This window comes from Pseudomonas sp. GM55, from assembly GCF_000282395.1.
Classification (GTDB): domain Bacteria; phylum Pseudomonadota; class Gammaproteobacteria; order Pseudomonadales; family Pseudomonadaceae; genus Aquipseudomonas; species Aquipseudomonas fluorescens_CC.
Map to the genome: position 1 here is coordinate 1 of NZ_AKJJ01000042.1, position 56,095 is coordinate 56,095.

At 60.0% G+C, this 56,095-nt stretch carries 53 protein-coding genes and 1 riboswitch; of the genes, 39 read left to right on the top strand and 14 right to left on the bottom strand.

Annotation, left to right across the window (positions count from 1 at the left end; all coding sequences use genetic code 11):
• Nucleotides 1-232: 232 nt before the first annotated feature.
• Complete coding sequence (gene gltA / locus PMI31_RS09970) at nt 233-1,522, bottom strand: citrate synthase (protein ID WP_007977501.1); 1,290 nt, start codon at nt 1,520-1,522, stop codon at nt 233-235.
• A gap of 364 nt (nt 1,523-1,886) precedes the next feature.
• Here gltA and sdhC point away from each other — a divergent pair, with 364 nt between their 5' ends.
• The 12 genes from sdhC to PMI31_RS10030 all read left to right on the top strand — a co-directional run bounded on the left by sdhC (nt 1,887) and on the right by PMI31_RS10030 (nt 16,397).
• Complete coding sequence (sdhC, locus tag PMI31_RS09975; protein WP_043302324.1) at nt 1,887-2,261, top strand: succinate dehydrogenase, cytochrome b556 subunit; 375 nt, start codon at nt 1,887-1,889, stop codon at nt 2,259-2,261.
• Nucleotides 2,255-2,623, top strand: coding sequence for a succinate dehydrogenase, hydrophobic membrane anchor protein (sdhD, locus tag PMI31_RS09980; protein ID WP_008017858.1), 369 nt, complete (start codon nt 2,255-2,257; stop codon nt 2,621-2,623). The genes sdhC and sdhD overlap by 7 nt, the downstream gene beginning before the upstream one ends.
• Before the next feature lie 3 nt (nt 2,624-2,626).
• A complete protein-coding gene (gene sdhA, locus PMI31_RS09985) occupies nt 2,627-4,399 on the top strand; it encodes a succinate dehydrogenase flavoprotein subunit (RefSeq protein WP_008017859.1) in 1,773 nt (590 codons plus the stop codon).
• A gap of 11 nt (nt 4,400-4,410) precedes the next feature.
• Entirely contained in the window at nt 4,411-5,115 is a 705-nt protein-coding gene (locus tag PMI31_RS09990; protein WP_003223007.1) for a succinate dehydrogenase iron-sulfur subunit, read from the top strand.
• 261 nt (nt 5,116-5,376) lie between these two features.
• Nucleotides 5,377-8,208 carry a 2-oxoglutarate dehydrogenase E1 component gene (locus tag PMI31_RS09995; protein WP_008017860.1) on the top strand — a complete coding sequence of 944 codons (2,832 nt, stop codon included), beginning with the start codon at nt 5,377-5,379 and terminating at the stop codon, nt 8,206-8,208.
• Nucleotides 8,209-8,250: 42 nt separating this feature from the next.
• Nucleotides 8,251-9,471, top strand: a complete 1,221-nt coding sequence (gene odhB, locus PMI31_RS10000) for a 2-oxoglutarate dehydrogenase complex dihydrolipoyllysine-residue succinyltransferase (protein ID WP_008017862.1) — start codon at nt 8,251-8,253, stop codon at nt 9,469-9,471.
• Nucleotides 9,472-9,568: 97 nt separating this feature from the next.
• Entirely contained in the window at nt 9,569-11,005 is a 1,437-nt protein-coding gene (gene lpdA, locus PMI31_RS10005; RefSeq protein WP_008017863.1) for a dihydrolipoyl dehydrogenase, read from the top strand.
• Between the two features lie 196 nt (nt 11,006-11,201).
• Entirely contained in the window at nt 11,202-12,368 is a 1,167-nt protein-coding gene (sucC, locus tag PMI31_RS10010) for an ADP-forming succinate--CoA ligase subunit beta (RefSeq protein WP_003223015.1), read from the top strand.
• Nucleotides 12,368-13,249, top strand: coding sequence for a succinate--CoA ligase subunit alpha (sucD, locus tag PMI31_RS10015; protein WP_003223019.1), 882 nt, complete (start codon nt 12,368-12,370; stop codon nt 13,247-13,249). Before sucC ends, sucD begins: the two co-directional genes overlap by 1 nt.
• A 407-nt stretch (nt 13,250-13,656) precedes the next feature.
• On the top strand, nt 13,657-14,970 hold the full coding sequence (brnQ, locus tag PMI31_RS10020; RefSeq protein WP_008017865.1) for a branched-chain amino acid transport system II carrier protein: 1,314 nt from the start codon (nt 13,657-13,659) through the stop codon (nt 14,968-14,970).
• 288 nt (nt 14,971-15,258) lie between these two features.
• Complete coding sequence (locus PMI31_RS10025; protein WP_008017866.1) at nt 15,259-15,996, top strand: DUF599 domain-containing protein; 738 nt, start codon at nt 15,259-15,261, stop codon at nt 15,994-15,996.
• A complete protein-coding gene (locus PMI31_RS10030; protein ID WP_008017867.1) occupies nt 15,996-16,397 on the top strand; it encodes an MAPEG family protein in 402 nt (133 codons plus the stop codon). The genes PMI31_RS10025 and PMI31_RS10030 overlap by 1 nt, the downstream gene beginning before the upstream one ends.
• 67 nt (nt 16,398-16,464) lie before the next feature.
• On the opposite strand, the gene PMI31_RS10035 is transcribed toward PMI31_RS10030, so the two are convergent.
• Nucleotides 16,465-16,680, bottom strand: a complete 216-nt coding sequence (locus PMI31_RS10035) for a hypothetical protein (RefSeq protein WP_008017869.1) — start codon at nt 16,678-16,680, stop codon at nt 16,465-16,467.
• Between the two features lie 158 nt (nt 16,681-16,838).
• Here PMI31_RS10035 and PMI31_RS10040 point away from each other — a divergent pair, with 158 nt between their 5' ends.
• From PMI31_RS10040 to PMI31_RS10055, 4 genes are all read left to right on the top strand, one after another.
• Nucleotides 16,839-17,315, top strand: coding sequence for a PaaI family thioesterase (locus tag PMI31_RS10040; RefSeq protein WP_008017870.1), 477 nt, complete (start codon nt 16,839-16,841; stop codon nt 17,313-17,315).
• The gene (locus PMI31_RS10045; RefSeq protein WP_008017871.1) at nt 17,312-17,764 is read left to right on the top strand and encodes a PaaI family thioesterase; all 453 of its coding nucleotides are present in this window, start codon (nt 17,312-17,314) and stop codon (nt 17,762-17,764) included. The genes PMI31_RS10040 and PMI31_RS10045 overlap by 4 nt, the downstream gene beginning before the upstream one ends.
• Nucleotides 17,765-17,845: 81 nt before the next feature.
• Nucleotides 17,846-19,750: a molecular chaperone HtpG gene (htpG, locus tag PMI31_RS10050; protein WP_008017872.1), complete on the top strand. Its 1,905-nt coding sequence runs from the start codon at nt 17,846-17,848 to the stop codon at nt 19,748-19,750.
• Nucleotides 19,751-19,817: 67 nt separating this feature from the next.
• The gene (locus tag PMI31_RS10055; RefSeq protein ID WP_008017873.1) at nt 19,818-20,546 is read left to right on the top strand and encodes a dienelactone hydrolase family protein; all 729 of its coding nucleotides are present in this window, start codon (nt 19,818-19,820) and stop codon (nt 20,544-20,546) included.
• 159 nt (nt 20,547-20,705) lie between these two features.
• Here PMI31_RS10055 and PMI31_RS10060 read toward each other — a convergent pair whose 3' ends face one another.
• Nucleotides 20,706-21,566 carry a pirin family protein gene (locus PMI31_RS10060; protein WP_008017874.1) on the bottom strand — a complete coding sequence of 287 codons (861 nt, stop codon included), beginning with the start codon at nt 21,564-21,566 and terminating at the stop codon, nt 20,706-20,708.
• Between the two features lie 62 nt (nt 21,567-21,628).
• The gene (locus PMI31_RS10065) at nt 21,629-22,045 is read right to left on the bottom strand and encodes an OsmC family protein (RefSeq protein ID WP_008017875.1); all 417 of its coding nucleotides are present in this window, start codon (nt 22,043-22,045) and stop codon (nt 21,629-21,631) included.
• A gap of 236 nt (nt 22,046-22,281) precedes the next feature.
• Here PMI31_RS10065 and PMI31_RS10070 point away from each other — a divergent pair, with 236 nt between their 5' ends.
• Nucleotides 22,282-23,907, top strand: coding sequence for a methyl-accepting chemotaxis protein (locus PMI31_RS10070; protein WP_008017876.1), 1,626 nt, complete (start codon nt 22,282-22,284; stop codon nt 23,905-23,907).
• A gap of 53 nt (nt 23,908-23,960) precedes the next feature.
• Here the strand turns inward: PMI31_RS10070 and PMI31_RS10075 are convergent, their stop codons facing one another.
• Genes PMI31_RS10075 through purM form a run of 3 tightly spaced genes read right to left on the bottom strand, consistent with a single transcriptional unit; the run spans nt 23,961 to nt 26,391 of the window.
• Complete coding sequence (locus tag PMI31_RS10075; RefSeq protein ID WP_008017878.1) at nt 23,961-24,674, bottom strand: DUF3108 domain-containing protein; 714 nt, start codon at nt 24,672-24,674, stop codon at nt 23,961-23,963.
• Between the two features lie 8 nt (nt 24,675-24,682).
• Nucleotides 24,683-25,333, bottom strand: coding sequence for a phosphoribosylglycinamide formyltransferase (gene purN, locus PMI31_RS10080; protein WP_008017879.1), 651 nt, complete (start codon nt 25,331-25,333; stop codon nt 24,683-24,685).
• The gene (gene purM, locus PMI31_RS10085; RefSeq protein ID WP_008017881.1) at nt 25,333-26,391 is read right to left on the bottom strand and encodes a phosphoribosylformylglycinamidine cyclo-ligase; all 1,059 of its coding nucleotides are present in this window, start codon (nt 26,389-26,391) and stop codon (nt 25,333-25,335) included. The genes purN and purM overlap by 1 nt, the downstream gene beginning before the upstream one ends.
• 386 nt (nt 26,392-26,777) lie before the next feature.
• Between purM and PMI31_RS10090 the strand changes: the two genes are divergently transcribed.
• The 6 genes from PMI31_RS10090 (at nt 26,778) to PMI31_RS10115 (ending at nt 32,104) form a co-directional block, all read left to right on the top strand.
• Nucleotides 26,778-27,830, top strand: coding sequence for a DUF2066 domain-containing protein (locus PMI31_RS10090; protein WP_008017882.1), 1,053 nt, complete (start codon nt 26,778-26,780; stop codon nt 27,828-27,830).
• Between the two features lie 36 nt (nt 27,831-27,866).
• Nucleotides 27,867-28,940 carry an AI-2E family transporter gene (locus PMI31_RS10095; RefSeq protein ID WP_008017883.1) on the top strand — a complete coding sequence of 358 codons (1,074 nt, stop codon included), beginning with the start codon at nt 27,867-27,869 and terminating at the stop codon, nt 28,938-28,940.
• Between the two features lie 230 nt (nt 28,941-29,170).
• Nucleotides 29,171-29,875: a DnaA regulatory inactivator Hda gene (hda, locus tag PMI31_RS10100; RefSeq protein WP_007898944.1), complete on the top strand. Its 705-nt coding sequence runs from the start codon at nt 29,171-29,173 to the stop codon at nt 29,873-29,875.
• Nucleotides 29,876-30,097: 222 nt separating this feature from the next.
• Nucleotides 30,098-30,730, top strand: a complete 633-nt coding sequence (locus tag PMI31_RS10105; protein WP_008017885.1) for a C40 family peptidase — start codon at nt 30,098-30,100, stop codon at nt 30,728-30,730.
• Between the two features lie 165 nt (nt 30,731-30,895).
• Entirely contained in the window at nt 30,896-31,432 is a 537-nt protein-coding gene (locus PMI31_RS10110) for a C40 family peptidase (protein ID WP_008017886.1), read from the top strand.
• 18 nt (nt 31,433-31,450) lie between these two features.
• On the top strand, nt 31,451-32,104 hold the full coding sequence (locus tag PMI31_RS10115) for an O-methyltransferase (RefSeq protein ID WP_008017887.1): 654 nt from the start codon (nt 31,451-31,453) through the stop codon (nt 32,102-32,104).
• 25 nt (nt 32,105-32,129) lie between these two features.
• On the opposite strand, the gene PMI31_RS10120 is transcribed toward PMI31_RS10115, so the two are convergent.
• Together PMI31_RS10120 and PMI31_RS10125 are read right to left on the bottom strand one after the other, a co-directional pair.
• Nucleotides 32,130-33,443, bottom strand: a complete 1,314-nt coding sequence (locus tag PMI31_RS10120; RefSeq protein WP_008017889.1) for a PQQ-dependent sugar dehydrogenase — start codon at nt 33,441-33,443, stop codon at nt 32,130-32,132.
• 66 nt (nt 33,444-33,509) lie between these two features.
• A complete protein-coding gene (locus tag PMI31_RS10125; RefSeq protein WP_008017890.1) occupies nt 33,510-34,094 on the bottom strand; it encodes a hypothetical protein in 585 nt (194 codons plus the stop codon).
• A gap of 153 nt (nt 34,095-34,247) precedes the next feature.
• A riboswitch (cobalamin riboswitch) is annotated at nt 34,248-34,482 on the top strand.
• An 82-nt stretch (nt 34,483-34,564) separates the two neighbouring features.
• Here PMI31_RS10125 and cobO point away from each other — a divergent pair.
• The 14 genes from cobO (at nt 34,565) to PMI31_RS10190 (ending at nt 46,099) form a co-directional block, all read left to right on the top strand.
• Nucleotides 34,565-35,176, top strand: coding sequence for a cob(I)yrinic acid a,c-diamide adenosyltransferase (cobO, locus tag PMI31_RS10130; RefSeq protein WP_008017892.1), 612 nt, complete (start codon nt 34,565-34,567; stop codon nt 35,174-35,176).
• Nucleotides 35,173-36,510 (top strand): cobyrinate a,c-diamide synthase, encoded by a 1,338-nt coding sequence (locus PMI31_RS10135; RefSeq protein ID WP_008017894.1) that lies wholly within the window; start codon nt 35,173-35,175, stop codon nt 36,508-36,510. Before cobO ends, PMI31_RS10135 begins: the two co-directional genes overlap by 4 nt.
• Complete coding sequence (gene bluB / locus PMI31_RS10140) at nt 36,507-37,157, top strand: 5,6-dimethylbenzimidazole synthase (protein ID WP_008017895.1); 651 nt, start codon at nt 36,507-36,509, stop codon at nt 37,155-37,157. The genes PMI31_RS10135 and bluB overlap by 4 nt, the downstream gene beginning before the upstream one ends.
• Nucleotides 37,154-38,062, top strand: a complete 909-nt coding sequence (gene cbiB / locus PMI31_RS10145; RefSeq protein ID WP_008017896.1) for an adenosylcobinamide-phosphate synthase CbiB — start codon at nt 37,154-37,156, stop codon at nt 38,060-38,062. The genes bluB and cbiB overlap by 4 nt, the downstream gene beginning before the upstream one ends.
• Nucleotides 38,055-39,047, top strand: a complete 993-nt coding sequence (gene cobD, locus PMI31_RS10150) for a threonine-phosphate decarboxylase CobD (RefSeq protein ID WP_008017897.1) — start codon at nt 38,055-38,057, stop codon at nt 39,045-39,047. The genes cbiB and cobD overlap by 8 nt, the downstream gene beginning before the upstream one ends.
• The gene (locus PMI31_RS10155; protein WP_008017898.1) at nt 39,044-40,495 is read left to right on the top strand and encodes a cobyric acid synthase; all 1,452 of its coding nucleotides are present in this window, start codon (nt 39,044-39,046) and stop codon (nt 40,493-40,495) included. The genes cobD and PMI31_RS10155 overlap by 4 nt, the downstream gene beginning before the upstream one ends.
• Before the next feature lie 147 nt (nt 40,496-40,642).
• Nucleotides 40,643-41,164 (top strand): bifunctional adenosylcobinamide kinase/adenosylcobinamide-phosphate guanylyltransferase, encoded by a 522-nt coding sequence (gene cobU, locus PMI31_RS10160; protein ID WP_008017899.1) that lies wholly within the window; start codon nt 40,643-40,645, stop codon nt 41,162-41,164.
• The gene (gene cobT / locus PMI31_RS10165; RefSeq protein WP_008017900.1) at nt 41,161-42,216 is read left to right on the top strand and encodes a nicotinate-nucleotide--dimethylbenzimidazole phosphoribosyltransferase; all 1,056 of its coding nucleotides are present in this window, start codon (nt 41,161-41,163) and stop codon (nt 42,214-42,216) included. Before cobU ends, cobT begins: the two co-directional genes overlap by 4 nt.
• Nucleotides 42,213-42,788 carry an alpha-ribazole phosphatase family protein gene (cobC, locus tag PMI31_RS10170; RefSeq protein ID WP_008017901.1) on the top strand — a complete coding sequence of 192 codons (576 nt, stop codon included), beginning with the start codon at nt 42,213-42,215 and terminating at the stop codon, nt 42,786-42,788. The genes cobT and cobC overlap by 4 nt, the downstream gene beginning before the upstream one ends.
• Nucleotides 42,789-42,790: 2 nt before the next feature.
• Nucleotides 42,791-43,522, top strand: coding sequence for an adenosylcobinamide-GDP ribazoletransferase (locus PMI31_RS10175; protein ID WP_008017902.1), 732 nt, complete (start codon nt 42,791-42,793; stop codon nt 43,520-43,522).
• 169 nt (nt 43,523-43,691) lie between these two features.
• Complete coding sequence (locus PMI31_RS10180) at nt 43,692-44,096, top strand: MarR family winged helix-turn-helix transcriptional regulator (protein WP_008017903.1); 405 nt, start codon at nt 43,692-43,694, stop codon at nt 44,094-44,096.
• Nucleotides 44,097-44,148: 52 nt separating this feature from the next.
• Entirely contained in the window at nt 44,149-45,357 is a 1,209-nt protein-coding gene (locus PMI31_RS10185) for an MFS transporter (protein ID WP_008017904.1), read from the top strand.
• Entirely contained in the window at nt 45,354-45,476 is a 123-nt protein-coding gene (locus PMI31_RS31625; RefSeq protein WP_008017905.1) for a hypothetical protein, read from the top strand. The genes PMI31_RS10185 and PMI31_RS31625 overlap by 4 nt, the downstream gene beginning before the upstream one ends.
• A 56-nt stretch (nt 45,477-45,532) precedes the next feature.
• Complete coding sequence (locus tag PMI31_RS10190) at nt 45,533-46,099, top strand: glutathione peroxidase (protein ID WP_008017906.1); 567 nt, start codon at nt 45,533-45,535, stop codon at nt 46,097-46,099.
• A 180-nt stretch (nt 46,100-46,279) separates the two neighbouring features.
• Here the strand turns inward: PMI31_RS10190 and PMI31_RS10195 are convergent, their stop codons facing one another.
• From PMI31_RS10195 to PMI31_RS10205, 3 genes are all read right to left on the bottom strand, one after another.
• Nucleotides 46,280-47,557, bottom strand: a complete 1,278-nt coding sequence (locus tag PMI31_RS10195; protein WP_008017908.1) for an OmpP1/FadL family transporter — start codon at nt 47,555-47,557, stop codon at nt 46,280-46,282.
• Between the two features lie 146 nt (nt 47,558-47,703).
• Nucleotides 47,704-48,186, bottom strand: coding sequence for a hypothetical protein (locus PMI31_RS10200; RefSeq protein ID WP_008017909.1), 483 nt, complete (start codon nt 48,184-48,186; stop codon nt 47,704-47,706).
• 273 nt (nt 48,187-48,459) lie between these two features.
• Nucleotides 48,460-48,684: a hypothetical protein gene (locus PMI31_RS10205; RefSeq protein ID WP_008017910.1), complete on the bottom strand. Its 225-nt coding sequence runs from the start codon at nt 48,682-48,684 to the stop codon at nt 48,460-48,462.
• A gap of 1,009 nt (nt 48,685-49,693) precedes the next feature.
• Between PMI31_RS10205 and PMI31_RS10210 the strand changes: the two genes are divergently transcribed.
• Together PMI31_RS10210 and rmuC are read left to right on the top strand one after the other, a co-directional pair.
• Entirely contained in the window at nt 49,694-50,017 is a 324-nt protein-coding gene (locus PMI31_RS10210) for a hypothetical protein (RefSeq protein WP_043302325.1), read from the top strand.
• A gap of 175 nt (nt 50,018-50,192) precedes the next feature.
• Complete coding sequence (rmuC, locus tag PMI31_RS10215) at nt 50,193-51,557, top strand: DNA recombination protein RmuC (protein WP_177323561.1); 1,365 nt, start codon at nt 50,193-50,195, stop codon at nt 51,555-51,557.
• A gap of 202 nt (nt 51,558-51,759) precedes the next feature.
• Here the strand turns inward: rmuC and PMI31_RS10220 are convergent, their stop codons facing one another.
• Both PMI31_RS10220 and PMI31_RS10225 read right to left on the bottom strand, forming a co-directional pair.
• A complete protein-coding gene (locus PMI31_RS10220) occupies nt 51,760-55,230 on the bottom strand; it encodes a hybrid sensor histidine kinase/response regulator (RefSeq protein WP_008017913.1) in 3,471 nt (1,156 codons plus the stop codon).
• Between the two features lie 181 nt (nt 55,231-55,411).
• On the bottom strand, nt 55,412-55,948 hold the full coding sequence (locus PMI31_RS10225) for a TetR/AcrR family transcriptional regulator (protein WP_008017915.1): 537 nt from the start codon (nt 55,946-55,948) through the stop codon (nt 55,412-55,414).
• Nucleotides 55,949-56,095: the final 147 nt, after the last annotated feature.

Consider the following 56,095-nt stretch of genomic DNA (forward strand, 5'->3'; position numbering starts at 1 on the left):
GAGCAGGACCGGAGCGAGGGAACCCTGAGCCTAAGCGAAGGGCCGAACGAAAGGGGCAAGAGCCCTTGGTTACTTGGGGCTTTTCCAAGTGACCCGCTGTAAGAGCGGAACCGCCAGAGGCCGTTACCTAAATAACGGATATGCGCACAATTAAAAAAGGAAAACAAAAACGGCCTCTATATAAATAGAGGCCGTTCTCGGTACAACTCAACACGCTACAGCAAGAAAACTCTTACTTGCGGTCTTCCAGCTTGGTGATGTCACGCGACTCGTAGCCGGTGTACAGCTGACGCGGACGGCCAATCTTGTACGGGCTGGAGAGCATTTCCTTCCAGTGGGAGATCCAGCCGACGGTCCGCGCCAGGGCGAAGATCACGGTGAACATGCTGGTTGGAATGCCGATCGCCTTGAGGATGATCCCCGAGTAGAAGTCGACGTTCGGGTACAGCGAGCGCTCGATGAAGTACGGGTCGGTCAGGGCGATCTCTTCCAGGCGCATGGCCAGTTCGAGTTGCGGATCGTTCTGGATGCCCAGTTCCTTCAACACTTCGTCGCAGGTCTGCTTCATCACGGTGGCGCGCGGGTCGCGGTTTTTGTAAACGCGGTGACCGAAGCCCATCAGTTTGAACGGATCGTTCTTGTCCTTGGCCTTGGCGATGAACTTGTCGATGTTCGAAACATCGCCGATTTCATCGAGCATGGTCAGTACGGCTTCGTTTGCACCGCCGTGGGCAGGGCCCCACAGTGCAGCGATACCGGCGGCGATACAGGCGAACGGGTTGGCACCCGAAGAGCCCGCCAGGCGCACGGTGGACGTCGAGGCGTTCTGCTCGTGGTCGGCATGGAGGATGAAGATCCGGTCCATGGCCTTGGCGAGCACCGGGCTGATCGGTTTGATCTCGCACGGGGTGTTGAACATCATGTGCAGGAAGTTTTCCGCGTACGACAGGTCGTTGCGCGGGTACATCATGGGTTGGCCCATGGAGTACTTGTAAACCATCGCGGCCAGGGTCGGCATCTTGGCAACCAGGCGGATCGCGGAGATTTCGCGATGCTGCGGGTTATTGATGTCCAGGGAGTCGTGGTAGAACGCCGAGAGGGCGCCGACTACACCGCACATGACGGCCATCGGGTGGGCGTCGCGACGGAAGCCGTTGAAGAAGGTCTTCAGCTGCTCGTGAACCATGGTGTGGTTCTTCACGGTGCTGACGAACTGGGCCTTCTGTTCTGCGGTCGGCAGTTCGCCATTGAGCAGCAGATAGCAGGTTTCCAGGTAGTCCGACTTTTCAGCCAGCTGTTCGATCGGGTAGCCACGGTGCAGCAGAATGCCGTTGTCGCCGTCGATATAGGTGATCTTCGACTCGCACGAGGCGGTCGACATGAAGCCTGGGTCAAAGGTGAAACGGCCCGTGGCCGTCAGGCCCCGAACATCGATAACATCGGGACCAACGGTGCCGGTTAAAATGGGCAGCTCGACGGGGGCTGCGCCCTCGATGATCAACTGCGCTTTTTTGTCAGCCATGTGGCCTCCTATTTATGCTTGAAATCATCAGACAGACCCCCCACGCAGGGCCCGCACCACTATAGTGAGATAAATTCGAATGTCAATTTGCCTAAAGTCTTGCTCCAGAAGGCTTTAACCGGACTTTTTTCTCGAAATTGGCTGCCATTTACGCCTTTTATGTCAGTTGCGCAATCCGCTGTTTGGGTTAGGTGTTTGCGTTGTCATTAGTAGCCTAACTGTCTATACTCGGCCACCGACCGCCAAGGGCTTTTGGGCTTGCTTTCATTGGGGGTCGCATCCCTGGGTGGTGGTTACCTGACCAGTGCACTCCCCAACAACTTTGCCCTGATTGTTAGGGGCTCTTCAGTGTGAAAAAAAAGCCGTGAAAAGCCAACGACCTGTAAACCTAGACCTAAGGACCATCAAACTCCCAGTCACTGCTTACACGTCCATTCTTCACCGTATTTCCGGTGTCATCCTCTTCGTGTGCCTTGCCATCATGCTTTACGCATGGGACAAGTCGCTGAGCTCCGAGGAAGGCTTCGGTCAGGTGAAAGCGTGTCTGACCAGTCCGCTAGCCAAGCTAGTGATTTGGGGCATCCTGTCCGCTCTGCTGTATCACCTGGTAGCCGGTGTGCGCCATTTGATCATGGACATGGGCATCGGTGAGACGCTGGAAGGCGGCAAGCTGGGCTCGAAAATCGTTATCGCCGTTTCCGTGGTGGTAATCGTTCTGGCAGGAGTTTGGATATGGTAACTAACGTCACGAACCTGTCGCGTTCGGGCCTCTATGACTGGATGGCGCAGCGCGTTTCTGCGGTCGTTCTCGCGGCTTACTTCATTTTCCTGATCGGATACATCGTGGCCCATCCTGGCCTCGAGTACGCCCAGTGGCATGAACTGTTCGCCCATAACGGGATGCGTATCTTCAGCCTCCTGGCCCTTGTTGCCCTCGGCGCTCACGCCTGGGTCGGCATGTGGACCATCGCGACCGACTACCTGACGCCAATGGCGCTGGGCAAGTCCGCGACGGCTGTGCGTTTCCTTTTCCAGGCAGTATGCGGCGTTGCGATGTTCGCTTACTTCGTCTGGGGTGTGCAGATTCTCTGGGGTATCTGAGTCATGGCTAACATTCCAACGATTTCTTTCGACGCCATCATTATTGGTGGTGGCGGTGCCGGCATGCGCGCAGCGCTGCAGCTGGCACAGGGCGGTCACAAGACGGCCGTGATCACCAAGGTTTTCCCGACCCGCTCGCACACTGTATCCGCCCAGGGCGGCATCACCTGCGCAATCGCGTCCGCCGACCCGAACGATGACTGGCGCTGGCACATGTACGATACCGTCAAGGGTTCCGACTATATCGGTGACCAGGACGCTATCGAATACATGTGTCAGGAAGGCCCGGCCGCCGTTTTCGAGCTGGACCACATGGGTCTGCCGTTCTCGCGTACCGAAACCGGCCGTATCTACCAGCGTCCATTCGGCGGTCAGTCGAAGGATTACGGTAAAGGCGGGCAGGCTGCCCGTACTTGCGCCGCTTCCGACCGTACCGGTCACGCGCTGCTGCACACCCTTTATCAGGGCAACCTGAAAGCCGGTACCACGTTCCTGAACGAGTACTACGCTGTCGACCTGGTGAAGAACCAGGAAGGCGAGTTCGTCGGTGTGATCGCGATCTGCATCGAAACCGGCGAAACCACCTATATCCGCGCCAAGGCTACCGTGCTGGCGACTGGCGGTGCTGGCCGTATCTACGCTTCGACCACCAACGCCCTGATCAACACCGGTGACGGCGTTGGCATGGCGCTGCGTGCTGGCGTGCCGGTACAAGACATCGAAATGTGGCAGTTCCACCCGACCGGTATCGCCGGCGCCGGTGTACTGGTTACAGAAGGTTGCCGTGGTGAAGGTGGATACCTGATCAACAAGCACGGCGAGCGTTTCATGGAGCGTTATGCTCCGAACGCGAAAGACCTGGCTGGTCGTGACGTTGTTGCCCGTTCGATGGTTAAAGAAATCATCGCCGGCAACGGTTGCGGTCCGAATGGCGACCACGTAATGCTCAAACTCGACCACCTGGGCGAGGAAGTGCTGCACAGCCGTCTGCCAGGCATCTGCGAACTGTCGAAGACGTTCGCGCACGTTGACCCGGTTGTCGCCCCGGTTCCGGTTGTTCCGACTTGCCACTATATGATGGGCGGCGTTGCCACCAACATTCATGGCCAGGCGATCACCCAGGACGCCGAAGGCGTGGACAAGATCATTCCTGGTCTGTTCGCGGTAGGTGAAGTGGCTTGCGTATCGGTACACGGCGCCAACCGTCTGGGCGGCAACTCGCTGCTCGACCTGGTGGTCTTCGGTCGCGCTGCCGGCCTGCACCTCGAGAAGGCTCTGACCGACGGCATCGAATACGATGACGCCACCGAAGCCGATATCGAAGCTGCCCTGTCGCGCCTGAACGCACTGAACAACCGTACCGACGGCGAAGACGTCGCTACCCTGCGTCGCGAGCTGCAAAGCTGCATGCAGAACTACTTCGGTGTATTCCGTACCGGCGAATACATGCAGAAGGGTATTGCCCAGCTGGCTGACCTGCGCAAGCGTATCGCCAACGTGAAGATCAACGATAAGTCGCAGGCGTTCAACACTGCCCGTATCGAAGCGCTGGAACTGCAAAACCTGCTGGAAGTGGCCGAAGCTACCGCTATCGCCGCTGAAGTTCGCAAGGAGTCCCGTGGTGCTCACGCCCGTGAAGACTTCGAAGACCGTGACGACGAAAACTGGCTGTGCCACACCCTGTACTTCCCGGGTGACAAGCGCGTCACCAAGCGTGCCGTGAACTTCTCGCCGAAGACTGTTCCGACTTTCGAACCTAAAGTCCGGACTTATTAAGGGTGACCGCCATGTTGCAAGTCAGTGTTTATCGCTACAACCCTGATCAGGACGCTGCGCCGTTCATGCAGGAATTCCAGGTCGATACCGGTGGTAAAGACCTGATGGTGCTGGATGTACTGGCCCTGATCAAAGAGCAGGACGAAGGTTTCTCCTATCGTCGCTCTTGCCGTGAAGGTGTTTGCGGTTCCGACGGCATGAACATCAACGGCAAAAACGGCCTGGCGTGCATCACGCCGCTGTCCGCTGTCGTAAAAGGTAACAAGTTGATCGTTCGTCCTCTGCCAGGTTTGCCGGTTATCCGTGACCTGGTCGTCGATATGAGCATCTTCTACAAGCAATACGAGAAGGTTAAGCCATACCTGCAGAACGACACGCCGGCTCCGGCCATCGAGCGTCTGCAGTCCCCTGAAGAGCGTGAAAAGCTGGACGGTCTGTACGAGTGCATCCTGTGCGCTTGCTGCTCGACTTCCTGCCCGTCCTTCTGGTGGAACCCGGACAAGTTCCTGGGTCCAGCTGCCCTGCTGCAAGCGTACCGCTTCCTGGCAGACAGCCGTGATACCAAGACGTCCGAGCGTCTGGCTTCGCTGGATGACCCGTTCAGCGTATTCCGCTGCCGCGGGATCATGAACTGCGTCAACGTATGTCCGAAAGGCCTGAACCCGACTAAGGCCATCGGTCACATCCGTAACATGTTGCTCTCGAGCGGCGTGTGATTCAGCTGCTGTACCCGTAGAACCGCTGTACCCGTAGATGCTGCGGCGCAGGCTTCAACCGGCGCCGTAGTTTTAACCTGAGCAGCAGCTTAAAAGGCTGCGGCTCTTATTTTGAAGAAATGAGACAAGCAGGGGCATCCGGGCTGGTACCCGGACTATCAGTGTGATCCTAGTGGCTTGTTTTGGTCGCTGCATTCGGACTTCTGCAAGTTTGCTCGGTGTCGACACCGATGGTGTTCCCCTAACCGAGGGTGACCAAGCATGCAAGAAAGCGTGATGCAGCGCATGTGGAACAGTGCCTACCTATCCGGTAGTAACGCTGCCTATGTGGAAGAGCTTTACGAGCTCTACCTGCACGACCCTAACGCTGTGCCAGAAGAGTGGCGCACCTACTTCCAGAAGTTGCCTGCCGACGGCAACTCTGCCACCGATGTTTCGCACTCCACAATTCGCGATCATTTCGTCTTGCTGGCAAAGAACCAGCGCCGCGCCCAACCGGTTTCCGCCGGCAGCGTGAGCAGTGAGCACGAGAAGAAGCAAGTTGAAGTGCTGCGATTGATCCAGGCCTACCGTATGCGTGGCCACCAGGCAGCCCAGCTTGACCCGCTGGGACTGTGGCAGCGTCCTGCACCTGCAGACCTGTCGATCAATCATTACGGCTTGACCAATGCCGATCTTGATACGACCTTCCGTGCCGGCGACCTGTTCATCGGCAAAGAGGAAGCGAGCCTACGCGAAATTCACGAAGCGTTGCAGCAGACATATTGCCGCACCATCGGCGCTGAATTCACGCATATCACCGATTCCGAGCAGCGCCAGTGGTTCCAGCAGCGTCTGGAAAGCGTGCGCGGTCGTCCGACGTACTCCGCCGACATCAAGAGCCACCTGCTCGAGCGCGTGACCGCCGGCGAAGGCCTGGAAAAATACCTGGGCACCAAATACCCGGGCACCAAGCGTTTCGGTCTGGAAGGCGGCGAGAGCCTGATTCCGATGCTCGACGAGCTGATCCAGCGTTCCGGTTCCTACGGCACCAAGGAAATCGTCATCGGCATGGCCCACCGTGGCCGTCTGAACGTGCTGGTCAACACCTTCGGCAAGAACCCGCGCGAGCTGTTCGACGAGTTCGAAGGCAAGAAGAAGGTCGAGCTGGGTTCCGGTGACGTGAAATACCACCAGGGCTTCTCGTCCAACGTGATGACCACCGGCGGTGAAGTTCACCTGGCCATGGCGTTCAACCCGTCCCACCTGGAAATCGTATCCCCAGTGGTCGAGGGTTCGGTTCGCGCCCGTCAGGATCGTCGTAACGATCCGACCGGCGAGAAGGTTCTGCCGATCTCCATCCACGGTGACGCTGCATTCGCAGGTCAGGGCGTGGTCATGGAAACCTTCCAGATGTCGCAGACCCGCGGTTTCAAGACCGGCGGTACCGTGCACATCGTGATCAACAACCAGGTCGGTTTCACCATCAGCAACCCGCTGGACTCGCGTTCCACCGAGTACGCGACCGACGTTGCGAAAATGATCCAGGCGCCGATCCTCCATGTGAATGGTGATGATCCGGAAGCCGTATTGTTCGTGACCCAGCTGGCCATCGACTACCGCATGCAATTCAAGCGTGACGTGGTGATCGACCTGGTCTGCTACCGTCGTCGCGGCCACAACGAGGCCGACGAGCCAAGCGGCACCCAACCTCTGATGTATCAGCAGATCACCAAGCAGCGCACCACCCGTGAGCTGTATGCCGATCGTCTGACTCAGGCCGGCGTGCTGGATGCAGAGCGTGTTCAGGCGAAAGTCGACGAATACCGCAACGCGCTGGACAACGGTCTGCACGTGGTGAAAAGCCTGGTCAAGGAACCGAACAAAGAGTTGTTCGTGGACTGGCGTCCATATCTGGGCCATGCCTGGACTGCGCGTCACGACACTCGCTTCGACCTCAAGACCCTGCAGGAACTGTCCGCCAAGCTGCTGGAAATCCCGGAAGGCTTCGTGGTTCAGCGCCAGGTTGCGAAGATCTACGAAGACCGCCAGAAGATGCAAGCCGGCGGCCTGCCGATCAACTGGGGTTACGCCGAAACCATGGCGTACGCGACCCTGGCGTTCGAAGGTCACCCGATTCGCATGACTGGCCAGGACATCGGCCGCGGTACGTTCTCGCACCGCCATGCGGTCCTGCACAACCAGAAAGACGCGGGCACCTACATTCCGCTGCAGAACCTGTACGACGGTCAGCCGCGTTTTGACCTGTACGACTCGTTCCTGTCCGAAGAAGCGGTATTGGCGTTCGAGTACGGTTACTCGACCACCACGCCGAATGCCCTGGTTATCTGGGAAGCCCAGTTCGGCGACTTCGCCAACGGCGCCCAGGTGGTTATCGACCAGTTCATCACCAGTGGCGAGCACAAGTGGGGCCGTCTGTGCGGTCTGACCATGCTGCTGCCGCACGGTTATGAAGGTCAGGGTCCGGAGCACTCCTCGGCTCGTCTGGAGCGTTACCTGCAGCTGTGCGCCGAGCACAACATTCAGGTGTGCATGCCGACGACGCCGGCTCAGATCTACCACTTGCTGCGCCGTCAGGTGATTCGCCCGCTGCGCAAGCCATTGGTAGTCCTGACTCCGAAGTCGCTGCTGCGCCACAAGCTGGCCATCTCGACGCTGGAAGATCTGGCCGAAGGTTCGTTCCAGACCGTTATCCCGGAAATCGATGCCCTGGACCCGAAAAAGGTCGAGCGCGTTGTTCTGTGTAGCGGCAAGGTCTACTACGACCTGCTGGAAAAACGCCGTGCCGAAGGCCGTGACGACATCGCCATCGTGCGTATCGAGCAGCTGTACCCATTCCCTGAGGACGACTTGAAAGAAGTCCTGGCGCCTTACACCAACGCCAAGCATGCCGTCTGGTGCCAGGAAGAGCCGATGAACCAGGGTGCCTGGTACTGCAGCCAACACCACTTGCGTCGCAGCGTCGCCAACCTCAACAAGTCTCTCGTACTCGAGTACGCGGGCCGTGAGGCTTCTGCTGCACCTGCATGCGGTTACGCATCGATGCACGCCGAGCAGCAGGAACAACTGCTGCAAGACGCCTTTACTGTTTAACGCCTTCGCGCACCTGAAACCGAATTTAAGGAACTACAGACAATGGCTATCGAGATCAAAGCCCCCACTTTCCCGGAATCGGTTGCCGATGGCACCGTTGCCACCTGGCACAAACAACCGGGCGACGCGGTCAAGCGCGACGAACTGATCGTCGACATCGAAACCGACAAAGTCGTGCTGGAAGTGCTGGCTACCGCTGACGGCGTGCTGGGCGCTATCGTCAAGAACGAAGGCGACACCGTTCTGTCCGACGAAGTCCTCGGCTCCATCGTTGAAGGCGGCGCTGCTGCCGCCGCTCCGGCTGCCGCTGCTGCTCCGGCCGCTGCTGCCGCAGCTCCAGCTGCCGGCGCTGACGAAGACGCTATCGCAGCTCCAGCCGCTCGCAAGCTGGCCGAAGAAAACGGCATCAACCTGGCGTCCGTCAAAGGCACCGGCAAAGACGGTCGTGTCACCAAGGAAGACGTGGTTGCCGCTGTCGAAGCCAAGAAAGCCGCTCCTGCTGCCGCGCCTGCCAAGGCTGCTGCTCCGGCTGCCGCTGCTCCTGTGTTCGCCGCTGGCGACCGCATCGAGAAGCGTGTACCAATGACCCGCGTTCGCGCCACCGTGGCCAAGCGTCTGGTTGAAGCTCAGTCGAACATGGCGATGCTGACCACTTTCAACGAAGTCGACATGACCGAAGTCATGGCGCTGCGTTCGAAGTACAAGGACCTGTTCGAGAAGTCCCACAACGGCGTACGCCTGGGCTTCATGTCGTTCTTCGTGAAAGCAGCCACCGAAGCGCTGAAACGCTTCCCGGCTGTCAACGCCTCGATCGACGGCGGCGACATCGTTTACCACGGCTACGCTGACATCGGCGTTGCAGTTTCCAGCGATCGCGGCCTGGTTGTACCGGTCCTGCGTAACGCCGAACTGATGAGCCTGGCTGAAATCGAAGGCGGCATCGCCACCTTCGGCAAGAAAGCCCGCGACGGCAAACTGTCGATGGACGAAATGACCGGTGGTACTTTCACCATCACCAACGGCGGTACCTTCGGTTCGATGATGTCGACCCCGATCGTCAACCCGCCACAAGCAGCCATCCTGGGCATGCACAACATCATCCAGCGTCCTATGGCCATCAACGGTCAGGTCGTTATCCGTCCGATGATGTACCTGGCACTGTCCTACGATCACCGTCTGATCGATGGCAAAGAAGCTGTGACCTTCCTGGTGACCATCAAGAACCTGCTGGAAGATCCGGCTCGTCTGTTGCTGGATATCTGATAGAAGCAGCCATGAGCTGCAAGCCAGGCTGTCGGAAAACCCGCAGCCGGGCTTGCCGCTCGCGGCTTGAAGCTTTTCGCTAAAGAGGATTTTTTGAATGTCGCAGAAATTTGACGTAGTAGTGATCGGTGCGGGCCCTGGCGGTTACGTTGCTGCCATCAAGGCCGCGCAGCTGGGTCTCTCCACTGCCTGCATCGAGAAGTACACCGACAAGGAAGGCAAACTGGCTCTGGGCGGTACTTGCCTGAACGTCGGCTGCATTCCATCCAAGGCCCTGCTGGACAGCTCGTGGAAATTCCACGAAGCCCAGGACGGTTTCGCGATCCACGGTATCAATCACGCTGGCGTGACCATGGACGTGCCAGCGATGGTCGGCCGTAAAGCCAACATCGTCAAAGGCCTGACCTCCGGCGTTGCGACCCTGTTCAAAGCCAACGGTGTGACCTCGATCCAGGGTCACGGCAAGCTGCTGGCCGGCAAGAAAGTCGAAGTCACCAAGCCAGACGGTTCGGTTGAAATCATCGAAGCCGAAAACGTCATCCTGGCTCCAGGTTCGCGTCCGATCGACATTCCGCCAGCTCCGGTTGACCAGAATGTGATCGTCGACTCCACCGGCGCCCTGGAATTCCAATCCGTACCCAAGCGTCTGGGCGTGATCGGCGCTGGCGTGATCGGTCTGGAACTGGGTTCGGTCTGGTCGCGTCTGGGTGCGCAAGTGACTGTCCTGGAAGCCCTGGACACCTTCCTGATGGCAGCGGACACCGCTGTTTCCAAGGAAGCGCTGAAAACCCTGACCAAGCAAGGTCTGGACATCAAGCTGGGCGCTCGCGTAACCGGTTCCAAAGTGAACGGCGACGAAGTCGTTGTGAACTACACCGATGCCAACGGCGAACAGAACATCACTTTCGACAAGCTGATCGTAGCCGTTGGTCGCCGTCCGGTGACCACTGATCTGCTGGCTGCCGACTGCGGCGTGACCCTGGACGAGCGCGGTTTCGTGCACGTTGACGATCACTGCGCCACCACCGTACCGGGCGTCTACGCCATCGGCGACGTGGTTCGCGGCATGATGCTGGCGCACAAGGCCTCGGAAGAGGGCATCATGGTTGTCGAGCGCATCAAGGGCCACAAGGCCCAGATGAACTATGACCTGATCCCTTCGGTTATTTATACTCACCCGGAAATCGCATGGGTCGGTAAAACCGAGCAGGCCTTGAAAGCTGAAGGCGTTGAAGTTAACGTCGGCACCTTCCCGTTCGCAGCCTCTGGCCGTGCCATGGCTGCCAACGACACCGGTGGTTTCGTCAAGGTCATCGCAGATGCCAAGACAGACCGCGTTCTGGGCGTCCACGTGATTGGCCCAAGCGCTGCAGAACTGGTTCAGCAGGGCGCGATCGGTATGGAATTCGGCACCAGCGCTGAAGACCTGGGCATGATGGTTTTCTCCCATCCGACCCTGTCTGAAGCCTTGCACGAAGCTGCTTTGGCAGTGAATGGCGGCGCCATCCACATCGCCAACCGCAAGAAGCGTTAAGACAATAAGAAACCACGGCGGAATGGCCCGTCGTGAGCCTTGCATGCAAGACTCACCGCGGAATATCCGCTGGACGCAGTCTTGCATGGCTGCACCGGGTATCCGGAAAGGCCATGCAAGCAGCAGTCACAGGTGGTGCGGCACTTGAATGAGTGCAGCACCGAATGCGCAGTACCTAACGAAGACGGTAATAAGCATGAATCTTCACGAGTATCAGGGTAAGCAGCTGTTCGCTGAGTACGGCCTGCCAGTTTCCACCGGTTACGCGGTAGACACCCCGGAAGCAGCAGCAGAAGCTTGCGACAAAATCGGCGGCAGCGAGTGGGTTGTCAAAGCCCAGGTCCACGCCGGTGGTCGCGGTAAAGCGGGCGGCGTCAAGCTGGTTCGCAACAAAGAAGACGCCAAAGCCTTCGCACAGCAGTGGCTGGGCAAGCGTCTGGTGACTTACCAGACTGACGCCAACGGTCAGCCAGTCACCAAGATCCTGGTTGAATCGTGCACTGATATCGCTAAAGAGCTGTACCTGGGCGCTGTCGTTGACCGTTCGAGCCGTCGCATCGTGTTCATGGCTTCCACCGAAGGTGGCGTGGACATCGAGAAAATCGCTCACGACACTCCAGAAAAAATTCTGAAAGCCACTATCGACCCACTGGTTGGCGCTCAGCCATTCCAGGGTCGCGAGCTGGCATTCCAGCTGGGTCTGGAAGGCAAGCAAGTTGCCCAGTTCGCCAAGATCTTCGTAGGTCTGGCCAAACTGTTCCAGGATCACGATCTGGCCCTGCTGGAAGTGAACCCGCTGGTGATCAAGGCTGACGGCGATCTGCACTGCCTGGACGCCAAGATCAACATCGACGCCAACGCCATGTACCGTCAGCCTAAGCTGAAGACTTTCCACGATCCGTCGCAAGACGATCCGCGCGAAGCGCACGCTGCCAAGTTCGAACTGAACTACGTAGCGCTGGAAGGCAACATCGGTTGCATGGTCAACGGTGCTGGCCTGGCCATGGGTACCATGGACATCGTCAACCTGCATGGCGGCAAGCCAGCCAACTTCCTCGACGTGGGCGGCGGCGCTACCAAAGAACGCGTTACCGAAGCGTTCAAGATCATCCTGTCCGACACCAACGTCGCTGCAGTACTGGTCAACATCTTCGGCGGCATCGTTCGTTGCGACATGATTGCCGAAGGCATCATCGGCGCCGTGAAAGAAGTCGGCGTGAAAATCCCGGTTGTTGTTCGCCTTGAAGGCAACAACGCTGAGCTGGGCGCTAAAGTACTGGCAGAAAGCGGTTTGAACATCATCGCTGCTACCAGCCTGACCGACGCTGCTCAACAAGTTGTCAAAGCTGCGGAGGGCAAATAATGAGCGTCCTGATCAATAAAGACACCAAAGTTATCTGCCAGGGTATTACCGGTTCGCAAGGTAGTTTCCACACCCAGCAAGCCATCGAGTACGGCACCAAGATGGTTGGTGGTGTAACTCCTGGTAAAGGTGGCACCGAGCACCTGGGCCTGCCAGTGTTCAACACCGTGAAAGACGCCGTAGCAGCCACTGGCGCCACCGCCAGCGTGATCTACGTTCCGGCTCCTTTCTGCAAGGACTCGATCCTGGAAGCTGCTTTCGGCGGCATCAAGCTGATCGTGTGCATCACCGAAGGCATTCCTACCCTGGACATGCTGGACGCTAAAGTTAAGTGCGACGAGCTGGGTGTTACCCTGATCGGCCCTAACTGCCCAGGCGTGATCACTCCAGGCGAATGCAAGATCGGCATCATGCCAGGTCACATTCACTTGCCAGGCAAGGTCGGTATCGTTTCCCGTTCCGGCACCCTGACCTACGAAGCTGTGAAGCAGACTACTGACGCCGGTTTCGGTCAGTCGACTTGCGTCGGCATCGGTGGTGACCCGATCCCGGGTTCGAACTTCATCGACATCCTGAAGCTGTTCCAGGAAGACCCGAAGACCGAAGCGATCGTGATGATCGGTGAGATCGGCGGTTCGGCTGAAGAAGAAGCGGCTGCCTACATCAAGGCACACGTGACCAAGCCGGTTGTTTCCTACATCGCTGGTGTGACTGCTCCTCCGGGCAAGCGCATGGGCCATGCTGGCGCAATCATCTCTGGCGGCAAAGGCACTGCAGACGAGAAATTCGCTGCTCTGCAAGACGCAGGCGTGAAAACCGTGCGTTCGCTGGCAGACATCGGCAAGGCCCTGGCCGAGCTGACTGGTTGGGCCGTCAAGTAAGCCTCGCGCTTAGCTGACGCTTCACCAAACAAAGGCCACCTTCGGGTGGCCTTTGTCGTTTCTGATCGAATCGTATGGTGGTCCTCGTAGGAACCGGCTTGCTGGCGATTCAGGCCGCGCGGTGTGTCAGACATTCCGCCATCGCTGGCAAGCCAGCTCCTACAGGTATCGTCGGACATGAACATTCAGTATGTAAACGCGACACAAAGATGTCGTGTATCGGATAGTTTGCCCTGCAATAGTGCGTTTATCGGTCAAATTCGTTAGGCTACGCGCCATTTTTGCGTCCGCGGCCCACAAGGCGGCAACGCGCTAAAAGGGTTGGTCTTATACGGACTGACAGCATTTCCCTCACCCATAGGGAAATCCCTCTCTAAATTCCGATTCAGTAGTGTGGTATTTCCTTAATGAAAGTGTTGAAAGGCCAGGACATCCTGGCACTTGGTTTTATGACGTTTGCCCTGTTCGTCGGGGCTGGCAACATCATCTTCCCGCCTATCGTCGGTTTGCAGTCCGGGCCTAATGTCTGGATGGCGGCGCTGGGTTTCCTGGTCACCGCGGTCGGTCTTCCGGTGATCACCGTTGTGGCCCTGGCCAAGGTCGGTGGTGCAATGGATGCGTTGAGCAGCCCGATCGGTAAAATCGCCGGCGGCCTGTTGGCGGCGGCGTGCTACCTGGCCGTAGGCCCGCTGTTCGCCACGCCACGTACCGCGACGGTATCGTTCGAAGTGGGCCTGGCGCCGCTGACCGGCGAGAGCCCGCTGGCGTTGTTCCTGTACAGCTCAGTCTACTTCCTGCTGGTGTTCTTTATCTCGCTGTATCCGGGCCGTTTGCTGGATACCGTAGGGCGCTTCCTCGCGCCGCTGAAGATCATCGCCCTGGCGGTGCTGGGCATTGCCGCATTCGCCCTGCCGGCCGGTGACATTGGCCAGGCTACGCCGGAATACGTGGCGGCGCCGTTTTCCCAGGGCTTCATCAATGGTTACCTGACCATGGATACCCTGGGCGCCCTGGTGTTCGGCATCGTCATCGTCAACGCCATTCGTTCCCGCGGCGTCGAGTCGCCAGCACTGATCACCCGCTACGCGATTATTGCCGGTCTGATTGCCGGTGTGGGCCTGGCGCTGGTGTATGTCAGCCTGTTCCGTCTCGGTTCGGGCAGCCATGAAGTGGCCGCAGGCGCTACCAATGGCGCGGCGGTGTTGCACGCTTACGTGCAGCACACCTTCGGTTCGCTGGGCAGTGGTTTCCTCGCGGTGCTGATCTCGTTGGCATGCCTGGTGACCGCGGTCGGCCTGACCTGTGCCTGCGCCGAGTACTTCAGCCGAGTGCTGCCACTGTCCTACAAGACGCTGGTCATCATCCTTGCTGCATTCTCCCTGCTGGTGTCCAACCTGGGCCTGACCAAGCTGATTGCGTTCTCGATCCCGGTACTGACCGCGATCTACCCACCGTGCATCGTTCTGGTGGCGTTGAGCTTCTGTAAGGACTTCTGGCATGAGCAGGGGCGTATCCTCGGCCCGGTCATGCTGGTGTCGTTCATCTTCGGCCTGATCGACGCCCTGAAGGGTGCCGGTCTGGCGGACTGGATGCCGACTCAGATGTCCCACTTGCCACTGAGTGAGCAAGGTCTGGCGTGGTTGGTGCCGTCGGTAATGACGCTGGTGGTCGCCGTGGTTTGCGATCGCCTGCTGGGCAAGCGGGCCGAAGCCCTGGCTTAAGTCGTTTCACGGCCCGCCACAAGCGGGTCTTGAGCCGAATCAGAAATGCCCCGTATCAATCGATACGGGGCATTTTTTTGTCGGAGAGTGCGGTGTCTTTTACGTTGCGTTAACGTCGAAGCATTGCCGAATCGATTGTAGGAGCGAGCTCGCTCCGGGCGGCGTTCCGACGAAGAACCCGAGAGCAACACGCTTATCCAGAAATCACGCGCCATGGTTCACGACCTTCGCGAGCAAGCTCGCTCCTACAGGGTTTATGTACATCGCAAATACATCACAAGGACCTGCATGTCGTTCATCCAAGCCAACCTGATCCACATTCTTGCCGCCGTCTGGTTCGTTACCTGTTGGGGCGGATACACCCGTTATGCCACCTGGAAAGGCCGAGACACCGCGTGCCTGGCCAGTGTGCTGCACCTGTACCGCGAAGACTGGATGCGCCGCATGCTGCTGCGTGACAACCGCATCGCCGATGCCAGTGTGATCGGCAATCTGGAGCGCAATGCGTCGTTCTTCGCCTCCAGTACGTTGATTATCCTGGCCGGTATTCTCACCGTGTTGGGCGCTTCGGAGCGGGCGGTATCGTTGCTGGCGGATATCCCGATGGTGCAACAGGCGTCCCAGGGCATGTCGGAAATCAAATTGCTGTGCCTGGCGCTGGTGTTTGTCTATGCATTCTTCACGTTCAGCTGGTGCATGCGCCAATACAACTTTGCGGCGGTACTGGTGGGTTCGGCACCGATGGTCGGCGAGCGTCATGTGTCGGAGCAAGAGCGCAAGGCGTTTGCTTCCCGCGCGGCCCGCGTCATCTCCATGGCTGCCAACCAGTTCAACTTCGGGCTGCGTTCCTACTACTTCGGCATGACCATGCTGGCCTGGTTTGTCAGCCCATGGTTATTCATGTTGATGAGTGCCGGCGTCGTGTTTGTGTTGTACCGCCGCGAGTTTCATTCCGACGTTCTCGACGTGATGGTCTATACCCCTACAGAGGCGCCGTTGCCGGAGGTGATCAAAGAGGCTGCTTGATGAATATTCCATTCTGGTGCGTGTTTATCAGTGCAGTGTTGATCTACCTGGCGCGAATCCCCGTTACCAGCGCCATGAAAGAGCAGGGCGGCTACAATAACCACTTGCCGCGCCAACAACAGATGCAACTCACAGGCCTGGGCGCCCGCGCAGTGGCCGCACATCAGAATAGTTTCGAAGCGTTCATTTTGTTCGCGGTGGGTGTGTTGATGGCGCATACCACGCAGACGGCGGGATGGCTGATCGACTGTCTGGCGATCATCTTTGTGGTCTCGCGGGTTATTTACCTGGTGTGTTACTGGAAGGACCTGGCCTGGCAACGCAGTATGGTTTGGCTGGTCGGATTAATCTGTTCGCTGTTGCTGATGATCAGTCCGACTTTTCGAACGATTTTGCTCTAACCGCTTTTTTCAAGACAAAAGAAAACCCGCACTTGGCGGGTTTTCTTTTATCACGCTAAAAACCGGATTAGTTCTTAGGCGCTTCCGGAGCGGCCGGAGCGGCTGGAGCAGCCGGAGCGACCGGAGCAGCCGGAGCAGCCTCTTTCGCCGCGTCGTTCATTTTTTGCTGGGCTTGCTCAGCATTTTGGTTAGCATCTTGAGCTTTGTCCTCGGATTTTTTGCCGCAGGCAGCGAGACCGAGGGAAGCGGTCAACATCAAGGCAATAGCTAAAGTCTTACGCATGGGGTGTTTCTCCTGATGAAAAGCATCTACTGGCCTTAAGAGCCCACGCATCAGGGTTAAGTTCCTTAATTCTTTCAGATATATAAGTTTGCTCTAGTGCGGAACTTTTACCCGAACCTCCACCGCACTGTACGAACATCAACAAGAGTTTTTATAAAATGGCTGAAAACCCCGTTTTTGAGCGTGCGATGCGCTTTCTGTCGGCGCTGCGGCATTGTCAGGTACTTGGACTAAGCGTCCACAGCGCCAGCAGCGAAGGGCTGACGATTGTGTTGCCGTACAGCCCGCAGATCGTCGGCAATCCCGAAACTGGCGTGATTCATGGCGGGGCGCTGACCTCGCTGATGGACACGGCCTGTGGCATGGCGACACTCTGCGTGCTCCCGGAATTCGAAGTCTGCCCGACCCTCGACTTGCGCATCGACTATATGCACGCCGCCGAGCCGCATAAGAATGTCTACGGCTTTGCCCAGTGCTATCGAGTTACCACCGACGTGATTTTTGCCCGTGGCTTCGCCTATCAGGATGACCCCGGGCAACCCATTGCCCATGTGGTAGGCACTTTCATGCGCATGGGCAAGGGCATCAAGGGTACCAAGGGCTTTGGTGGCGCAATTGCCGGGGGGGCGCAATGAGCGAGTCCCTGAAGGACCAATTGCAAAAGGCCCACGAGCAGGGCGATTACGCCTCGCTGCTGGATCTGATTCCTTATGCCCGGCTGATCGGCGTCGAATGCTCAAGGGTGGGAGATGAGTTGCTGTTCAAGCTGCCCGCGAACAAGGACAACATTGGTAACCCGTTGTTGCCGGCGATTCATGGCGGTGTGATCGCCGGTTTCATGGAATTGGCTGCAGCGCTGCACCTGTTGGTGTTTACCGGAACGCCCGGGGTGCCGAAGATCATCGACTTCTCCCTGGATTACCTGCGTGCCGGGCAGTTTCGCGACACCTGGGCCCGCTGCCAGGTTTGCCGCCAGGGTCGCCGGGTCGCCAACGTGGCGATTACCGCCTGGCAAAGCACCGAGGCCGAACCCATTGCCACGGCCCGCGCACATTTCAAACTCGAAGAGCCCTTGAAATCCTGAACTCAGCCCCCAACTCTGAGGACAACCCGCCGCCGACCCTCAAGGTCGCGGCTTATGCCATCTGATTGGAGTTTGATGACCATGAGTGTGGAAACTCAAAAGGAAACCCTGGGCTTCCAGACCGAGGTGAAGCAACTGCTGCATCTCATGATCCATTCGCTGTATTCCAACAAGGAAATTTTCCTTCGCGAATTGATCTCGAACGCCTCTGACGCTGTCGACAAATTACGTTTTGAAGCCCTGGCCAAGCCAGAGCTGCTGGAAGGTGGCGCCGAACTGAAAATCCGCGTGAGCTTCGACAAGGACGCTAAAACCGTCACCCTCGAAGACAACGGTATCGGCATGAGCCGCGAAGATGCGATCACCCACCTGGGCACCATCGCCAAGTCCGGCACCGCCGATTTCATGAAGCACCTGACCGGCGACCAGAAGAAAGATTCGCACCTGATCGGCCAGTTCGGTGTCGGTTTCTACTCCGCATTCATCGTCGCCGACAAAGTCGACGTGTTCAGCCGTCGTGCCGGCAGCGCCGCCAGCGAAGGCGTGCACTGGTCGTCCAAGGGCGAAGGCAACTTCGAAGTCGCGACCATCGACAAGGCCGAGCGCGGTACCCGCATCGTCCTGCACCTGAAATCCGGTGAAGACGAGTTCGCCGATGGCTGGCGTCTGCGCAATATCATCAAGAAGTACTCCGACCATATCGCCTTGCCGATCGAGCTGCCGAAAGAAGTGGCAGCCGCTGAAGGCGAAGAGAAGCCTGCAGTTGAGTGGGAAACCGTCAACCGCGCCAGCGCCCTGTGGACCCGTCCGCGTACCGAGATCAAGGACGAGGAGTACCAGGAGTTCTACAAGCACATCGCCCACGATTTCGAAAACCCGCTGAGCTGGAGCCACAACAAGGTCGAAGGCAAGCTGGAGTACAGCTCGTTGCTGTACGTGCCGAGCCGTGCGCCGTTTGACCTGTACCAGCGTGAAGCGCCGAAAGGCCTGAAGCTATACGTGCAGCGCGTGTTCGTCATGGATCAGGCCGAGTCCTTCCTGCCGCTGTACCTGCGCTTCATCAAAGGCGTGGTCGACTCCAACGACCTGTCGCTGAACGTGTCGCGGGAAATCCTGCAAAAAGACCCGATCATCGATTCCATGAAGTCGGCGCTGACCAAGCGCGTTCTGGACATGCTGGAAAAACTGGCGAAGAACGAGCCTGAGCAATACAAGGGCTTCTGGAAAAACTTCGGTCAGGTCATGAAAGAAGGCCCGGCAGAAGATTTCGCCAACAAAGAAAAAATCGCCGGTCTGCTGCGTTTCGCATCGACCAGTGGCGACGATGGCGAACAGGTTGTTGGCCTGACCGAGTACCTGGCGCGCGCCAAGGAAGGTCAGGACAAGATCTACTACCTGACCGGCGAAACCTACGCGCAGGTCAAAAACAGCCCGCACCTGGAAGTCTTCCGCAAGAAAGGCATCGAAGTGCTGCTGTTGACCGACCGCATCGACGAGTGGCTGATGAGCTACCTCAACGACTTCGACGGCAAGAGCTTCGTCGACGTGGCGCGCGGTGACCTGGACCTGGGCAACCTGGACTCGGAAGAGGACAAGAAGGCCGCGGAAGAGGTCGCCAAGTCCAAAGAAGGTCTGGTTGAGCGTCTGAAGACTGCACTGGGCGAATCCGTAGCCGAAGTTCGGGTTTCCCATCGCCTGACCGACTCCCCGGCGATCCTCGCCATCGGTGAGCAGGACCTGGGCCTGCAGATGCGTCAGATCCTCGAAGCCAGCGGCCAGAAGGTACCGGATTCGAAGCCGATCTTCGAATTCAACCCGGCTCACCCGCTGATCGAGAAGCTCGACAACGAGCAGAGCGACGAGCGCTTCGGCGACCTGTCGCACATCCTCTTCGATCAGGCGGCCCTGGCGGCCGGTGACAGCTTGAAAGATCCGGCGGCTTATGTGCGTCGCCTGAACAAGCTGTTGGTCGAGCTATCGGCTTAACTGTGTTCTATAAAAACCCGCTTCGGCGGGTTTTTTCATTCCGGTGTTTAAACATTAGGAGTCAGAAATGAGCCAAATCACAGTACGTTCCGTTGCTTATCAGATTGACGGCCAGGCTTACGAAAGCCGCCTGGCCTTCGATGCCGATCATAAAGGTCCGCGCCCGGGTTTGTTGATGGCGCCGAACTGGATGGGCGTCGGCGCCGGTGCCGAGGACATCGCCAAATCGGTGGCGGCCAAGGGCTACGTGGTGCTGGTTGCGGACCTCTACGGCCAGGCGGTTCGTCCAACCAACAACGATGAGGCGGGCGCGGCGATGATGCCGCTGAAGAACGACCGGGCATTGCTGCGCAAGCGTATGCAGGCAGCGTTCGAACAATTGCAAAAGCAGGGCGAAGCGGCGGTCGATACATCGAAACTGGCGACTTACGGTTTCTGCTTCGGCGGTTGCTGCGCCCTGGAATTTGCCCGTACCGGCGCGCCGGTGAAGGCCGCAGTATCGTTCCACGGCACGCTGGACACACCGAATCCGGCCGATGCGAAAAACATCAAGGGCAAGGTGCTGGTGCTGCACGGTGCCTCCGATCCACTGGTGCCGAAGGAGCAGTTGCCAGCGTTCGAAGATGAAATGAACGCGGCCGGCGTGGACTGGCAATTGCTGAGCTACGGCGGTGCGTTTCACTCGTTCACCGACCCGCACGCCAAGGTGCCGGGCATGATGATGTATGACGCGAAGATTGCCGCACGGGCGTTCACGTCGATGCATAACCTGCTGGATGAAGTGTTCAAGGGCTGATCTGTTTCCTGACACCGGCTAATTCGGTGCCCTGGCTGGCCTCTTCGCGGGCAAGCCCGCTCCCACAGGATTATCCAGCGAACACAGAGTTTGTGTACGACAAAGATCCTTGTGGGAGCGGGCTTGCCCGCGATGTCGGTATAGCTGGCGCCGAAAATTTTAAGGCAATTCGATCCGCTCAACTTCCCCCGGCACCGTCGGCCAATCCCCGGCCGCCCAGCGCCGGCGCGCTTCATCGATAGCCGCCGGATCGCTCGCGACAAAATTCCAGTTGATCCGCCGTGGCCCGTCCAGTGGCGCTCCGCCAAACAGCACGGCATGACAGTCGCTCTCGGTGAACAGCGTCATCTCTTCCCCGACCGGCAGCACCACTAGCGTGTAGGGCTCCAGCAGTTCGCCCTCCAGTTGTACCTCTCCACTCAACACATACAGCGCACGTTCTTCATGCTCGGTGGGGATCAGCAGCGTTGTCGCCGTTTGCAGGTGCAATTCCGCGTACAGCGTAGGAGAAAGCACCGGTACCGGTGATTCCAGGCAAAAGCCTGAGCCGGCAATCATGCGAATCTTCACCCCCAGGTTTTCGCTGACCGGCAATGTGGACGCCGGATGGTGGCTGTAATGCCCTGGGCCCTGTTCTTTGTCCTTGGGCGAAGCCAGCCAGATCTGCAGGCCGTGCATCGTGAAGCCGCTTTCTTTCAGGGCCTCGGGCGTGCGTTCCACGTGGGCAATGGCGCTGCCGGCCGTCATCCAGCTGACATCGCCGGTATCGACAATCTGATCGGAACCGAGGCTGTCCTTGTGCTGGATTTGCCCCTGGAACAGGTAGGTGAGGGTGGACAGGCCGATGTGCGGATGCTGGCGGATGTTCATGCCTTTGCCCGGCGGATAACGGGTTTCCAGCATGTGATCAAAAAACACGAATGGCCCGACGCTGCGGCACTTGGCGGATGGCAACGGGCGGAGAATCGGCTGGCCTTCGACATCTTCGGTGCGGGGGCGAATCACGAGCGGAGTGTTCATGGTGCGTTCCAGGCTGAGCGGGTGATGCGGTCGAGCATAACCCGCTTGCGCTGCCCTTGCCGCTATTGGCTGAACGCGCCTTCGGACAAATGCGTTTCGATGCTGACTTCGGACGTGGTCATCAGCTTGTGGACCGGGCAGCGATCGGCCACGCGGTGCAGTTCTTCGCGCTGGGCGTCGGTGAGCACGCCCTTGAGGGTCAGTTTGACGTGCAGTGCATATTGGCCTTTCTGTTCCAGGCTGTTGTCGCGCTTGACCTCGACGCCGACACCGGTCAACGGGATGTCCTTCTTCCTGGCATACAGCTTCAGGGTCAGGGCTTTGCAGGCACCCAGTGCGGCATCGAAATAATCGTGCGGCTCCGGCGCCGAACCTTCTCCGCCAGCCGTGACGGGCACGTCGGCGAAAAGTTCATGGTCATCGATTTGTATGCTGTGACGGAAACCTTCGGTGGAGACAGTGTTGACAGTAACGGTCATGGGAAACCTCGCAAGTAACAGGACATTTATTCGATCAAAAAGACCTTGAAGGTATAGAGCATGGTGCCGGATGTGCGTTCCGGTTTTCTTGTACCGGTGGACCTTTTCGCTGAATCGTTACCGTAATAGTAATGGTGTTTTGATATCACTTTTTCGTCTTACGCAAATTTTCTACAGTCCGATACCGTCTAAAGAACCAGCTGCCTGATGCAGCGCTTTTGGAAGGAACCTGGGGAATGAGTATCAGAAGTCTCAATATTGCGCCACGCGCGAGTCTCGGTTTTGGCCTGTTGGCGTTGATGGTTTTTGGCTTGGGGGCGTTTGCCCTGCTGCAAATGTCGAATATGCGGGCGCAGTCCGATCAGGTCGATGACAACTGGCTGCCCAGTGTGATGGCGGTCGGTGATATGAGTCAGGACATGTTGCGGCTGCGGGCGCTGACCATGCGTTTGCTGATCAATCGCGATCCACAGGCACAGGCGCAGAACGTCAATAAAATCAACGAACTCAAAAGTGTTCTCGACGAGGCACAGCAACGCTATGACAAGTTGATCGTGCTGCCTGAAGACCGTGTGTTGTTCGATCGCTTCAAGGCTGCCGAGAGCAAATATCTGCAGTTCCAGAGTCAGGTGATGGCCGAAGCTACCCAGGGACGGGTGGAAGAGGCAGCGGCCATTCTCAATGGCGAGATGAACCCGCTGGCCGATGAGATCACGCTCACACTCAGGCAACTGGTCGAACGCAACAAGCACAACGCCAATCTGGCGACTGAAGCGGGACGCCTTGTGTTCAACCAGTCGCGGATCTGGGTGGGGGTGATGATCGGTGTGACTGCGTTGATCACCATTGGCCTGGCACTGCTGTTGACGCGCAGTATCGTGTTGCCACTGTCACAGTCGTTGAAAGTGGCCGAGGTGGTCGCCGGCGGCGACCTCACCGCAGCAATCAGCATTACCGGCAAGGATGAACCTGCGCGGCTGCTGCACGCGCTCAAGAGCATGCAACAGAGTTTGCGTGAAACCATCCAGCGTATATCCGATTCATCCAGCCAATTGGCCTCGGCTTCGGAGGAGCTCAGCAGCGTTACGGAAGACGCCACCCGTGGCTTGCATCAGCAGAGCCTGGAGATCGAGCAGGCGGCCACGGCGGTCAACCAGATGACCGCCGCCGTGGAAGAAGTGGCGAGCAATGCCGCCGCAACCTCGCAAGCTTCGCGCGAGTCCGACCGCATTGCTCAGCATGGTCGCGAACAAGTGCACCAGACGGTGCTGTCGATCGAGTCGCTGGCTGAAGATGTCACCACCAACGTCACTCAGGTCGAAGACCTGGCGCAGAAGGTGTATGGCATCACTACAGTGCTGGACGTGATTCGCGCGATTGCCGAGCAGACCAACCTGCTGGCCCTGAACGCGGCAATCGAAGCCGCGCGAGCCGGAGAGGCCGGGCGCGGGTTTGCGGTAGTGGCCGATGAGGTGCGGGCCCTGGCGCATCGCACCCAGCAATCGACCCGGGAAATCGAACAGATGATTAGCGGTATCCAGCAGGGCACCGATCTGGCTGTCAGCTCCATGCAGCAGAGCAACACCCGGGCGCGTTCGACGCTGGAGGCAGCGAAAGCGGCCGGCGTTGCCCTGGAGGATATCGCTTCGGCATTCACCGTGATCAACGAGCGCAATATCGTGATTGCCAGTGCCTCGGAGGAGCAGGCGGCGGTAGCGCGGGAAGTGGATCGCAACTTGATGAATATCCGTGACCTGGCGCAACAGAGCTCGGCTGGAGCGAACCAGACCAGCGCGGCGAGTCAGGAGTTGTCGCGGTTGGCGGTAGACCTGAATACGCTGGTGGCGCGGTTTTCGGTCTGAATGACAGGCAAAAAAAAGCCCCGCGTTTGCGGGGCTTTTCGTCACGATCCGGATCAGCTGCCTTTGACAGCCTTGCCGTTGACCGTGCCGTCCAGGAGCATGATGTTGTACTCCTTGCCGTCGGTTTCGACCTGTTGCAGGCGCACCAGCAGGTAATCCCAGTCCTTGGCGAACCACATCACGGTGATGCGTTTGTTTTGTGTCGGGTCGCGTACACGTTCAACCTTGATCGCATCGATCTTGCCGGCCTTGGTGTCGACCTTTTCAGCGCCCAGCACGCGGAAGTCATAGGTATCGACTTCATTGCCGTCGACCACCTGATAGCTCATGCTTTTCTTGCCCGCGGCAACGTCTTGCTGCAAGGCCAACTGGTAGGTGGATTTGTCGAGCATGCCGCGGTTCAGCGCAACCTTGACCGCGTCGCCGCGATCGGTGCCGGTGATCACTTTGGTGTTCCAGTCGAAATCCAGATCCGATTTCTTGGCTTTGCCCAAACCGCCACGTTCAAAGTGGTACGACACTGGAAGAAGCGTGTCCTTGTCCGGGGTCAGGGTGCTTTCTTCAGTCAGGCTGGCGATCATCATCGATGCCTTGAAACTCAGTTTCCATTTGCCGTCGCTGGTTTTTTCCAGGCTGCGCTCGGCAGTGCCGCTCATGGGCAGCTGTTTCCAGTCGGCGGTGTAGCTGGCGGAGAAGGGTTGAAGGTCTGCCGCCTGGGCGAAGGGCAAGGCGAGCAGAGCGCAAGCGAAGAGCAGGGCGCGACGCATAAAATCTCCTAGTTTCGAATCAAGTGGCCGCTGGCCGCGAGTAACTGTCCATCCAGTAAAGCACCTTGCTCGCCGAGGGCCAGACGGCCTTCGGCAAACCAGCGTACGGCCATCGGGTAGATCAGGTGTTCCTGAACATGGACCCGCTGCGCCAGACTCTGCGGCGAATCCTGTAACTCTACCGGTATTACAGCTTGTACGACCAGTGGTCCGCCATCGAGTTCCTCGGTGACGAAGTGCACGGAGCAGCCATGCTCGGCGTCGCCAGCCTCCAGCGCACGCTGGTGAGTGTGTAACCCTTTGTATTTGGGTAGCAGCGAGGGATGGATATTGAGCAGGCGACCCTGATAGTGGCGTACGAAACCCGCGCTGAGAATGCGCATGAAGCCGGCCAATACCACGAGTTTTGGGTTGAAGGCGTCGATCAATTCGATCAGTGCGGCGTCGAAGGCCTCGCGACCTTCGAAAGCCTTGTGATCCAGGGTGCGGGTGTCGATACCCGCGTCCCTGGCGCGTTGCAGGCCGTAGGCGTCGGCGCGGTTGGAAATCACCGCAGCGATGCGGGCCGGGCTGTCGCCGATCCGCGTGCTGTCGATCAAGGCCTGCAAGTTACTGCCGCTGCCGGACAGCAGCACCACTACATCACAGGTTTTAGGCATCAGTGAGCCTTGAGGTTCTTCAGTTCGACCTGGGCCGCGCCTTCGGCAGCGGTGGCGATCTGACCGATGACCCAAGGCTGCTCGCCGGCTTCACGCAGGACGTTCAGGGCGGTTTCAACGTGCTCTTGAGCCACGCAGATGACCATGCCCACGCCGCAGTTCAGCACGCGGTGCATTTCGTTCTCGTCAACGTTGCCTTTCTCTTGCAGCCAGTCGAACACGGCCGGGCGGTTCCAGCTTGCTACGTCAACCACGGCCTGTGCGCCTTTTGGCAGCACGCGCGGGATGTTGTCCAGCAGGCCACCACCGGTGATGTGGGCCATGGCTTTGACGGCGCCGGTGTCCTTGATCAGCTTGAGCAGCGGCTTCACGTAGATACGGGTCGGGGCCATCAGCAGGTCGGTCAGCGGCTTGCCGTCGAGCTGGGTGTTTTCGATGTCGGCGCCGGACACTTCGATGATCTTGCGGATCAGCGAGTAGCCGTTGGAGTGCGGGCCGGAAGACGGCAGGGCGAGCAGGGCATCGCCGGCGGCAACCTTGGAGCCGTCGATGATTTCGGATTTTTCCACGACGCCGACGCAGAAACCGGCCAGGTCGTAGTCTTCGCCTTCGTACATGCCCGGCATTTCAGCGGTTTCGCCACCAACCAGCGAGCAACCCGACAGTTCGCAGCCAGCGCCGATGCCGGTCACAACCTGGGCAGCGGTGTCGACGTTCAGTTTGCCGGTAGCGTAGTAGTCGAGGAAGAACAGCGGCTCGGCGCCACACACCACCAGGTCGTTGACGCACATGGCGACCAGGTCGATGCCGATGCTGTCGTGTTTGTTCAGGTTCAGTGCCAGGCGCAGCTTGGTGCCGACGCCGTCAGTACCGGAAACCAGCACAGGCTGCTTGTAGCCGGCCGGGATTTCGCAGAGGGCGCCGAAACCGCCCAGGCCGCCCATGACTTCCGGGCGCGCAGTGCGCTTGGCGACGCTCTTGATGCGTTCGACCAATGCTTCACCGGCGTCGATGTCTACACCGGCGTCCTTGTAGCTCAGGGAGGGTTGCTTGCTCATGATCCAGGCCTTTAGGGGGGGGATTTCTGGGTAACGACCGAGTCCATCGGGACCGCCGAAACAGGCGAAGGCGAGGGCCAAACGCGAATTTCAGGGTACCCGGCTGTTGCCGGTCTGCGAAGGCGCGCGATTTTATCAGGCTTGAGCCGCAGCGGCCATCCTCAGGCCGACAGCAGGGCCATATCCGTTCAAAAAAAACCGTTGATGCTCGCTGTCGATGGCATCCTGCATGGCTGTATAAGGTATCGAGATTAACCGTCTATCGTTATGACAGTGCGAAAACATACCCCGGACGTGTGAATGTTTTGCATCGGGCGATGGTCACAGCCTTGCTCGATCGTCTTCATGCGGTCTGTTCCAGCCGCTCTTGTCGTCAGGAATCTCCCATGCGTTTTTGTAATTTCTTGTTTGCAGGTTGTTTGTCATTGGTCAGCCTGGTCGGTCATGCCGAAACCGTCAAAGGCCTTTACCAGGTGCGCGAGCCGGTGAATGGCCAGTCGCCCGAGGAGCGCGACCAGGCGACTCAACGAGCGTTGGACACCTTGGTGTTGCGTCTGACCGGCGACCCTAAGGCCGCTCAGAGTCCGGGGCTGGCGGCGATTCGCAAGGACCCGCAACAGATCATCAGCCAATACGGCTTTGATGCCGGGCCGCCGGAAGTCCTGAAAGTCGATTTCGATCCGGGCACCACCGAGCAGGCCTTGCGCCGCGCCGGACTGGGCGTGTGGGGGGCCAGTCGGCCGTCGATCCTTGGCTGGTGGCTGAATGATTCCGCCGAGGGTTCAAGTCTGGTCGGCGACGGTCAGGCCAGCGCGGCACCGCTGCGTCGGGCTGCACAGCACCGAGGCTTGCCATTGCGCCTGCCATTGGCGGATTTGAATGAGCAGATCGTCGCGACCGCGCCGAATCTGGAAGGTGCAGATCCCGCGCCTTTGCATGCGGCCTCGGAACGCTACAGCGCCGATGCCTTGCTCGCGGTACACGCCCAGGAAGAGGGTGGGCAGTGGCAAGCCAAGTGGCGTCTGTGGCTGGGCGATCAGAAAGAGGCCGGCACCGTGCAGGGCGCCGATCAGGCTGCCGTGGCCGATGCGGTGATGCTGGCGGTCAACGAGCGCCTGGCGCCGCGGTTTGTCGCCAGGCCCGGCGCTTCGAGCGCGCAATTGCTGGAAGTGCAAGGCATGAATCTTGAGCACTACGCGTCCCTTGGGCGCTTGCTGGAGCCATTTGGCGGGCGCGTACAAAGTGTCGAGGGCGACCGGATTGTGTACCGGGTCAATGGCAGTGCCGATCAGTTGCGTGCACAACTGTCGCTGGCGAGGCTGCAGGAAGCGCCGGCAAGTCAGGCCCCGACCCCGGCAGTGCCGGTTCAGCCTGCCGTCGGTGGTGCGGTGCCTGCCCCTGCACCCGCCCCGACACCGCAACTGCGTTTTCGCTGGTAGTTTTTCTTTCTTTATATAGAAGCAATGGAGTGGTTCATGGCCGATACGCGGCGTTGGTTCTGGCTCGGTGGGGTGGTCCTGCTTTGCGCGTTTGTCTGGTTGTTGCACCCGATCCTGACGCCGTTCCTGGTGGCGCTGTTGTTGGCCTACCTGTTCGATCCGCTGGTGGATCGACTGGAGAGGGCGGGCCTGTCCCGGACCTGGGGTGTAGTAGCGGTGTTTACCCTGTTTACATTGATCTTCACCGCGTTGCTGTTGGTGTTGGTACCGCTGCTCGCCAGGCAGCTGTTTCGCTTGTATGAGCTGGCCCCGCAGATGCTCGACTGGATACAGCACACCGCGTTGCCTTGGGCGCAATCGAAGTTCGGCCTGTCGGACGGTTTCTGGAAGTTCGACAAGCTGAAGGCCGCCATCAGCGAGCATATGAGCCAGACCACCGATGTTGTCGGCGTGGTGCTGAGTCATGCGACTGCCTCGGGGCTGGCGTTGATTGGCTGGCTGGCGAATCTGGTGCTGATTCCGGTGGTGAGCTTCTACCTGTTGCGCGATTGGGACCTGATGATGGCCAGGATCCGCAGCCTGCTGCCCCGTGAGCGTGAAGAGCGTGCGGTGTCGCTGGCGGGTGAATGCCATGAAGTGCTCGGAGCGTTCGTTCGCGGACAGTTGCTGGTGATGGTGGCCTTGGGTGTGATCTACGCAGCGGGCCTGATGCTGGTCGGGTTGGAGCTGGGCCTGCTGATTGGCCTGATTGCCGGTCTGGCGGCGATCGTGCCGTACATGGGGTTTATCATCGGCATTGGCGCGGCGCTGATTGCGGGGCTGTTCCAGTTCGGTGGTGATCTATACCCGATGCTTGGCATCGTCGCGGTGTTCATGGTCGGCCAGGCACTGGAGGGCATGGTGCTGACGCCGTTGCTGGTCGGTGACCGGATCGGTCTGCACCCGGTGGCAGTGATTTTCTCGATCCTGGCCGGTGGTGAGTTGTTTGGTTTTACCGGTGTGCTACTGGCATTGCCGGTTGCTGCGGTGATCATGGTGCTGCTGCGTCATGTGCATGATTTGTATAAGGATTCTGAAATCTACGGCGGTGTCGACGAGCCGGAGCTGTAAGGGGTGTCGATGGACGATGGCGGGCTGCCCGGGTTGGTGCCGGGTCGGCCTGCTTGCATCGTGCGACTGGCGCATGCAGCGCCAAAGAATCTGTCACAAAACCGGTGCGTTAACGCAAACCTTTGATTTTGCTTGTGGTCTGTCGCATTGTGCGGTCCGCTTCACGGGTATAAACTTCGCAAACTTTACACAGAGGCCACTAACGGTTCCTTTGGAACTGTTCAGTCAGCATGAAACCGATTCAGCTGCCCCTAGGTGTGCGTCTGCGTGACGACGCCACCTTTATCAACTACTACCCAGGCGCCAATGCCGCTGCACTCGGCTATGTCGAGCGGCTATGCGAAGCCGACGCCGGCTGGACCGAAAGCCTGATCTACCTTTGGGGCAAGGATGGGGTAGGGCGTACGCACCTGTTGCAGGCCGCCTGCCTGCGCTTCGAGCAATTGGGGGAACCTGCGGTGTATCTGCCGCTGGCCGAACTGCTCGATCGCGGCATTGAAATTCTCGACAACCTTGAACAGTACGAACTGGTCTGTCTCGATGACCTGCAGGCGGTAGCCGGCAAGGCGGACTGGGAAGAGGCGCTGTTCCATCTGTTCAATCGCTTGCGCGACAGCGGCCGACGCTTGCTGATTGCTGCGTCGACGTCCCCGCGCGAGTTGCCGGTGAAGTTGGCGGATCTAAAATCCCGCCTGACCCTGGCCTTGATCTTCCAGATGCGCCCGCTGTCCGATGAGGACAAATTGCGTGCCCTGCAATTGCGCGCCTCCCGTCGCGGGTTGCATCTGACCGATGAAGTCGGGCATTTCATCCTGACTCGCGGTACCCGCAGCATGAGTGCGCTTTTCGAGCTGCTGGAGCGTCTCGATCAGGCCTCCCTCCAGGCTCAGCGCAAGCTGACCATCCCGTTTTTGAAAGAAACCCTCGGCTGGTAAACCCGCGGAAACCGTGGCTTTGGCGGGGTTTGGCATATTTCAGGCGCCAGAAAGCCCGCTTTCCTGCACGGTGGCAGGCTGCGCGTATGTTTAAAGTGGGCTTAAGCGCTTAGATGTAAACGAGAAACGGATAAGTCACAAAAAGATCGATTGAATTTGCAAATGAGGTTGATAGAGGGCATAGTCTCGACTTCTTTACAACTTTCAGCCACGGTCGTGCCCATGCTCAATCGCTTCGCACCCCTCGTGCCTCTCGCACTCGTCACCCTGCTGTTCGGTTGCGCTGCCCACACTCCGGTGGCCCAGCAAGCGCCGCAACAACAGGTTCAAAACTCCGTTACTGCCCAATCTTCCGCTCTTTTCCAGGAAGAACTGGCCACCGAAAAAGAGCTCGCAGACTTCGCCGGTGGCAAGTCCTACCAGCTTCCGGTACTGGCCGACAGCATCCTCGAGCGTGGCATGTCCCTGATCGGTACCCGTTACCGTTTCGGCGGTACCTCTGAAGCCGGCTTCGATTGCAGTGGTTTCATCGGTTACCTGTTCCGCGAAGAAGCGGGCATGAACCTGCCGCGCTCCACCCGCGAAATGATCAACGTGGACGCTCCACTGGTCTCGCGCAGCAAGCTCGAGCCGGGCGACCTGCTGTTCTTCGCAACCAACGGCCGTCGCGGTCGCGTCAGTCACGCCGGGATCTACCTGGGTGACAACCAGTTCATCCATTCCAGCAGCCGTCGCAGCGGTGGCGTGCGGATCGATAGCCTGGGTGACAGCTACTGGAGCAAGACCTTCATCGAAGCCAAGCGTGCCCTGGCGATGGCACCTAACGCGTCGCCAATCGTCACTGCACGTAAATAAGCGGACATTTTGTAAGGCGAACTTAAAGTCTTACTTGAAGTTTGTCGTGTAGCCGCTAGAATCTTGATCTACAAATGATGGCAAACCGCCTGCGTCCCACGCAGGCGGTTTTCTTTTCTGCGCTCCCCGCAGAAAAAGCCGCAGCCAGATCAGGATGCTCTGCTTATGACGACGTCGGCCCGCCTCGCAATCATGTTCTTCGCAGCGCTGCTCAGTGCCTGCGCCAGCCGTACACCGCCACCAGCGCCGGTGGTTCGCGCCCCCATCGTATTTGGCTCCTCACAAGCTTTTTCGCCCGAGGCGGAAGACGTGCTGTTTCGCGCGCTCGGTCTGGTGGGCACGCCTTATCGCTGGGGTGGCAATACGCCGGATTCCGGATTTGATTGCAGCGGCCTGATCGCTTACGTGTACCGCGATGTCGCCGGCATTTCCTTGCCGCGCACCACTCGCGAGATGATCTCCATGCAAGCGGCGAATGTGGGCAAGGAAGGCCTGCAAACCGGTGACCTGATTTTCTTTGCCACCAATGGCGGTTCCCAGGTCAGTCATGCCGGTATCTACGTGGGAGAAGGGCGCTTTGTCCACGCGCCGGCCACCGGTGGCACTGTTAAGCTCGACAGCTTGTCCAAGACGTATTGGCAAAAGGCTTATCTGAGCGCCAAGCGTGTTCTGCAGCCTGAACATCTGGCGCGCAATCCGTAACTTCCGGAGCTGGTTGTCATGACTGCTCGCACCCTCAATCTCGACGATTCGCTGTATCAATACCTGCTCGACGTCTCCCTGCGGGAAACCCCGCTGCTCAAGCGCTTGCGCGATGAAACCCAGGCGCTGCCCATGGCTCGCTGGCAGGTGGCGCCGGAGCAAGGGCAGTTTCTCGCTTTGCTGGTGAAACTGACGGGGGCCAGGCGCTTGCTCGAAGTCGGCACCTTTACCGGTTACAGCGCCCTGTGCATGGCGGCGGCATTGCCCGCAGACGGCTCGCTGATTTGCTGTGATATCCCCGGTGACTACAACGCCACAGCCCTGCGCTACTGGCAGGAAGCCGGGCTGGCCGGACGCATCGATCTGCGTCTGGCACCTGCGCTGGAAACCCTCGGGAAGCTGGACCTGCCAGGCCAGTTCGATCTGATTTTCATCGATGCCGACAAGGCCAACTACCCGAGTTATCTGGAACACGCCCTGCGATTGCTGCGGGTCGGTGGGCTGGCGGTGTTCGATAACACCCTGTGGAGCGGGCGCGTGCTTGAGACCAGTCCAGAGAGCGCGGATACACGAGCGATCCAGGCGCTGAACCGGGCCTTGAAGGATGATGCGCGGGTGGATCTGTCGTTGTTGCCGATTGGCGATGGGTTGACCCTTTGCCGCAAACGCTGAACCCCGCTCCCGCAGGTTAAGTGACTTACTTTACTGCCGACACCCGCCACACCTTGTTCCCCACATCATCGGCCACCAACAGATCACCCTGCCGGTCAATCACCACGCCCACCGGGCGGCCCATGGCCTCTTCCTTGTCGTTGAGAAACCCGCTGAGCACATCAACCGGGTTCCCGGCCGGCTTGCCGGCGCTGAAGGGCACGAAAATCACTTTGTAGCCGCTGTGCGGCTTGCGGTTCCAGGAGCCGTGCTGGCCGATGAAGACGCCTTCCCTGAATTGCGCCGGCAACTTGTTGCCTTCGGCAAACGTCAGGCCCAGTGACGCCGTGTGCGGGCCGACCGCATAGTCCGGGGCGATAGCCTTGGCCACCAGGTCCGGGTTTTGCGGTTCGACGCGAATATCGACATGCTGGCCGTAGTAACTGAGCGGCCAACCATAGAACGCACCGTCTTTCACCGAAGTGATGTAGTCCGGTACCAGATCGCTGCCGATTTCATCCCGTTCATTGACTGCTGTCCACAGCGCGCCACTGTGTGGTTCCCAGGCCATGCCGTTGGGGTTGCGCAGACCGGAGGCGAAGATCCGGTGCTGGCCGGTGGCACGATCCACTTCCCAGATCGCTGCACGACCTTGTTCCTTGTCCATGCCGTTTTCCGCAACGTTGCTGTTGGAGCCCACGGTGACGTAGAGCTTGCTGCCGTCCTTGCTGGCGATGACGTTTTTGGTCCAGTGGTGGTTCAGCGGGCCGCCTGGCAGGTCAATCACCTTGATCGGCGGTGACTGGATCTGCGTATCGCCACTTTCATAATGAAAGCGCAGCAGGCGATCGGTATCGGCCACGTACAGGTCATTGCCGACCAGCGTCATGCCGAAGGGTGAGTTGAGGTTTTGCAGAAACACCGTGCGGGTTTCTGCAACGCCATCGTGATCCTTGTCGCGCAGCAAAGTGATGCGGTTCGCGCTGGGCACGCGAGCCCCGGCACGTCCCATGACTTTCTTCATCACCCAGCCGCGAACGCCTTTGCCGTCTTCGGGTTTGGGTGGTGCGTTGGTTTCCGCCACCAGCACGTCGCCATTGGGCAGCACATAAAGCCAGCGGGGGTGATCCAGGTCTTCGGCAAAGGCGGCCACTTGAGTGCCCGTGGCGGCGACGGGTTTTGCACCCTGTGGCCAGCCGATGGCCGGGGCGATGTTCACGGTCGGGATCAGGGTTTTGTTCGGTTCCGGCAGTCGGGGCGAAGGACCGGTGCCGTCGGAGACTTGCAGGCGGGAGGTCTCGCTACAAGCGGCGAGCCCTCCGCAGAGCGCGATAACGAGAACGAGCGGGGGCTTGCGCATGCTGTTCTTCCCTATGAATGCCTTGTTCTAATCATAGAGATGCGCTGTAGTCCGATGGTTCAACCCTTAGCCGCGTGCTTCCTTGAACAGCACCGCAATGCCGGGGTGATAGTTGCCGGCTTCGTTGCGCAATTTGCGGTAGGCATAAGGGAAATACCAAGCGACGGCGCAGGTGTGTTCCTTTTGCAGGTCGTCGACCATGTCCTGGAGTTCTTCCGGCGTTGCACCTTGCTGGGCTTTTTGCGGGGCGACGAACAGGCAGCCGAGTTTCAGGTCGCTGGCGTGGCTCACTCGCTTCGCATCGCTGGCGATGTCGAGCAGGGCCTGGGTCAGGTTGAGGCTGTTGACCCGTGGCCAGCGCTGGCTGGTCTGGATGTAGGCACGGGTTTCGGGCGAGGCGAGGAGCAGGTCGGCACGGCCGTTGCGGTCGCCTTCTTCGGTCTGTTTGCGGGTGGGGGTCTGTTGCAGCGTGACCATCTCGGCCATCCAGGCTGCGGCAGAGAGCAGTCCGAGATTGGCTTTTTCGTCGTGCCAGTACGGTGTGTCGCCATCGCCGCGGATGGCGTTATAACGGTCGATGCATTCGAACCAGCGCTCGAGCACCGGGCGCAGGAATTCCAGCTTTGGATTGCTGATGATCATGCCTTGCATGGGCTCACCCTTGTTGTTGTGTTGTGGGGTTGTGGCTCTTTGATATCACTGCTGCGAGTGTGGCACAAGATTGACGTCAGTTTATTGATTGACGACAGTTATTCGGCAGGTGGCCGCCCGGCTTTAATTGACGCTCCACCCCCAACCCTCTAACCTTCGCGGCTTGTTTCAGGTGCTCTGTGACTTGGGTCGACAGAGTGAAACAGGGAAGCCGGTGAGTGAGTCCTTCCGTTCCTCGAAGGCCTGCAATTCCGGCGCTGCCCCCGCAACGGTAAATGAGTGAAAACTGTGTGTGATGCCACTGTGTCGAATCGATGCGGGAAGGCGCACGGTCTGGCCCCCGCGGCCACTCATGAGCCCGGAGACCGGCCTGATTCATCCAGCGGCATCACGGTGGGCGATGCCAGGCTTGTTGCCGTCTATTGCTGTGCCTGCCCGCCGTTATTCCTGCCTCAACGGAGAGCTCCCCCATGACTGATACCCCCGATCGTGACGAACGCCACCTGGCGCGCATGCAGCGCAAAAAAGCCGTGATCGACGAACGCATCGCCAATTCCCCGAACGAGTGTGGCCTGTTGCTGGTGCTGACCGGTAACGGCAAAGGCAAGAGCAGTTCGGCCTTTGGCATGCTCGCCCGTGCCATGGGGCATGGCATGCAATGCGGCGTGGTGCAGTTCATCAAGGGCCGCAACAGCACGGGCGAAGAGTTGTTTTTCCGGCGCTTTCCCGAGCAGGTGCGTTTTCATGTGATGGGCGAAGGTTTTACCTGGGAAACCCAGGACCGTCAGCGCGACATCGCTGCCGCCGAAGCTGCCTGGGCGGTGTCGCAGCAACTGCTGCGCGATCCGTCTATCGGTCTGGTGGTGCTGGATGAGCTGAACATCGCTCTCAAGCATGGCTACCTCGACCTCGATCAGGTGCTCAGCGACTTGCAGTCCCGGCCACCGATGCAGCACGTGGTGGTCACCGGTCGTGCCGCCAAGCCGGAAATGATCGAGATGGCTGACACCGTCACCGAAATGGGCGTGATCAAACATGCCTTCCAGGCCGGAATCAAAGCGCAGAAAGGCGTTGAGCTGTGAACCAGCCTCGTCATTGTCCTGCGGTACTGATTGCCGCGCCGGCTTCCGGCCAGGGCAAGACCACCGTCACCGCGGCGCTGGCCCGATTGCATCGCAATCAGGGGCGCAAGGTCCGCGTGTTCAAGTGCGGCCCCGACTTTCTCGATCCGATGATCCTCGAGCGCGCCAGCGGTGCGCCGGTGTATCAACTGGACATGTGGATGGTCGGGGAGCAGGAGAGTCGCCGGTTGCTGTGGGAAGCCGCGGCCGAAGCCGACCTGATCCTGATCGAAGGCGTCATGGGGCTGTTCGACGGTACGCCGTCGAGCGCCGATCTGGCGCGGCATTTTGGTGTGCCGGTGCTGGCTGTGATCGATGGTACTGCCATGGCCCAGACCTTCGGCGCATTGGCCCTGGGGCTGGCGCGCTATCAGCCGGACTTGCCGTTCGCCGGGGTGCTGGCCAACCGCGTCGGCACGCTGCGTCACGCGCAATTGCTCGAAGGCAGCCTGACGGAAGGTTTGCGCTGGTACGGCGCGCTGTCTCGGGAAACCGGGATCGAATTGCCGAGTCGGCACCTTGGCCTGGTGCAGGCCAGCGAGTTGAACGACCTCGATGTGCGCCTCGATGCAGCGGCCGATGCCCTGGCCAGCAGTTGTGAGGTCGCGCTGCCGCCGGCAGTCGAGTTCGCCGCCCCTGATGTCATCGTTGCCGAGCCGCTGCTGGCCGGTGTGCGCATTGCTGTCGCCCGGGATGAAGCCTTTGCATTCACCTACGGTGCGAGCCTGGACTTGCTGCGGGCGATGGGCGCCGAGTTGTTGTTCTTCTCGCCGATCCGCGACCGTGCGTTACCACAGGCCGACAGCCTGTATCTGCCGGGTGGATACCCGGAGCTGCACCATGTTGCGCTGGCGCAAAACACCGCGATGCTCGAGGCGATCCGCGCCCACCACCAGGCTGGCAAACCGTTGCTCGCCGAGTGTGGCGGCATGCTGTATCTGCTCGATTCGCTGACCGATGTCGAGGGCACGCGCGCCGAACTGGTTGGCTTGCTGGCCGGTGATGCGGTCATGCAAAAGCGTCTGGCGGCGCTGGCGTTGCAGGCAGTGGAACTGCCGGAAGGTTCGCTGCGCGGGCACACTTACCACCATTCGTTGACCACTACTGAATTGACACCGATTGCCCGTGGCTTGAGTCCTAACGGCGGGCGAGGGGCGGAAGCGGTTTATCGTGAGGGGCGGATGACAGCCTCTTATGTGCATTTCTATTTTCCGTCCAATCCATCGGCGATTGCCGCGCTGTTTGCGCCTGACCACAACCCTGTGGGAGCGAGCCTGCTCGCGAAGCGGCCATGACGAACAACGCATTTTCCGAAGCCGAACGCGCAGCGGTCTATCGCGCCATCGCCGAACGCCGCGACATGCGCCACTTCAGCGGCGGCACTGTCGAGCCTGAATTGCTCCGGCGCCTGCTCGAGGCCGCACACCAGGCACCCAGTGTCGGCCTCATGCAGCCCTGGCGCTTCATCCGCATCAGTGATCGCACCTTGCGCGGGAAAATCCAGACCCTGGTGGAAGAAGAGCGCGTCCGCACCGCCGAAGCCCTCGGCGAGCGCAGCGACGAGTTCATGAAGCTCAAGGTGGAAGGCATCCACGATTGCGCCGAGGTACTGGTCGCTGCACTGATGGACGACCGCGAGCAGCATATTTTCGGCCGCCGTACCTTGCCGGAAATGGACATGGCCTCACTGTCCTGTGCCATCCAGAACCTGTGGCTGGCGTCCCGTGCAGAAGGGCTGGGCATGGGCTGGGTGTCGCTGTTCGAACCCCTGGCACTGGCGGACCTGTTGCGACTGCCAGCGGGCGCCAAACCGCTGGGCGTGCTGTGCCTGGGACCGGTCAAGGAGTTTTACCCGGCACCGATGCTGGTGCTCGAAGGCTGGGCGCAGGCGCGTCCGCTACATGAATTGCTGTACGAAAATTATTGGGGAGTGAGTCAATGAGTGTGGCGTTGTTGAGTGTCGCCGCGGTTGCGCTGGATGCGCTGCTGGGTGAACCCAAACGCTGGCATCCGCTGGTGGCGTTCGGCCGATTTGCCGAGCGCATCGAGCAACGTTTCAATGGCGGTGGTCGTGGTTGGCGCAGCCATGGCGTCACTGCGTGGGTGATCGCCGTGTTGCCGCTGACGCTGCTGGCCACGGCATTTTCCTGGGCGCCTTATGTCGGCTGGATCGTCGATATTCTCGCGCTCTATTGCGCCCTCGGCATGCGCAGCCTTGGCGAGCACGTCGAGCCTGTGGCCAAGGCCCTGCGCAGTCATGATCTGGAAGCGGCGCGCACGCGGGTGAGCTATCTGGTCAGCCGCCAGACCAGCGACCTGGATGAAACTGAAGTTGCCCGTGCCGCTACCGAATCGGTATTGGAAAACGGCAGCGATGCGGTGTTCGCGGCGTTGTTCTGGTTTGCCGTGGCGGGTGTGCCGGGTGTGGTGCTCTACCGCCTGAGCAATACGCTGGATGCGATGTGGGGCTATCGCAATGAGCGCTTCGAACGGTTCGGCTGGGCAGCGGCGAAGATCGACGACGTGCTCAATTACATTCCTGCGCGTTTGGTGGCACTGACTTACGCGCTGCTGGGCAAAACCCGGCTGGCGTTGAAATGCTGGCGCACCCAGGGCCCGACCTGGGACAGCCCGAACGCCGGCCCGGTGATGGCGGCAGGGGCGGGTGCCCTGGGTGTCGAATTGGGCGGGGCGGCGATTTATCACGGCGAACTGCATCAGCGTCCTCGGTTGGGCGAAGGCGTGCCGGCCGATGCCGACTCCATTGACCGGGGCTGGCAATTGGTCCAGCGCGGGGTATGGTTGTGGCTGCTGATTCTCTGCATGGGGGCTGAGTTTTATGCTTGAGCACGGTGGGCGATTGCGCAAGGCAGCGCTCGAGTACGGCATCGATGAAGCCAACTGGCTGGACCTGTCCACGGGGCTTGCACCCTGGTCGTTCCCGGTGCCGGATATTCCGCTGCGGGCCTGGGCCCGTTTGCCGGAGACGGACGATGGCCTGGAACAAGCCGCCTGTGATTACTACGGTACCTTGCAGGCGCTGCCGGTGGCCGGCTCGCAAATGGCGATTCAACTGCTGCCGCGATTGCGTCGGGCGGGCAAGGTCGGCGTGCTGTCGCCGTGTTATGCCGAGCACGCCGAAGCGTGGCGTCGCAACGGTTACATCGTGCGGGAAGTGCTGGAGCAGGAAGTCGACTTCTTTATCGACAGTTTCGACGTGCTGGTGGTGGTCAATCCGAACAACCCCACAGGCCTTAGCCTTACGCCCAGTCGCTTGCTCGACTGGCACGCGCGCCTGGCCCAGCGCGGTGGCTGGCTGGTCGTGGACGAAGCGTTCATGGATAACACGCCGCAATTGAGCCTGGCGCCGTTTGCCCATCAAGTCGGGTTGATCGTCTTGCGCTCCTTCGGCAAGTTTTTCGGCCTGGCCGGTGTGCGCCTGGGGTTTGTGCTGGCCGAGCGCAAGTTGCTCAGGTTGCTGGCTGAACAAGTGGGGCCGTGGGCCGTGAGCGGGCCGACCCGGGTAGTGGGCCAGGCCTGCCTGCGCAATACCGAAGAGCAGACCCGGCAACGGGTGCGCGCGGATGACGCCAGCGAGCGCCTTGCGTCGTTGCTGGAGCAACACGGGTTCCAGCCGCAGGGCGGTTGCGCGCTGTTCCAGTGGCTGATCACCGAACGCGCCGAAGAGCTGCATGAGTTCATGGCCCGGCGCGGCATTCTCCTGCGGTTGTTCACGCACAACAGCAGCCTGCGATTCGGCTTGCCCGGTGACGAAGCCGCCTGGGTGCGACTGGCGCAGGCATTCGAAGATTTCGCCAAGGAAAACCAATGACCACGCTGATGGTGCAGGGCACCACGTCGGATGCCGGTAAAAGCACGCTGGTGACCGCGCTGTGCCGTTGGGCTACGCGCCAAGGCACGAGGGTGGTGCCGTTCAAGCCGCAGAACATGGCACTCAATAGCGCGGTGACCGCCGACGGTGGCGAGATCGGCCGCGCCCAGGCAGTGCAGGCCCAGGCCGCAAACCTTGAACCACACACCGACATGAACCCGGTGCTGCTCAAGCCCAACAGTGACACCGGTGCCCAGGTGATCATCCATGGCCGCGCCGTGACGACCATGAACGCCGTTGCCTATCACGACTACAAAACCATCGCGATGCAAGCGGTACTGGCTTCCCACGAGCGTTTGAGCGCGGCGTACCCACTGGTGATGGTCGAGGGTGCGGGCTCGCCGGCGGAAATCAATCTGCGGGCCGGCGACATCGCCAACATGGGCTTTGCCGAGGCGGTGGACTGCCCGGTGGTGCTGATCGCCGATATCAATCGCGGCGGGGTTTTCGCCCACCTGGTGGGCACCCTTGAACTGCTGTCGCCGAGCGAACAGGCGCGGGTCAAAGGGTTCGTCATCAATCGTTTTCGGGGTGATATCGCGTTGCTGCAACCCGGTCTCGACTGGCTCGAAGAACGCACCGGCAAGCCGGTGATCGGCGTGCTGCCGTACGCGATGGACCTGCACCTGGAGGCCGAGGACGGCATCGATCAACGCCAGACCGATAAAGCTGACCAGGTACTGAAAGTGATAGTGCCGGTGCTGCCGCGCATCAGCAATCACACTGATTTCGATCCGCTGCGCCTGCATCCGCAAGTGGACCTGCAATTCATTGGTCCCGGGCAGGCGATTCCGCCCGCCGACCTGATCATTCTTCCAGGCTCGAAAAGCGTGCGCAGCGACCTCGCGTACCTGCGGGCCAATGGTTGGGAAACCGCCATCGCCCGGCACCTGCGTTACGGCGGAAAACTGCTGGGGATTTGTGGTGGCCTGCAAATGCTCGGTGAGCAAGTGCATGACCCGTTGGGTCTCGAAGGTGCGCCGGGTTCCAGTGCCGGTTTGGGGCTGCTGGCGTTCCAGACTCTGCTCGAGCAAGAGAAGCAGTTGCGCAATGTGCGCGGGCGCCTGGCGCTGGAAGATGCGCCCGTTGCGGGTTATGAAATTCATGCCGGCGTGACCACCGGGCCGGCGCTGGAAAATGCCGCCGTGCAACTGGATGACGGCCGCTGTGACGGCGCGCAAAGTGCGGACGGGCAGATTTTCGGCACCTATCTGCACGGGTTGTTCGAATCGCCGGCGGCGTGTAGCGCGCTGTTGCGTTGGGCCGGTTTGCGGGATGTGCAGGCCGTGGATTACCACGCCTTGCGCGAGCGCGATATCGAGCGGCTGGCGGATCTGGTGGAGAAGCATCTGGATACCGGGCTGTTGCGTCAGCTCTGCGGGATTTGAAGCGTCTGCCATGGCCTCATCGCGGGCAAGCCCGCTCCCACAGGGTACGAGGTGTACTCAAATTTCATGATCAACCCGAATCTCTGTGGGAGCGGGCTTGCCCGCGATGAGGCCAGCCGCTTCACTGAAGACTTCAAGGAAACAACCATGCTGCAACTGATCCTCGGCGGCGCCCGCTCCGGCAAGAGTCGTCTGGCTGAAAAACTCGCCATCGACAGCGCTCTGACCGTGACCTACATCGCCACCAGCCAGCCACTGGATGGAGAAATGAACGAGCGGGTGGCCCATCACCGCGCCCGTCGTCCGGCCGAATGGGCATTGATCGAAGAGCCTGTGGAACTGGCCCGGGTGCTGCGCGAATCCGCCCGTCCCGACAGTTGTCTGCTGGTGGATTGCCTGACCCTGTGGCTGACCAACCTGCTGATGCTCGACGATGCCAAGCGCCTGGCTGCCGAGCGTGATGCCTTGCTGGACTGCCTGGCGTCGCTGCCGGGTGAAATCATTTTTGTCAGCAACGAGACCGGAATGGGTGTCGTGCCGCTGGGCGAATTGACTCGCCGCTATGTCGATGAAGCCGGTTGGCTGCATCAAGCTCTGGCTGAACGCTGTCAGCGTGTCATCCTGACCGTCGCCGGCCTGCCCCTGACTCTGAAAGGAACTGCGTTATGACTCAATCCTGGTGGCTGAACCCAAGCAAGCCGGTCGATACCCACGTGGTCGAACAGGCACAGGCGCGGCAACAGCAACTGACCAAACCGGCCGGCTCCCTCGGCCAGCTGGAATCGGTGGCGGTGCAACTGGCGGGTTTGCAGGGGCGGGTCAAGCCGAGTCTGGAGCAGGTGTGGATCGCGATTTTTGCCGGTGACCACGGCATCGTCGCCGAGGGCGTGTCGGCGTTTCCCCAGGAAGTCACCGGGCAGATGCTGCACAACTTCGTCAACGGCGGTGCAGCGATCAGCGTACTGGCACGGCAACTGGGCGCTTCCCTTGAGGTGGTGGACCTGGGCACGGTAACGCCGTCGCTGAAGCTGCCGGGTGTGCGCCACTTGAACGTCGGCCCGGGCACGGCGAATTTTGCACAGGGGCCGGCCATGACCGAGACCCAGGGGCAACTGGCCTTGCAGGCCGGCCGTGACAGCGTGCAGCGGGCAATGGCCAGCGGTGCGCAGTTGTTTATCGGTGGCGAAATGGGCATTGGTAACACCACTGCCGCCAGCGCCCTGGCGTGTGCCTTGCTCGATTGCCCGGTGGGGCATTTGACCGGGCCTGGTACCGGGCTCAACGCCGAAGGCGTCAGCCACAAGACCCAAGTGATCGAGCGCGCCTTGGCACTGCATGGCGCGCAGCGTGACGATGCCTTGCAGACCCTGTTCAACCTCGGCGGTTTCGAGATCGCCGCGCTGGTCGGTGCCTATCTCGCCTGTGCCCAGGAGGGTGTCGCGGCGCTGGTGGACGGTTTCATCTGCAGTGTCGCGGCCCTGGTTGCGGTGCGCTTGAATCCTGAATGCCGTCAGTGGCTGTTGTTCGGTCATCGCGGCGCCGAGCCAGGCCATCGTCATGTGCTGGAAACCTTGAATGCGCAACCGTTGCTCGATCTCGGCCTGCGGCTTGGCGAAGGCAGTGGCGCGGCATTGGCCGTGCCGCTGCTGCGTCTGGCTTGCGACCTGCATGGGCAAATGGCGACCTTCGCCGAAGCCGCCGTAGCAGATCGTCCGGCATGACCTTGCGCCTGGATCTGTTGCGTCACGGTGAAACCGAACTCGGCGGCGGGCTGCGCGGCAGTATCGATGATGCGTTGACCGACACGGGCTGGGCGCAGATGCGCGCCGCCGTGGTCGGCCGAGCGCCGTGGGATCGACTGGTCAGTTCGCCGTTGCAGCGTTGTGCGCGGTTTGCCGAGGAACTCGGTGCGCAATTGGCTGTGCCGGTGCAACTGGACAGCGACCTGCAAGAGTTGCATTTCGGCGCCTGGGAAGGGCAGAGCGCGGCGGCGTTGATGGAAACCGACGCACAGGCGCTGGGCTTGTTTTGGGCCGACCCCTATTCGTTCACGCCGCCTCAGGGTGAGCCGGTTGCAGACTTTTCGGCACGGGTGCTGGCAGCGCTGGAGCGTTTGTATGCGAGCTTTCCCGGTGAGCGCATTTTGCTGATCAGCCACGGCGGTGTGATGCGACTGTTGCTGGCACAGGCTCGCGGGTTGCCGCGAGAACAACTGCTCAACGTTGAGGTCGGGCATGGCGCGGTGTTTTCGCTGACGCTGGATTCCACAGGTTCGTTGAAGGAAGTGCTCTGACCATGCTGCCGTTCTGGATCGCCCTGCAATTTCTCAGCAGCCTGCCGATTCGCCTTCCCGGCATGCCCGAGCCCCGGGAACTGGGGCGGTCGCTGCTGTTTTATCCGCTGGTGGGATTGCTCTTTGGCGCGATTCTGTGGGCCGTGAACTGGCTGTTGCTCGGCACGCCGACGATGCTGCACGCGGCGTTGCTGCTGAGCGTTTGGGTGTTGCTCAGTGGTGGGTTGCATCTGGATGGCCTGGCGGACAGCGCCGATGCCTGGCTTGGTGGTTTTGGCGACCGTGAGCGTACGCTGACCATCATGAAAGACCCGCGCAGCGGGCCGATCGCGGTGGTGACGCTGGTGCTGGTGTTGTTGCTCAAATTCAGCGCGCTGCTGGCGTTGATCGAGCACCCGCATTCGCTCGCCTTGATCATCGTGCCGTTGATAGGGCGCAGCGCATTGCTCGGCTTGTTCCTGACCACCCCGTACGTGCGTGCAGGCGGCCTGGGGCAGGCGCTGGCCGATCATCTTCCGCGTTCGGCGGGCAGGCAGGTGTTGGCAGTCAGCGCACTGGCCTGTGTGTTGATCGCCGGCCTCAGTGGTGTGCTGGCGCTGGTGTTGGCTGTGCTGGGGTTTATCTGGTTGCGGCAGGTGATGCTGCGGCGGCTGGGCGGTACAACGGGTGACACGGCAGGTGCAATGCTGGAGTTGCTGGAGGTTGCAGTGCTGGTAGGTTTGGCGCTGGTCTGATTGGGTTGTATTGAATGTTCTGGCCTCTTCGTCGGAACGCCGCCCGGGGCAAGCCCGCTCCCACAGGGTTTCAGTTTCGTTGATAAAATAGTGTGCACAACGAAAATCTCTGTGGGCGCGAGCTCTCATGTAACTTGATTTAACCGACTCGCGGGTATATACACGCACCATGCTCGATTCCCAATGTTTATGCATCAACCTGCGTCGCGCCGCCCGTGGCGTCAGCAGGCATTATGACGGCGCTCTCGACGGCTTCGGGATCAACGTTGCGCAGTATTCTTTGCTGTGCAATCTGCAGCGACTGGATCAGCCGAGCATCTCGGTCCTGGCCGAAGCCATGGGCCTGGATCGCAGCACCTTGGGGCGTAATTTGCGGGTGCTGGAGGGTGACGGCCTGGTGACGCTGGTCGAGGGTGAGGACATGCGCAATCGCATCGTCCTGCTGACCGAGGCCGGGGCAGAGCGTCTCAAGGCTGCCTTGCCGGCCTGGGAAGCCGCACAGCAGCGTTTGATCGATCGCCTGGGTGCCGAGAAGCGCGAAACCTTATTGAAGCTGCTGGACGAACTGGCATGATGCCGGTTTTTCCGATCTTAAGCGGGTATATACCCGCTATTGGAGAATAACAATGACATCGATGTGGCGTACTTGCGGCTGGGTTCTGTTGGGGAGTGCGCTGATCCTTGCGTTGTCTCTGGGGGTTCGACATGGCTTCGGGCTGTTTCTGGCGCCGATGAGCGCCGAGTTCGGCTGGGGCCGTGAAGTCTTTGCCTTCGCCATCGCCTTGCAGAACCTGATCTGGGGCCTCGCTCAGCCATTCACCGGTGCATTGGCCGACCGCTTCGGTGCGGCGAAAGTGGTGCTGATCGGTGGCGTCCTGTACGCGGCCGGGCTGATTTGCATGGGGCTCTCCGATTCCGCGGTAACCTTGTCGCTGAGCGCCGGTCTGCTGATCGGCATCGGGCTGTCCGGTACGTCGTTCTCGGTGATTCTGGGTGTGGTCGGTCGCGCAGTGCCGCCGGAAAAACGCAGCATGGGCATGGGGATTGCCAGTGCTGCCGGATCGTTCGGCCAGTTCGCGATGTTGCCCGGCACACTCGGTTTGATCGGCTGGCTCGGCTGGTCCGCGGCGCTGCTGGCGCTGGGCTTGCTGGTGGCGCTGATCGTGCCGTTGGTGAGCATGCTCAAGGACAAGCCGCTGCCCGTCCTGGGGCACGAACAAACCCTTGGCGAAGCACTGCGCGAAGCCTGCTCTCACTCCGGATTCTGGCTGCTGGCGTTCGGTTTTTTCGTGTGCGGATTCCAGGTGGTGTTCATCGGTGTGCACTTGCCGGCCTATCTGGTGGATCAGCACCTTCCAGCGACGGTCGGTACCACGGTGCTGGCGCTGATCGGTCTGTTCAACATTTTCGGCACCTACACCGCAGGATGGCTCGGCGGGCGGATGTCCAAGCCGCGTTTGCTCACCGGTTTGTACTTGCTGCGGGCAGTAGTGATTGCGCTGTTTCTGTGGTTGCCGGTGACCACCACCTCGGCCTATCTGTTCGGCATGGCCATGGGCTTCCTGTGGCTGTCGACGGTGCCTTTGACCAACGGTACGGTGGCGACCTTGTTTGGTGTACGAAACCTGTCCATGCTCGGTGGGATTGTTTTCCTGTTTCACCAGCTTGGTTCGTTCCTGGGCGGCTGGTTGGGCGGGGTGGTGTACGACCGTACCGGGAGTTATGACTTGATCTGGCAAGTGGCAATTCTCTTGAGCCTGTTGGCCGCTGCCCTGAACTGGCCGGTGCGTGAGCGGCCGGTAGAGCGTCTGCAATCACAAATGAGTGCGATATGAACAGTCTTTGGCCGCGGATCGCTGTAGCCGCCGTCTGCGCCTTGTTGCTGGCGTTGTCGTGGTGGGGCTGGCATCAGGGCGGGCTGGCAATGATGCAGTTGGGCATGGGGACTTGCTAGCGGGATGGCGGGGCTAGTAACGTCGAATCCTGACGAATTCCCAAGGATGTCCCGAGATGCTGATGCGCTGGCTGGCAGTTCCCGCGTTACTGGTCGTGTTTTCCGGGTTGGTTCACGCGGCGGATTGCCCGGACCTGTTGCAAGGCTCGTTGCCCAAGCTGCGTGCCAAGGAATCCATCGATTTGTGCCAGCGCTTCGCCGGTAAACCGTTGGTGGTGGTCAATACCGCAAGCTTCTGTGGCTTTGCTCCGCAGTTCAAAGGTCTTGAGGCGTTGAACCAGCGCTTCAAGGGGCAAGGGCTGGAGGTCATTGGCGTGCCGTCCAATGACTTCAAGCAGGAGTCGAAGGATGGCGCCGAGACTGCCAAGGTCTGCTACGTCAACTATGGCGTGACCTTCACCATGACTGAACCGCAAAAGGTTCGTGGCGACGATGCCACGCACTTGTTCAAAGTCCTCGCCAGTCAAGCCAGCGCGCCGAAGTGGAATTTCTACAAGTATGTGGTGGATCGCCAAGGCAAGGTGATCGCCAGCTTCTCCAGCCTGACCAAGCCGGATGATCCCGAGTTCATTGCGGCAGTGGAAAAAGCCCTGGCTTCGCCGCCGCTGGTTTCGACTCCCTGACCGGTAGGAGCGAGCTGGCTCGCGAAAATATCAAGGCGCCTGGTTCATCCAGTCAGCACGCGTCATCGTTCGCGTCCATCGCGAGCGGGCTCGCTCCTACAAATGAAAAGCCCCGCCTCTGTGAAGAGCGCGGGGCTTTTTTGATTCGGATGGCGAGCGGTTCAGGCTCGCCGGGAATCATCAGAAGCGGTAGGTTGCGCCGAGGCCGAAACCGTTCGCGTAGTTTTCATACTTGGCGTTGTAGCGTTGGTTACGGATGTCGTCGTTTTTGTTGTCGACCTTGACCGACTCTTCGCGCAGGTACGAATACGCCACGTCGATGGTCAGGTCGTCGGTCGGGCTCCAGCCGGCGCCCACGCTGAAAGCCTTGCGATCGCCCGTCGGGATGCGTGGGGAACGGTTAACGTTGTTGGTCGGTGCCTGATCAACGGACAGGCCGCCACGCAGTACCCATTGCTTGTTCAACTGGTAGGACGCACCGATGGCGTGAGCCCAGGTGTCGTGCCAGTTCTGTTCTTCGGTGATGGTGCCGAACTGGCTGTTCAGAGCAGCTGGAACACCTGTGTTTTCAACGGTGATGTCTTTCAGGCGGCTCCAGCGGGTCCAGGTGCTGCCTGCGTACAGAGTCCACTTGTCGTCGAGCTGGTGAGTGACCGAGAAGTCCACCGATTCAGGGGTGGTCAGGTCCAGCGAGGCATCGTACTTCTGGTTCGGGTTCTGGCCGATCAGGCCCAGCACGCCGTAGTTGACCTTGGTGTTGCCCTCGAGCTTGTACTTCACTTTCGAGTGGTAGGTCAGGCCGACACGAGTGCTGTCGGTGGCTTGAACCAGCACGCCGATGTTGTAGCCCAGCGCGGTGTCGTCACCTGTGATCTTGACATTGCCATCTGGCGCGGCCTGGGTGATCGAAAGGTTCGATTCCAGGGTGCCGTCAATGCGGTTGATGGTCGGGCCAAAACCGATGGAAACCTTGTCGTTGAAGGCGTAGCTGACAGTCGGTTGCAGGGTGACGATTTTGACTTCGCTCTTGCTGCCGAAGTAACGACCGGCAAAGCCGCTCTCGTAGTCGGTTACCAGACCGAATGGTGCGTACACGCCCACACCGACGGCCCACTTGTCGTCGATTGGCTTGACGTAGTAACCCATCGGTACGGCGATGAGCGGAACCATGTCGCCGTCGTTGCTGCCGCCGTTCGGGCTGGAGCTGGCGTGGCTGATGTCAGTGTGTGCGTCGATCATCGCAACACCGCCGGTGACTTGTTCGCGCTTGAGGCGCGACATGCCGGCAGGGTTGCCAAAAAGGGTGCTTGCGTCATCGGCAGCGGAAGATCGCCCGGCAAAACCTGTACCCATCCCGCTGATGCTTTGTTCGTTGACGGCAAAGCCACTTGCGAAAATCTGGGTGGATGCCATGGCAACGGCGAGGCTAAGGGTGGTTTTGAGCATTACTTTTTTCATTATTAGAACTCCTGGTGATCACCGGGGCGAAAATTACCAACATTTTCGTCCCGGCGCCATAGGCTGTATGCCTTGATTTAGAGCGGTTTTGTAGGACAATCCGACCAGAATCGCGGCGTGTTGCGCGATCTTTGGATTAAGAGGGGTCAGCAGGCCAGCTGATTCAGGGGTGAAACACAGGTTTGCCAGGCGCAGGTGAAATCACGCAGACGCCCTTGGGGATGAAATGTCTGGCGCCAGATTCTGGCCATACCCAGCAAGTCATCCGGGGCGGGGAGGGGGGTATTCTGTTCTTCCACCAGCAGCCAGGCGATGGCTGTGGCGTAACGCAGGTTGACGGTCAACTCGAGGTGCGGGCCACTCAGAAACGCATGCTGGCTGGCCAGGCCGCGGACCAGGCTTGCACGCTCCGGATCAAGGGCCAGGTAATGGTCCCAAAGGGCTTGGTGGCGGGGCTCGGCGATGCGGTACAGGCCGTGCCCACGGCGGTCATGCAGGGCGGAACCAAGGGCGGACTGGCTGGCGGCAATGCCCAGCAGCAGGGATTCGGCAGTAACGCTATGTTGTCCGAGATAGATCAATGTCGGACGAATCACGTAACGGCACAGTTCGCTGGCAGCGATACCCATAAAACCCTCGAAACCTGAATTGGACGGCGATACCTGAAGGGGCTTGGCAGCTGTGAATCGGTTCAGGCTCGCCGCAAGCGGGTCAAGCCGCTTGAGTTGAAGTGTAGTGTCATATTCGCGCTGTAAAGGCCTGTTTTTAAAATATTTCCAGCGGCCAGTTATAACCCTTATATCGGATCGTGCTTAGTCGTGGTTCGAGGAAAGAGAAACATCGGGCAATAAAAAGCCCTGCTTTTCGGGCAGGGCTTTCGGGTTTTCAGCCTTTCCGGCGTTTCAGGCAACCAGTGCCTGACGGGTACGCGCGATCACTGCCTGCAGCGGCTCGGCGCTGGAGTATTGGTCGGGGTACAGGCGTTCGCTGTGACGAGCGATGCCGTGTTCGTTGACCAGGGTGAAGCTGAAGCAGCCTTTGCGAGCAGCCATGATCAGGCAGTTCATTGGTGCAAAAGCGTTGGTTAGGGTGCGGATGGCATCCTGAGTCTGGATTTGAGTAGACATTATTGGGTGTTCCTACAAATGACACGGATAAGAACCGTGCAACGTTAAAACGTTCCAGTAACGTCGATCACCATTGACCGAACGAAGAACCCGACTGGAACAAGGCAGCCAGTTTGAAGCGCTGATAAGTTGGCGCGCTTGGGCTGGCAGGTAGGTACTTAGGAGGGCAGGCAACACATCAGGGGCAAAGGTTCTGGGCCCGGGGTGAAGATCCTGATCAATTTGCAGGTTGGTTCGAGCAGAGTAAGCAGGCGGAACGACACCCTTTGCTTTCGATTCAAAGGTTGTGCTGGCGCAAGATTTACCTGGAAACCATCGAGGTGGTCGATCCCGCTTGTTCGGTGGAGGCTTCCGTCGGGAAGGCTGACCGGGGGGATTTGTTCGACCAGAATTGACTTTCAGCTTGGTACTAACGCCGCGGATACTAACGGATTGAACTGGTTAAGGGAAGTGTGTTAGCGAAAAGAATTCCCCGGCAGGTGCCTGATCGGGCTACTTTGCCCGGTGGGGGTGTGCATGAAGCTGTGCTGCCTTCGATTGATACGCACTGTATCCGGACAATAATCCGACCACCGGTCATCGACGTTTGTAGCAGCGTAGCCGTCTAAATACCGGGTTTGCCAGGGTTTATCCCCAGGCTTGACAAAAAAAACGCGCCGAAAAAGTGCATCGATATAACCGTCACAAAGGCACTTGTGCACATTAGTTGCGCAGCCTGTCACCCCGCTGTCATCTCATGTTCAAGCGCAGTGGCTGCCTGTAACCAAAATTTAAGTCAATGAAAAACATCGCTTTTTTTTACTGGTGAAAAAATCGTCAGTTTGACTGCGAGCCCCATTCCACAGGGCTTTGAGCAGGTTCAAGCGAGGTTGTCCACTGAGTTATCCACAGCTTCTGTGGATTGTCCCGAGCGCTTGCTCTAGGACGGGCGTGCCGGGATATTTTCGGCTTTACCTGTAAGAAAAAGAGAGTAAAGTTGCGCGCCTTCTGATCTGCCCCACAGTGCTTTATGAAGTTTCGCTCAGCCTCCGTTTCCTCTTCCTCCACACCACCCTCTGTTACCCCTACCAAGCGCTTTTCCATGCGCGTGGCAGAGTGGCTGTTGGACAGTCCGCATTTGGGCGAAAACCGTAACGTCAAACACATCGCCGGACGTCTGCTCAAGCAGCCGGCCCGTGAAGGCGTGGTGGCTGCGCAAAGTCGCCTGGGCCAGTTGATGTGCCGGGAATGCGGGAATGCCCGGGACCGGCGGATCGGTCAGGACCTGCTGCGTCAGGCCGCTCGGGCAGGCGATCGCCGCGCTCAACAGGAACTGGGGTTGATCGAAGACTGAGCTGTCCAAGATCAGGCGCCTTGGTTAACCTTCAGGCTTTATCCGAATGGCAGGAGTGGCTATGGCAATGGACTTGACCAGCGTATTGCTGGGTCTGGCAGCGGCTGGGTTGCCGTTGCTGGTATTGGCCTGGCAACTTCAGCGTCGGGCCAGCACCACGCTGGCTGACGTTGCACTGCTGCAAGAGCGCCTGGCCATGGCGCAACTGGCGCAGGACGGATTGACTGCACAACTCGAATCCAGCCGCGATGAAATCGGCGATCTGACCCAGGCCAACGCCGCCAAACAGGCGGATCTGGCTGCGCTGCGTCGTGAAGTCGAACTGCTGCAGATCGAGCGCGACGACGCCCGGGACGCCGCCCATGCGTGGAATATCGAACGCGCCGGCAAGGAAGCCGAGTTGCGCCGTCTGGATGCCCATGCTGCATCACTCAATGCCGAATTGCGCGAGCAACAGGACAGTCATCAGCAACGCCTCAATGACCTGCAAGGTTCGCGGGACGAGTTGCGCGCGCAGTTTGCCGAGCTGGCGGGGAAAATTTTCGATGAGCGCGAGCAGCGTTTTGCCGAAACCAGTCAGCAGCGCCTGGGGCAGTTGCTCGATCCACTCAAGGAACGCATCCAGTCCTTCGAGAAACGTGTCGAGGAAAGCTATCAAAACGAGGCTCGTGAGCGTTTCTCCCTGGCGAAGGAGCTGGAGCGTCTGCAGCAGTTGAATTTGCGCTTGAGCGATGAAGCCACCAACCTGACCCGCGCCCTGAAAGGGCAGAAGACCCAGGGCAATTGGGGTGAACTGATTCTTGAGCGCGTGCTCGAGCATGCGGGGCTGGAGAAGGGCCGCGAGTACCAGACCCAGGTCAACCTCAAGGGGCCGGACGGCGAGCGTTTCCAGCCGGACGTGATCATTTATCTGCCGGGCGACAAGCAGGTGGTGGTCGACTCCAAGGTCAGCCTGACGGCCTACCAGCAATACGTGGCGGCTGAGGACGAGGCCATCGGCCAGATCGCCATCAAGCAGCACGTGCTGTCGTTGCGAAATCACGTCAAAGGCCTGGCCGGCAAGGATTACAAGCGCCTCGATGGCTTGCACAGCCTGGATTTCGTGTTGCTCTTCGTGCCGATCGAGGCGGCGTTTTCTGCCGCGTTGCAGGCCGAGCCGACGCTGTTTCAGGAAGCATTCGACCGCAACATCGTGATCGTCAGCCCCACCACGTTGCTGGCGACCCTGCGCGTCATCGACAGCCTGTGGAAACAGGAGCGCCAGAGCCAGAATGCCCGGGAAATCGCCGAGCGTGCCGGGTGGCTGTACGACAAGTTCGTGCTGTTCATCCAGGATCTGGACGAGGTCGGCAATCGCTTGCAGCAACTCGACAAGGCCTACAGTTCGGCACGCAACAAGCTGACAGAGGGGCGAGGCAACCTGGTCAGCCGCAGTGAACAGCTCAAGCTGCTGGGCGCACGGGCGAGCAAGAGCCTGCCGGCGGACTTGCTGGAGCGGGCGATGACGGATGTGGACGGGTTGGTCGAGCTGCCTGAGTAGTTTCCAGTCAAAGGCTTCGTCGGAAGGCCGCTCGCGAAGAGGCTGGCACCTTGATATCTCTGTCGCCTGACACTCCGCCATCGCGGGCAAGCCCGCTCCCACAGGGAATCACCGCCAGACACAGATGCCGGGAGCGCCGAACAACCTTGTGGGAGCGGGCTTGCCCGCGATGGCGTCAGATCCATCACCGCGTCACTCAAACCTACAACGGTATGTACCGGCTCAACAACGCGCGCAACGCCGCTGGTTTCACCGGTTTGGCCAGATAGTCCAGCCCCGCGGCATGCACCTGGTCAACCGTCTCCGGCCGGCCATCGGCGCTGATCACCACCCCGGGAACCGGTTCGCCCATCTGGGTGCGCAACCAGGCCATCAAGTCGGTTCCGGTCTCGCCATGATCGAGGTGGTAATCCACCAGCGCCAATTGCGGGCGCACGCCTTCGGCCAGCAGCGATGCGCACTCTTCGCGATTGCGCGCGGTCCAGACCTGGCAACCCCAGCGGCTGAGCAGGCTGTTCATGCCGATCAGGATGCTGTCCTCGTTGTCGATACACAGCACCTGCGCGCCATTGAGCAATTTGCCATTGAGCTCGGCGACTTTGACCGGCGCTGCGGTTTGCGTCCGGGCCAGCGGCACGCTGACGCTGAACACGCTGCCGCGTCCCGGCCAGGAGCGAACGCGCAAGGTATGACCGAGCACCCGACAGAGCCCGTCGGCAATTGCCAGCCCCAGGCCGAGGCCTTTTTCGGCCCGTGTCTGGTGGCTATCGAGGCGCTTGAACTCTTCGAAAATCACCTGCTGTTTATCTTCCGGAATACCTGGCCCACGGTCCCAGACTTCCAGGCACAGTTGTTCTTTGCGCCGACGAACCCCCAGCAGTACTGGCCCTTTGCCGTAGCGGAAAGCGTTGGTCAGGAAGTTCTGCAAGATCCGCCGCAGCAGTTTGATGTCGCTGTCGACCCGCAGCGCGCTGCCGCGAACGCGGAATTCCAGTTTTTGTTCTCGCGCCAGTGCCTTGAATTCGGTACCAAGGGTGTCGAACAGTTCATTGAGTGCGAATGGCTGGCGATTCGGGTTGACCTTGCCGTTCTCCAGGCGGGAAATGTCCAGCAGGTCGCTGATCAAGTCCTCGGCCGAGCGCAGCGAGCTGTCCAGGTGTTCGACCAGTTTCTGCGCTTCGCCGGACAAACCATCGTCCTGATGGGAGAGGGCGGCGGAGAACAGCCGCGCCGCGTTCAGCGGTTGCATCAAGTCATGGCTGACGGCCGCGAGGAAACGGGTCTTCGACTGGTTGGCCGCCTCGGCGTTGCCCTTGGCTTCGGTCAGGGCAACGTTGAGCTGCGACAATTCGTGGGTCCGTTCGGTCACCCGTTGCTCCAGGCCTTCGTTGGCCTCGGTCAGCGCCTGCTCGGCTTCGCGGAACGCGGTGATGTCGGTGAAACTCATGACGAAGCCACCGCCCGGCATGGGGTTGCCGATCAGCTCGATCACCCGGCCATTGGGGAACAAGCGTTCGGAAGTGTGCGCGCGGCCCTGACGCATCCAGTGCAGGCGACGCGCGACGTGAACTTCGGCTTCGCCGGGGCCGCACAGACCGCGCTCGGCATTGTGGCGAATGATGTCGGCGATCGGCCGGCCGACACTGATCAAGCCGTCCGGGTAGTTGAACAGCTCCAGGTATCGACGGTTCCAGGCCACCAGTTTCAGTGACTGGTCGACCACGCTGATGCCCTGGGTGATGTTCTCGATGGCGCCTTGCAGCAAGGCGCGGTTGAATTGCAGCACTTCCGAGGCTTCGTCGGCGATGCGCACGACGTCCTCCAGTTGCATCTCCCGGCCTTCGATGGCGGCTTTTACCACCGCGCGGGTCGAAGAGGCACCGAGTACACCGGCCAACAAGCGTTCGGTGTGGGCGATCCATTCACCGTCGGCGTTCTGGTTCGGGTTGAAGCCTTTGCCCTGACGATAGGCAAAACGGATGAAGCTTTGACGGGCGCGCTCTTCGCCGACGAAGCGCGCCGCCAGTTGCAGCAGATCGTCGATCTGCACCGCCAGCATCGAGCGTGCGCTGGGGCGGGCACTGATTTCCTGGCCGATGAAGCGGCCCGCTTGCCAGTGCTCGGAAACCCGGGTGCGCGACAGCACCGAGACCCAGGCGAACAGCGTGAAGTTGCCTGCCAGTGACAGCACCACGCCTTGGGTCAGCGGGGTGATCGGCAGGTTCAGTGGATTGCTGTGCAACCAGGCCAACCCCGGGAATGTGCTCAGGGACAGGCCGAGGCTGAGGGCGGCAATCGGCAGGATCAAGGTGTAGAACCACAGGAACGTGCCCGCGGCGAGGCCAGCGAAAACACCGCGGCGGTTGGCCTGTTTCCAGTACAGCGCACCGAGCATGGCGGGGGCCAGTTGGGTCACGGCAGCGAAGGCGATCTGGCCAATGGTCGCCAGGCTGGCGGTCGAGCCCAGCAGGCGGTAACTGACGTAGGCCAGCAGCAGAATGACCACGATGCTGACCCGGCGCACCGACAACATCCACTGGCGGAACACTTCGAACGGGCGCTCGGCGTTGTTGCGACGTAGCAGCCAGGGCAGCAACATGTCGTTGGAGACCATGGTCGACAGCGCCACGCTGGCCACGATCACCATGCCGGTGGCCGCCGATGCCCCGCCGATGAATGCCAGCAGGGCCAGCGCCGGATGCGCCTGGGCCAAGGGCAGACTGATGACGAACGAGTCTGGCAACACTGAACTGGGCAGCATCATCTGGCCGGCCAGGGCGATCGGCACGACAAACAAGGCAGCGAGGGCGAGGTAGGCCGGGAATACCCATTTGGCGAGGCGCAGATCCTGAGGATCGATGTTCTCGACAACGGTCACGTGAAACTGCCGTGGCAGGCAAATGATCGCCATCATCGCCACGCCGGTCTGCACCACCATCGACGGCCAGTTGATGGTTTCCTTCCAGTACTGTTCAAGCCGCGGCGCCAGCATGGCCTGGTCGAACAGGTCGTCGAAACCGTCGTACAGGCCGTAGGTCACGAATGCGCCGACGGCGAGAAACGCGAACAGCTTGACCAGCGACTCGAAGGCAATCGCCAGCACCATGCCGCGGTGGTGCTCCGTGGCGTCGAGGTTGCGGGTACCGAAGACGATGGTGAACAGCGCCAGCACCAGCGACACAATCAGCGCGGTGTCCTGGGCACGGGTGCCCATGGCGTCGGCACCGGCGCCGATCAGCAGGTTCACGCCGAGCACAATGCCCTTGAGCTGCAGCGCGATGTAGGGCAACACGCCGACCAGGCAAATCAGCGCCACCACCACCGCCAATGGCTGGGATTTGCCATAGCGTGCAGCGATGAAGTCGGCGATCGAGGTGATGTTCTCCTGTTTGCTGATCATCACCATTTTTTGCAGGACCCACGGTGCACCGATCAGCAACAGGATCGGCCCGAGGTAAATCGGCAGGAACGACCAGAGCTGTTCGGCGGCCTGGCCCACGGCGCCGAAGAACGTCCAGCTGGTGCAATAGACCGCCAGCGACAGGCTGTACACCCAGGCCCGCACGCGCGGCGGCAAGGGCGTGCTGCGACGGTCGCCATAGAAGGCGATGGCGAACATGATGGCCATATAGGCCAGGGCGACGGCGGCAATCAGCCCGGTGGACAGCGACATGGGGACTCCAGACAAAAGACACCCGGACCTCCCGCCCGGACAGACAGTCTCGCACGACCGCCAGCGTTAGTCAGTGTCGACCAAGGTCGTGGCGTGGCGGGGTGTCGCAGGGGGATTTGCAGTGTCTGGACTGGCTCCATCGCGAGCAGGCTCGCTTGTATGGTAGGGCTTGAAGGGAGCCTCACTGACTGAATGCGATCTCGATCAATCGATGCAACTCTTCGATCTCCAGCGGCGCCTCGGAAAACAGGATGCGAAACACCGTCGGCGCGGCGATCAGATTGATCAGCCGATCGACACTGGGCTTGGGCGCATCCGGATAGCGATCCAGAATCGTCTGCAGTTGCCCGCCAATGATCGTTGCGCAATAACTCGGCTTCAGCGCCGCCTGCACGTCGCACAACATGTTACGGCCGGGTTCGGAGCTCATCTCGTCCAGGTACTGTTCCGCCCAGGACTGCACATCACCGTATAGGCTGCCGGTATTGGCCGGTTCGTTGTCGGGCTGCATGCGGGCGAGGGCGACGTCGGCCAGCAGCGCCGACACATCGCCCCAGCGCCGATAGATGGTTGACGGCGTGACGCCCGCGCGCGCAGCTATTTGCGGGACGGTCACACTGGCGCGGTCCTGCTCCTGCAGAAGTTGGCGCACGGCCAAATGAATCGACTCTTGTACCCGTGCGCTGCGGCCGCCGGGGCGTAATGTGGGAGCTGTCATCCTGTGTTTCCTGTAATGCGCCGGGTCCCGTTGCAGGCACCCGGTCCTGAAAGCCATGCTTTGGACCTTAACACAAAGAATTTGCTTTAAGAGGGATCCAGTAGCACACTCCGCAAAAGCAAAAAATTAGCTTTTGCGGAGTATGTC

Excerpts from the sequence above, each read along its gene's own strand:
- PMI31_RS10090 (WP_008017882.1), top strand. The coding sequence starts at position 26,778 with ATGCGTTTTTGTAATTTCTTGTTTGCAGGTTGTTTGTCATTGGTCAGC.
- PMI31_RS10075 (WP_008017878.1), bottom strand. The coding sequence starts at position 24,674 with ATGCGTCGCGCCCTGCTCTTCGCTTGCGCTCTGCTCGCCTTGCCCTTC.
- PMI31_RS10030 (WP_008017867.1), top strand. The coding sequence starts at position 15,996 with ATGAATATTCCATTCTGGTGCGTGTTTATCAGTGCAGTGTTGATCTAC.
- PMI31_RS09995 (WP_008017860.1), top strand. The coding sequence starts at position 5,377 with ATGCAAGAAAGCGTGATGCAGCGCATGTGGAACAGTGCCTACCTATCC.
- PMI31_RS10035 (WP_008017869.1), bottom strand. The coding sequence starts at position 16,680 with ATGCGTAAGACTTTAGCTATTGCCTTGATGTTGACCGCTTCCCTCGGT.
- sucC (WP_003223015.1), top strand. The coding sequence starts at position 11,202 with ATGAATCTTCACGAGTATCAGGGTAAGCAGCTGTTCGCTGAGTACGGC.
- gltA (WP_007977501.1), bottom strand. The coding sequence starts at position 1,522 with ATGGCTGACAAAAAAGCGCAGTTGATCATCGAGGGCGCAGCCCCCGTC.
- PMI31_RS10055 (WP_008017873.1), top strand. The coding sequence starts at position 19,818 with ATGAGCCAAATCACAGTACGTTCCGTTGCTTATCAGATTGACGGCCAG.
- hda (WP_007898944.1), top strand. The coding sequence starts at position 29,171 with ATGAAACCGATTCAGCTGCCCCTAGGTGTGCGTCTGCGTGACGACGCC.
- PMI31_RS10155 (WP_008017898.1), top strand. The coding sequence starts at position 39,044 with ATGACCACGCTGATGGTGCAGGGCACCACGTCGGATGCCGGTAAAAGC.
- PMI31_RS10120 (WP_008017889.1), bottom strand. The coding sequence starts at position 33,443 with ATGCGCAAGCCCCCGCTCGTTCTCGTTATCGCGCTCTGCGGAGGGCTC.
- purM (WP_008017881.1), bottom strand. The coding sequence starts at position 26,391 with ATGAGCAAGCAACCCTCCCTGAGCTACAAGGACGCCGGTGTAGACATC.
- PMI31_RS10200 (WP_008017909.1), bottom strand. The coding sequence starts at position 48,186 with ATGGGTATCGCTGCCAGCGAACTGTGCCGTTACGTGATTCGTCCGACA.
- PMI31_RS10045 (WP_008017871.1), top strand. The coding sequence starts at position 17,312 with ATGAGCGAGTCCCTGAAGGACCAATTGCAAAAGGCCCACGAGCAGGGC.
- cobU (WP_008017899.1), top strand. The coding sequence starts at position 40,643 with ATGCTGCAACTGATCCTCGGCGGCGCCCGCTCCGGCAAGAGTCGTCTG.
- PMI31_RS10110 (WP_008017886.1), top strand. The coding sequence starts at position 30,896 with ATGACGACGTCGGCCCGCCTCGCAATCATGTTCTTCGCAGCGCTGCTC.
- PMI31_RS10025 (WP_008017866.1), top strand. The coding sequence starts at position 15,259 with ATGTCGTTCATCCAAGCCAACCTGATCCACATTCTTGCCGCCGTCTGG.
- sucD (WP_003223019.1), top strand. The coding sequence starts at position 12,368 with ATGAGCGTCCTGATCAATAAAGACACCAAAGTTATCTGCCAGGGTATT.
- PMI31_RS10125 (WP_008017890.1), bottom strand. The coding sequence starts at position 34,094 with ATGCAAGGCATGATCATCAGCAATCCAAAGCTGGAATTCCTGCGCCCG.
- PMI31_RS31625 (WP_008017905.1), top strand. The coding sequence starts at position 45,354 with ATGAACAGTCTTTGGCCGCGGATCGCTGTAGCCGCCGTCTGCGCCTTG.
- PMI31_RS10175 (WP_008017902.1), top strand. The coding sequence starts at position 42,791 with ATGCTGCCGTTCTGGATCGCCCTGCAATTTCTCAGCAGCCTGCCGATT.
- purN (WP_008017879.1), bottom strand. The coding sequence starts at position 25,333 with ATGCCTAAAACCTGTGATGTAGTGGTGCTGCTGTCCGGCAGCGGCAGT.
- PMI31_RS10190 (WP_008017906.1), top strand. The coding sequence starts at position 45,533 with ATGCTGATGCGCTGGCTGGCAGTTCCCGCGTTACTGGTCGTGTTTTCC.
- PMI31_RS10070 (WP_008017876.1), top strand. The coding sequence starts at position 22,282 with ATGAGTATCAGAAGTCTCAATATTGCGCCACGCGCGAGTCTCGGTTTT.
- lpdA (WP_008017863.1), top strand. The coding sequence starts at position 9,569 with ATGTCGCAGAAATTTGACGTAGTAGTGATCGGTGCGGGCCCTGGCGGT.
- brnQ (WP_008017865.1), top strand. The coding sequence starts at position 13,657 with ATGAAAGTGTTGAAAGGCCAGGACATCCTGGCACTTGGTTTTATGACG.
- sdhD (WP_008017858.1), top strand. The coding sequence starts at position 2,255 with ATGGTAACTAACGTCACGAACCTGTCGCGTTCGGGCCTCTATGACTGG.
- PMI31_RS10195 (WP_008017908.1), bottom strand. The coding sequence starts at position 47,557 with ATGAAAAAAGTAATGCTCAAAACCACCCTTAGCCTCGCCGTTGCCATG.
- PMI31_RS10105 (WP_008017885.1), top strand. The coding sequence starts at position 30,098 with ATGCTCAATCGCTTCGCACCCCTCGTGCCTCTCGCACTCGTCACCCTG.
- PMI31_RS10040 (WP_008017870.1), top strand. The coding sequence starts at position 16,839 with ATGGCTGAAAACCCCGTTTTTGAGCGTGCGATGCGCTTTCTGTCGGCG.
- PMI31_RS10220 (WP_008017913.1), bottom strand. The coding sequence starts at position 55,230 with ATGTCGCTGTCCACCGGGCTGATTGCCGCCGTCGCCCTGGCCTATATG.
- PMI31_RS10180 (WP_008017903.1), top strand. The coding sequence starts at position 43,692 with ATGCTCGATTCCCAATGTTTATGCATCAACCTGCGTCGCGCCGCCCGT.
- PMI31_RS10185 (WP_008017904.1), top strand. The coding sequence starts at position 44,149 with ATGACATCGATGTGGCGTACTTGCGGCTGGGTTCTGTTGGGGAGTGCG.
- PMI31_RS10095 (WP_008017883.1), top strand. The coding sequence starts at position 27,867 with ATGGCCGATACGCGGCGTTGGTTCTGGCTCGGTGGGGTGGTCCTGCTT.
- PMI31_RS10225 (WP_008017915.1), bottom strand. The coding sequence starts at position 55,948 with ATGACAGCTCCCACATTACGCCCCGGCGGCCGCAGCGCACGGGTACAA.
- PMI31_RS10060 (WP_008017874.1), bottom strand. The coding sequence starts at position 21,566 with ATGAACACTCCGCTCGTGATTCGCCCCCGCACCGAAGATGTCGAAGGC.
- cobD (WP_008017897.1), top strand. The coding sequence starts at position 38,055 with ATGCTTGAGCACGGTGGGCGATTGCGCAAGGCAGCGCTCGAGTACGGC.
- PMI31_RS09990 (WP_003223007.1), top strand. The coding sequence starts at position 4,411 with ATGTTGCAAGTCAGTGTTTATCGCTACAACCCTGATCAGGACGCTGCG.
- cbiB (WP_008017896.1), top strand. The coding sequence starts at position 37,154 with ATGAGTGTGGCGTTGTTGAGTGTCGCCGCGGTTGCGCTGGATGCGCTG.
- cobC (WP_008017901.1), top strand. The coding sequence starts at position 42,213 with ATGACCTTGCGCCTGGATCTGTTGCGTCACGGTGAAACCGAACTCGGC.
- PMI31_RS10210 (WP_043302325.1), top strand. The coding sequence starts at position 49,694 with ATGAAGTTTCGCTCAGCCTCCGTTTCCTCTTCCTCCACACCACCCTCT.
- PMI31_RS10065 (WP_008017875.1), bottom strand. The coding sequence starts at position 22,045 with ATGACCGTTACTGTCAACACTGTCTCCACCGAAGGTTTCCGTCACAGC.
- bluB (WP_008017895.1), top strand. The coding sequence starts at position 36,507 with ATGACGAACAACGCATTTTCCGAAGCCGAACGCGCAGCGGTCTATCGC.
- cobO (WP_008017892.1), top strand. The coding sequence starts at position 34,565 with ATGACTGATACCCCCGATCGTGACGAACGCCACCTGGCGCGCATGCAG.
- odhB (WP_008017862.1), top strand. The coding sequence starts at position 8,251 with ATGGCTATCGAGATCAAAGCCCCCACTTTCCCGGAATCGGTTGCCGAT.
- sdhA (WP_008017859.1), top strand. The coding sequence starts at position 2,627 with ATGGCTAACATTCCAACGATTTCTTTCGACGCCATCATTATTGGTGGT.
- cobT (WP_008017900.1), top strand. The coding sequence starts at position 41,161 with ATGACTCAATCCTGGTGGCTGAACCCAAGCAAGCCGGTCGATACCCAC.
- PMI31_RS10115 (WP_008017887.1), top strand. The coding sequence starts at position 31,451 with ATGACTGCTCGCACCCTCAATCTCGACGATTCGCTGTATCAATACCTG.
- PMI31_RS10205 (WP_008017910.1), bottom strand. The coding sequence starts at position 48,684 with ATGTCTACTCAAATCCAGACTCAGGATGCCATCCGCACCCTAACCAAC.
- htpG (WP_008017872.1), top strand. The coding sequence starts at position 17,846 with ATGAGTGTGGAAACTCAAAAGGAAACCCTGGGCTTCCAGACCGAGGTG.